Genomic DNA, 56,001 nt, shown 5'->3' on the forward strand with positions numbered 1-56,001 from the left:
GGGGTGGGGTTTGGTTAGCTGGCTTCGACGATCATGGCGGCGCCCACCGTGCGGTTGGTGGTCTCGTCGATGATGACGAAGCCCCCGGTGGTGCGGTTACGCCGGTATTCGTCGGCCAGCAGCGGCACCGTCGTCCGCAGCCGCACCCGGCCGATCTCGTTGAGCCGCAGCTCGTCGGCCGACTCGTCACGGTGCAGCGAGTTGATGTCCAACCGGTAGTGCAGCCCGCGCACGATGGCCCGCGCCGACCGGGTGGTGTGCTTGATCGCGTACCGGGCGCCGACCCGCAGCGGTGCCGTCTCGTCCATCCAGCAGACCATCGCCTCGATGTCCTGGGCCACCGCTGGCGCGTTGTTCGGGCGGCAGATCAGGTCACCCCGCGAGATGTCGATCTCGTCGGCCAGTCGTACCGTCACCGACATCGGCGGGAAGGCCTCCGCGACCGGCCCGTCGGCGGTCTCCACCGCGGCGATCCGGCTGGTGAAGCCGGACGGCAGCACCATCACCTCGTCACCCGGCTTGAGCACGCCGGAGGCGACCTGACCGGCGTAACCGCGGTAGTCGGTGACAGTTGTCGACTGCGGGCGGATCACGTATTGCACGGGGAACCGGACGTCGACCAGGTTGCGGTCGCTCGCGATGTGCACCCGCTCCAGGTGGTGCAGCAGCGACGGGCCTTCGTACCAGGGCATGTTCTCCGAGCGGGCGACGATGTTGTCGCCGCGCAACGCGGAGATCGGCACCACTGTCAGGTCCGGCGCGTCGAGCTTCGCGGCGAACGCGGTGAACTCGTCGGCGATCCGCTCGTAGACCTCCTGCGACCAGTCCACCAGGTCCATCTTGTTGACACAGAGGACCAGGTGCGGCACCCGCAAGAGCGAGCACAGGAACGCGTGCCGGCGGGACTGCTCGACCAGGCCCTTGCGCGCGTCCACCAGGATCAACGCCAGGTCGGCGGTGGACGCCCCGGTGACCATGTTGCGGGTGTACTGGATGTGCCCCGGGGTGTCGGCGATGATGAACTTGCGGCGCGGGGTGGCGAAGTACCGGTATGCCACGTCGATCGTGATGCCCTGCTCCCGCTCGGCGCGCAGACCGTCGGTGAGCAGGGCCAGGTTGGTGTATTCGTCGCCACGGGCCGCGCTGACCGCCTCGACCGCCGCCAACTGGTCGGTGAAGAGCGACTTGGTGTCGTAGAGGAGCCGGCCGATCAGGGTCGACTTCCCGTCGTCCACGCTGCCGGCGGTGGCGAACCGCAGCAGGTCCATGGCCCGGGCCTCCGGCCCGGCCCCGGTAACAGCACGGGCCTCAGCATTCGCGGACGCCACGATCTCGGTGCTCATCAGAAGTAGCCCTCCCGCTTGCGGTCCTCCATGGCGGCCTCGCTGACCCGGTCGTCACCACGGGTCGCGCCGCGCTCGGTGATCCGGGTGGCCGCCACCTCCTCGATGACCTTCTCCACGGTGTCCGCGTCGGATCGGACCGCGGCGGTGCAGGAGGCGTCGCCCACGGTGCGATAGCGCACCTGCGCCTTGAACCGCTCCTCGCCCGCCCGGGGCCGGAAGAACTCGTTGACCGCGTAGAACATGCCGTCCCGCTCGATCACCTCACGCTCGTGCGCGTAGTAGATCGAGGGCAGTGGGATGCGTTCCCGGGCGATGTAGTGCCAGACGTCCAGCTCGGTCCAGTTGGACAGCGGGAAGATCCGGATCGACTCGCCGGGGTGGTGGCGGCCGTTGTACAGCGACCACAACTCCGGTCGCTGGTTCTTCGGGTCCCACTGGCCGAACTCGTCGCGGAAGCTGAAGACCCGCTCCTTCGCCCGGGCCTTCTCCTCGTCGCGGCGGGCGCCACCGAACAGGGCGTCGAAGCGGTGCTTCTCCACCGCGTCGAGCAGCACCGGTGTCTGGATCCGGTTGCGCATGCCGTCGCCGGACTCGCGGACCATGCCGCTCGCCAGGGCCTCCGGCACGCTCGCAATTACGAGCTGCAACCCCAGCTCGGCGACCCGCTGGTCGCGGTATTCGAGGACCTCGGGGAAGTTGTGCCCGGTGTCGACGTGCATGACGGGGAAGGGGATGTTGGCCGGGGCGAACGCCTTCTGCGCCAAGCGCAGCATGACGATCGAGTCCTTGCCGCCGGAGAAGAGCAGCACCGGGCGTTCCATCTCGGCCACGACCTCGCGCATCACGAAGATGCTCTCCGCCTCCAGGGCGTCCAGGTGGGAGACCCGGTACGCCGCGGGGGTGGTCATGACGCCGGCTCGATTCGCTCGCTCATCCGATTTCCAGACCTTTCCGGTCGGGCATGTCAAGAAAGTGCGCTCAGGCTACCCGGAATGTCTCTGCAGCGCTGCAAGCAACCGGGCGGCGAGATCCTTGCGGCAGACCAGGAGGTCCGGCAGGCGCGGATCCGCCTCGTTGTATCTCAGCGCAGATCCGTCGATCCGGGAAGCGTGCAGTCCGGTGGCCGTCGCCACAGCCACCGGGGCAGCCGAGTCCCACTCGTACTGCCCACCGGCGTGGATGTACGCGTCCACCTCGCCGGTGACGACGGCGGCGATCTTCGCTCCGGCCGAACCCATCGGCACCAGGTGCGCTCCGACGTCCTCGGCCAGGTCGGTGAGGAAGACCGGCGGCCGGCTCCGGCTCGCCGCGAGCCGGATCTTCCGCTCGCCGGCCGTCGCCGCCTCCACCGTCATCGGCGGGTACGCCGGCGGGTAGTCAGTGCCCAGCACCCGGTGCTGCGCCGGCAGCCCCACGGCACCGGCGACCAGCCCGTGCGGGCTCGGCGCGCGACGCGCCCAGAGCGCCACGTGCACCGCCCAGTCCGAGCGGCCCTCCTCGGAGAACTCCCGGGTGCCGTCCAACGGGTCGATGATCCACACCCGGTCCGCGGTCAACCGCGACACCGCTCCGGTGTTCACCTCCGCCGCCCAGGCCAACCGCGAGCCCTCGTCCTCCTCGGAGAGCACCGCGTCACCCGGCCGCCACTTCGCCAGCTCCGTGCGGATCAGGTCGTGCGACACCTTGTCTCCGGCCGACTTCAGCGCGCCGGCGTCGGCGAAACCCATCTCCGTCCGCAGGTCGAGCAATGCCTGCCCGGCCCGGGACGCCAACCATCGGGCGAACGCGCCATCGATCATCGGAGGACTCGTCATCTGTCCGCTCCCGTCGCCTCGCCGCGACCCGTGCCCGCACGGACCGATTCGCCGCGACCCGCGTCGCCGGTCGCGGCACGCCGAAAGGCGCAGACTACCGGCCCGCCGTTTCCGATCCGGTACACCCCGCCCGGCCAGAGACTGGCGGGAAGTCTCTAACTGCCGTGGTAGAGGTTCTGCGTCGGCTCCACGCCCTTGACGATCACCGACTCCACCACATCGGCGGCCCGGTCCACCAGGAAATCCACTTCCTTGCGCTCGGCCGCGCCAAAATCCGACAGTACGTAATCCGCCGGATCCTGCCGCCCCGGCGGTCGACCGACACCGAACCGCACCCGGACGTAGTCCTTCGTGCCCAACGACTTCGACATCGAACGCAGGCCGTTGTGCCCGCCCTCACCGCCGCCGAACTTGATCCGCACCTGACCGAACTCGATGTCCAGCTCGTCGTGCACCGCGATCACCTGCGTCGTCGGCACCTTGTAGAACTGGGCCAGAGCCGCCACCGGCCCACCCGACAGGTTCATGTACGTCAGTGGCTTGACCAGCACCAGCTTCGGTCCACCGAACCCCAGCCGCGCCTCGGCCACCTCGGCCACCGCCCGCTTGTGCCGCCCGAACCGCGCGCCGACCCGCCCGGCCAGCAGGTCAGCCACCATGAACCCGACGTTGTGCCGGTTCCCGGCGTACTCCCGACCGGGGTTGCCCAGGCCGACCACCAACCACGGCCACGCCTCGTCCGTCACGACCCTGTCCCTCCCGACGTCCATCCCACCGACTCCCGATACGCCGACAGGCGCCCCCGAACATCCGGGGACGCCTGTCGCACAGTACGAACCGATCAGGCCTCGGTGCGCGCCTCGGTGGTCTCGGAGCCCTCGGCAGCGGTGTCCGCGCCCTCGGAGCCCTCGGTGGTCTCGCCGACCTCGGCCTCGGCCTCGTCGGTGGCAACCTCGACCTCGGGCAGCGTCGCCTCGAGCTGCTCGGCGGTGGGGGCGGCGGTGATCGACGCGACGGTCAGGTCCGAGTCGACGGCCAGCTCGACGCCGGTCGGCAGCTTGACGTCACCAGCGGTCACCAGGGTGCCCGCCTCCAGGCCGTCGATCGACGCCTCGAGGTGATCCGGAACCTTGGTGGCGTCGGCGGTCACCGAGAGGGTGTCGTGGTCGTGCACGATCAGGGTGTCCCGTGCGGCCTCGCCGGTCAGCTGGACCGGAACGTCGACGGTGACCTGCTCGCCCCGGCGAACCAGGATCAGGTCGACGTGCTCGAAGGTGTCGCGGATCGGGTCCCGCTGGATCGCCTTCGGCAGCGCGAGCACCTGGGTGCCGTCGGTGATGTCGATCGCGAAGAGCTGGTTGGCACCGCCCTTGCGGATCGCGGCGGCGAACTCCCGGGACGGCAGCGCGATGTGCTTGGGCTTCTCGCCGTGGCCGTACAGCACGGCGGGCACCTTGCCGGCCCGGCGGGTACGGCGGGCACCACCCTTGCCGAACTCGGTGCGGGGCTCGGCGCTGATCTTTACCTCGGACACGGGGAAACTCCTGATGCTTTTCGCTGCGGCGGCTTGTCGTCTTGCGGTGCTGGGGCGAGGGGCTCGCTGGGGCTCATGCGTCATGAACGACTGCCCGGAGCACCGCGTCGATGACGGTGCCTCCGTGCGGCGCTTTTCAGCGGCCCGCCGGGCACCCTCGCCGTGGCAACCGCACCAGTCTACCCGAGCTGTTTCCAGGGTTTCCGGCAGTCCCCGTTCACGGCTCCAGACCGGCGCGCCGGTGGTGCTCCCACCAGCGCGCCGGCCCCGTTTCCACCAGTTTGACAGCCCCGCCCCCACCGGCGCGGCGAGTGGCGGAAACGGGGCTCACCGACGCGCGATGCTCAGCTCAGGCCGCCGAAGAGGGTCGTCACCGAGCCGTCGTCGAAGACCTCCCGGATCGCCCGCGCCAGCAGGGGCGCGATCGACAGCACGGTCAGCTTGTCCAACTGCTTCTCCGGCGGAAGCGGCAGGGTGTTGGTCACCACGATCTCGCTGATCGAGCTGTTCTTCAGCCGCTCCGTGGCCGGGTCGGACAGCAGCGCGTGGGTGGACGCGACCACGATCTCCGCTGCCCCCGACTCCTTCAGGATGTCGGCGGCCTTGGCGATCGTGCCACCGGTGTCGATCATATCGTCGACGATGAGGCAGACCCGGCCCTCGACCTCGCCGACCACCCGGTTCGCAACGACCTGGTTCGGCTTCATCGGGTCACGGGTCTTGTGGATGAACGCCAGCGGGCAGCCGCCCAACCGGTCGGTCCAGCGCTCGGCCACCCGCACCCGGCCCGAGTCCGGGGCCACCACGGTCATCGGCCGGCCGGCGTACTTGTGCTCCACGTACTCGGCCAGGATGTCCATGGCGAAGAGGTGGTCCACCGGGCCGTCGAAGAAGCCCTGGATCTGCGCGGTGTGCAGGTCGACGGTGAGGATGCGGTTCGCGCCCGCGGTCTTCAGCAGGTCCGCCACCAGCCGGGCCGAGATCGGCTCCCGACCCCGGTGCTTCTTGTCCTGCCGCGCGTACGGGTAGAACGGCAGCACCACGGTGATCCGCTTGGCCGACCCCCGCTTCAGCGCGTCCACCATGATCAGGGTTTCCATGACCCAGGTGTTCACCCCGTGCGTGACGGACTGCACCACGAAGGCGTCCGAACCACGCACCGAGTCCTTGAACCGTACGAAGATCTCGCCGTTGGCGAACTCGTACGCGTCGGCCGGGGTCGGCGCGACGCCGAGCACCTCGCCGATCTCCTTGGCCAACTCCGGAAAGCCACGTCCGGAAAAGAGCATCAGGCTTTTGCGGTTTTCGGCGACGATGCTGCCCATGGGCCCGTCTGCTCCCGTTTTGTCGGCGGTACCCGACCCGGTGGTGGTGGGTCGGGGACTATTCGGTTGCAGTATCTCCCGTGCCGGATGCGCCGCCCACCGTCTCGGTCACCCCGTGGATTGCCTCACTGTCGCTTGCGGTGCCGGGTGTCACGACGCACCCTTCGCGTCGCCGTTCGGCTGCGCGCCCTTCGCGTCCTGGGCCCGCTGCGCCGCCTCGGCCGCAGCCGTGCCGGCGCGACGCTTCACGACCCAGCCCTCGATGTTGCGCTGCCGTGCGCGCGCCACACCCATCGCGCCCGCCGGGACGTCGTCGACGATCACCGAGCCGGCGGCGGTGTACGCCCCGTCACCCACCTCGACCGGCGCCACGAACATGTTGTCCGCACCGGTGCGCGCGTGGCTGCCGATCACGGTCCGGTACTTGTTGACGCCGTCGTAGTTCACGAAGACCGACGCGGCGCCGATGTTGGTCTGCTCGCCGATCGTCGCGTCGCCCACGTAGGTCAGGTGCGGCACCTTCGAGCCGGCGCCGATCTGCGAGTTCTTCACCTCGACGAACGTGCCGACCTTCGCCTTCTCGGCCAGCCGGGCCGCCGGCCGCAGGTACGCGTACGGCCCGACGCTCGCGCCCGCGCCGATCTCGGCGCCGACGGCGTGGCTGCGGACCACCGACGCGTCGGGGCCCACGATCGTGTCGACCAGCGTGACGTCCGGCCCGATCAATGCGCCCTCGCCGACCACGGTGCCGCCGCGCAGTTGGGTGTTCTGGTCGACCACCGCGTCGCGGTCCAGAGCCACCGTCACGTCGATCCAGGTGGTCGCGGGGTCGAGCAGACTCACCCCGGTACGCATCCACGCCTCGTTGACCCGGTCGCGCAGCAGCCGGCGCAGCGTCGCCAGCTCCACCCGGTCGTTGCAGCCCAACGTCTCGACGTGGTCGTCGGCCATGTGCACCGCGACCGGCTCACCGACCGAGCGGAGCAGGCCAAAGACGTCGGTCAGGTATTCCTCGCCCTGGTCGTTGTCGGTGGAGAGTTTGCTCAGCGCCTCGCGCAGCCGTACCGCGTCGAACGCGTAGATCCCGGCGTTGATCTCCCGGATCGCACGCTGCGTCGCGTCGGCGTCGCGCTCCTCGACGATCTGCTCCAGGCGGCCGTCGGCGTCCCGGACGATCCGACCGAGCCCGGTCGGGTCGGGCACCTCGGCGGCCAGCACTGTGGCTGCCGCGGCGGCCTGCTCGTGCGCGGTCACCAGCGCGCCCACCGTTTCGGGTCGCAGCAGCGGCACGTCCCCGTTGATCACCACGACGGTGCCGGCGCCGTCCGGGACGGCGTCCAGGGCGATCCGCACGGCGTGCCCGGTGCCGAGTTGCTCGGCCTGGAGCACCGGCGTGGCGTCCGGGGCGACCTCGCCCAGGTGGGCCCGGACCTGGTCGGCGCCGTGCCCCACCACGACGACGGTGCGGTCTGCGGCCAGCGGCGCGGCGGCGCTCAGCACGTGACCGAGCAGCGTCCGACCGAGCAGCGGGTGCAGCACCTTGGGCAGTGTCGACTTCATCCGCTTGCCCTCACCGGCGGCGAGAACGACGACGGTACGAAGGTGGGGCTGGGGCACGACGTGGCTCCCGTCGGGACGGCGGACACTCTCGCGGTCATGCTAACCGCGAGGCCCGGCCTGTCTTCCTCTTACCCCCACCGGCCCTTGAACAGGACGTAGATGGGCAGCTCGGCCGCCAGGGTTCGAACCTGAAATACGGGTACCAAAGACCCGGGTGTTGCCAATTACACCACGGCCGATCAGCGACGCGAGCACGTCGCATCAGGGGGATGAACATCCCGCCGCTACACCTTAGCGTCCCTGCCGTCGGACGCCATCGCTCATCCCGCCGCAGAGCGGGAGCGACGCGGGAGCGCGGGGCGAGAGCCTGCGACGCGGGCCCGCTGATCGACCCGGTTCCCAGGATGTCGGGGATTCGCGGGTGCCGGGACAGCGCACGTCGAGTCGCGTCAGTGGACGACGCCGCCCCCACTTGCACCGACGGCACCTGACCTGCGGCTTTCGACGGTCACGTGAGGAGCTTTCGAACTTCCTCGTGCGATCTACGGTGCCGTAAGTTACGGTGACGTAGGCGTAGCTTCGTGATCGTAACCATCCCCCTGCGAGGTCCCATGTCCACTGCTCTGCTCGATCCCAACACCGCCGGACCCGGCCCCAAACCACTCACCGACGGCAGCCAGTCCACCGGCATCCTGGCCGCCCTCTGGGCTTTCGTGGTGATCCCCTTCGTCGCCCTGCTGGTCGCCGTGCCGGTGGCCTGGGGCGGCTGGCTGGGCTGGACCGACGTGGTCATCGGCCTGGTCTGGTATGTCGTCTCCGGGCTCGGCATCACCGTCGGCTTCCACCGCTACTTCACCCACGGCTCGTTCAAGGCCAAGCGGTGGCTGCGGGTGTCGCTGGCGGTCGCCGGTTCCCTGGCGGTGCAGGGCGAGATCATCCAGTGGGTCGCCGACCACCGCCGACACCACGCGTTCTCCGACATGGAGGGCGACCCGCACTCGCCGTGGCGCTTCGGCACCAGCTTCTGGGCGTTGACCCGAGGCCTGTTCCACGCACACGTGGGCTGGTTGTTCCGCCGGGAGCTGTCCAACCGTGCACGCTTCGCTCCGGACCTCATCGCCGACCGCGACATCAGCCGGGTCGACAAGCTCTTCCCTGCGCTGGTGGCCGTCTCGCTGCTCGGCCCCGCGCTGATCGGCGGCCTGGTGACCTGGTCGTGGCAGGGCGCGCTGACCGCGTTCTTCTGGGCCGGGCTGGTCCGGATCGGTCTGCTGCACCACGTCACGTGGGCGATCAACTCGGTCTGCCACGTCTACGGCGAGCGGCCGTTCGCGATGCGCCAGGGCGACCGCGCATCCAACTTCTGGCCGCTGGCGATCCTGTCGTTCGGCGAGAGCTGGCACAACCTGCACCACGCCGACCCGACCAGCGCCCGGCACGGTGTCCTGCGGGGCCAGGTGGACATCTCCGCCCGGGTGATCTGGCTGTTCGAGAAGGTCGGCGCCGCGACGCAGGTGCGCTGGCCAAAGCCGGAGCGCCTCGCCGCGAAGCTGGTGAAGCCGGTCGCACCCCACTAAAACCGGGCGGTGCTCCGACATGCCGCCTGGCAGGATGGCCGGGTGACCGAGCCACGCGGGGGGACCGGACGGCTCGGCAGACGGGGAGCCGGGCCCGATCCGGGTACGGTCGGACGGCGCGGCAGGGCGGTCGCACCGCCCGACAGTGAGGCGACGACGTGAACGGGCACAGCGGAGGCACCATTCCACGGCAGGGCGTCACCGAGCGCCAGCGAGGCGGCGACATGCCCGAGGTCAGTGACGGCGATGCTGCCGGTGCCGGCGGCCGACGGGTGACGCCGCCGGCCCCGGCCGCGGCACCCAAGGCCAAACCCGCCTCCCGGGTCCGCATGTCGGCGGCCCAGCGGCGGGAGCAGTTGATCGCGACCGGCCGGCAGCTCTTCGCCGAGCGCGGGTTCGACGCCACCTCGATCGAGGAGGTGGCGGCCCGCGCCAAGGTCTCCAAGCCGGTCGTGTACGAGCACTTCGGCGGCAAGGAAGGCCTGTACGCGGTGGTGGTGGACCGCGAGGTCCGCGCCCTCCTGGACCGGATCACCACGGCGTTGACCGCCGGGCACCCCCGAGAGCTCCTGGAGCAGGCGGCGTTGGCCCTGCTGGGCTACATCGAGGAGGACGCCAGCGGCTTCCGGGTGCTGGTCCGCGAGTCGCCGCTGATGGCCGGCACTGCCAACTTCAGCAGCGTGATGAACGACGTGGCCCACCAGGTCGAGCACATCCTGGGCGCCGAGTTCAAGAGCCGGGGGTACGACCCGAAGCTCGCCGAGCTGTACTCGCAGGCGCTGGTCGGCATGGTGGCACTGACCGGGCGCTGGTGGCTGGAGGTCCGCAAGCCGCGTAAGGAGACGGTGGCGGCGCACCTGGTCAACCTGGCCTGGAACGGGTTGTCGCACCTGGAGGCGAAGCCGACGCTGATCACCAGCCGGCGCCCCTCAGCCCGATGAACGGCCGGCGCCGCTGAGCCCGATGAACGGCCGGCGCCGCTGAGCCCGATCAGCGGCGGTGCGCGTCGGCCACCGGGTGTTTGCGGCGCTCCAGCTCCGCCTCCGCGTGCTCCGGTGGGCCGATCTTGTCGTACAGGCCGGTGCCGAGCAGGATCAGGCCGAACAGCATCGACACCACCACTGTCGACATCGAGAAGTTGAGGAAGTTCGCCTCGGTCTGGAGCACGGACATCATCAGGATGCTGGTCACCAGGAACACGACACCGGCGATGAGGTTCATGTAGTGGCCGAGGTTGCTGCGCCGCGACGCCCCGATGATCAGAACGACACCGAAGATCACCGAGGCGAGCGAGAAGGCCAGGTTGGTCCGGAGTCCGAGGGCCCAGGTGCTGGTCCGGGCGAAGAGCGGGTCACCGATCGTCTCCGCGACGCCCCAGACGCCGAAGACCAGGATGTAGACGCCGATCAGACCGGACAGGACCCGGTAGAGCGGCCGTGCCGGATGGTTCACCGGAAAGTGCGGCATGCTCCTGACCCCGTCCACCCGAGTTAGACCGTTTCAGGAGGATTGTCACCCAAGGCAGAGGTGACTGTCCGAAGAACCACAAAGCCGGAAAGGGTCCGCCAAAGGCTGGACCAGGTCAGGTTTTCGCCGGAGCCCGAGCTGCGCAGGGATCAAGCCTGACCGCCCGGAGCAGCTCGGGCTCCGGCGAAAACCACCACCGCAACCAACCAAACAGCTCAGAGAACGAGACGAGCCTTCTGGAACGCCTCCGCCTCATCCTCGGACCCGACCTTGCCGTACATGCCGACCATCAGCAGCACGAGGGACGCCGCCAGCACCACGACCACGGTGGTGATGCTGAAGTTGAAGATGTTGGCGTCGGTCCGGATGAACGCGAGGCCGGCCAGGCCGATCACCATCAGGGCGTACGCCAGCCACTGGTTGATCGCCACGTCGATGTTGCGGCCGAGGGCCGTGCCGACCAGCACGATGATCCCGAGCAGCACGCTGAGCAGCGAGAAGCCGAGGTTGGTGCCCTGACCGAGGACCCGGGTGTCGTCCTGGGCGAGGATCTCGTCGCCCATGCTCGCGATGATGCCGAGCACACCGAAGACCACCAGGTACAGACCGGTCAGCCCGCCGATCGCCCGGTAGATCGGCCGCGCGGGGTGGTTGACGGGGGTGTGTGCCATGTCTGTGTCTCCAACGCCGTGGGGTAGGTGTCACCGACGATTGTCTCGCATGTGGCGGTGTGACGCCGCACACGGTCCTCGCCCGGCGTGCCCGGCCCGGTCAGCTCTCCGGCAGGTCCTCGGCGAGGGTCATCCAGCTCTCCTCGATCCGCTCCCGCTCGGCGCGCAGATCCTTGAGCTGTGTGTCCAACTCGGCCACCCGGGCATAGTCGGTGGCGTCCGCCGCGAGCTGACCGAGCAGCGTCGTCTCGCGCTGGTCGAGCTTGCCGAGCTGCCGTTCCAGCCGGCTCAGCTCCTTGCGGGCCTGGCGGACCTCGGCAGCGGACATGCCACCCGCGCTCGGGCCGGTGGGCGCGGCGGTCGTGTTCACGCCGATCCGGGGGGCGGAGCCGGCCCGCTCGGCCGTCCGGGCAAGGTACTCGTCCACCCCGCCCGGCAGGTGCACCAGGCGACCGTCGCCGAACATCCCGTACGCCGTGTCGGTGACCCGCTCGATCAGGTAGCGGTCGTGGCTCGCCACGATGATCGTGCCGGGCCACGAGTCGAGCAGGTCCTCCAGCGAGGCGAGGGTGTCGGTGTCGAGGTCGTTGGTGGGCTCGTCGAAGAGCAGCACGTTGGGCTCGCCGGCGAGCAGCCGCAGCATCTGCAACCGGCGGCGTTCCCCACCGGAGAGGTCACTGACCGGAGTCCAGAGTCGGCGGTCGTCGAAGCCGAACACCTCGGCGAGCTGTGCGGCGGAGACCTCCCGGTCACCGAGCTGGACCCGGCGGGCGACCTCCTCGACGGCTTCCAGCACCCGCAGGTGCCCGGGCAGCTCGGTGAGCTCCTGGGAGAGGAACGCGGGCCGCACGGTGGAGCCGGTCCCGAGGCGGCCACCGTCGGGACGGGTGATGCCGGCGAGCATCCGCAACAGGGTGGTCTTGCCGGCGCCGTTGGCACCGAGGATGGCGATCCGGTCACCGGGGCCGACCAGCCAGGTGACGTCGCGCAGGATCTCCTTGGGGCCGGCGTGCAGCTCGACGTTCTCCAGGTCGTACACCTGCTTGCCGAGCCGTGAGGTGGCCATGCGCTGCAGGGACATGGTGTCCCGCGCCGGCGGCACGTCGGCGATCAACGCGTTCGCGGCGTCGATGCGGAACTGGGGCTTGGACGTCCGGGCCGGCGGGCCGCGGCGCAGCCAGGCGATCTCCTTGCGGAGCAGGTTCTGCCGGCGGGCCTCGGTGGCGGCGGCGACGCGCTCGCGCTCGGCGCGGGCGAGGGTCCAGGCGGCGAATCCACCCTCGTAGGCGCGAACGGTCTGGTCGGCGACCTCCCAGGTGGTGGTGCAGACCGCGTCCAGGAACCACCGGTCGTGGGTGACCACCACCAGGGCGCCCTTGCGGCCGACCAGGTGCCGGGCCAGCCAGTCGACACCGCCGACGTCGAGGTGGTTGGTGGGCTCGTCGAGGATCAGCAGGTCGGAGTCGCGGACGAGCAGCGCGGCGAGCGCCACCCGGCGGCGTTCGCCACCGGACATCGGGCCGACCGGCTGGTCGAGGCCGAGGTGCGGCATGCCGAGGCCGTCGAGGATGCCGCGGACGCCGGCGTCGCCGGCCCACTCGTGCTCGGCACCCATGCCCTCGTTGAGCCAGGCGGTGCCGAGCACGACGTCCCGGACGGTGGCGTCGGGGGCGAGCGTGAGCTGCTGCGGCAGCCAGAGCGCGCGCAGGTCGCGGCGGTGGGTCACCCGGCCGTCGTCGGGGTCCTCCTGCTTGGTGAGCAGCCGCAGCAGGGTGGACTTGCCGGCGCCGTTGAGGCCGACCACGCCGATCCGGTCGGCGTCGTCCAGACCGAGCGAGACGTCCGTGAGCAGCCGCCCGGCGGCGCCGTACCCCTTGGACACCCGGTCCAGATTGACGATGTTCGCCACGTTCCACCCTTCATGATCAAGGCGTCCCGGTGCCGGCGGGCACCTGGACGCCTCCCTCAAGGGTACGCGGACGCCCCGGACACCCGCGCCGCGCGCCCGCAGGCCGGGTGGGACGACCCGTCAGCCGACGCGGGCGCCGACGACCGGGCCGTGCGCGACCCGCGCCTCCCGGCACACACCAGCGGCGTTCAGCTCGGCGGCGACCCGCTCCGCGTCGGCCGCGTCGGCGGTGAGGAACACACAGGTCGGGCCGGAGCCGGAGACGATCCCGGTGAGCGCGCCGGCCGCCTCGCCGGCCTTGAGGGTGTCGACCAGCGCCGGGCGCATGGCCAGCGCGGCGTCCTGAAGATCGTTGCCGAGCGTCCGGGCGAGCACCCGGGGGTCGCGCTGACGCAGCGCGCCCAGCAACGCGTCGGTGGAGCCCAGTGGGGTGCCGGCGGCGCCGGAGTCGCGCAGCCGGTCCAACTCGCGGTACGCGGCCGGAGTGGAGAGGCCCCCGTCGGCGATCGCCACCACCCAGTGCCAGGAGGTCGGGCGGGCCAGCACGGGGCTGATCGCCTCGCCCCGGCCGGTGCCCAGCGCGGTGCCACCGTAGATCAGGAACGGCACGTCGGAGCCGAGGTCGGCGGCGATCCCGGCCAGCTCGTCGCGGGACAGCCCGGTGCCCCAGAGCGCGTCGCAGGCCACCAGAGCGGCGGCAGCGTCGGCGCTGCCGCCGGCCAGCCCACCGGCGAGCGGAATCTGCTTGCGCAGGTGCAGCCGGGCGTGTGGCAGCACGCCCGCGTACCCGGCGAGGGCGTGCGCCGCCCGAATCACCAGGTTGGTGTCGTCCAGGGCCAGCTCGCCTGTGCCCTCACCCTCCATGGTCAGGGCGAGGGTGTCACCCCGACGGGCCGTCAGCTCGTCGTAGATCGAGATGGCGTGGTAGATCGTGTTCAGCTCGTGGTAGCCGTCGCGGCGCAACGGGCCCACCCCGAGGTGCAGATTGACCTTCGCGGGCACCCGGACCTTCACCGGCCCGACGGACCCGCGTCGCTCGTCCTCGCCGTCCGGTCGCCAGGCCTCGGTCACGGGGTGAGGTCCCGTACGCGCAGGCGGATGTCGAAGGGGTTGGCCACAATCTGCTCCTCGGCGTCCTCGGCGGGCACGGGCGTCAGCCTACTTCGCGGCCGGCGTACCGACCGGAGCCGACGCGGCGATGGCAGCGAACTGCTCGACGGTCAGTGACTCCCCCCGGGCGCCGGGGTCGACGCCGGCCGCGGTGAGCGCGGCGGCGGCCCGGTCCGCGCTACCGGCCCAACCGGCGAGCGCGGCGCGCAGCGTCTTGCGCCGCTGCGCGAACGCCGCGTCGACCACGGCGAAGACCCGTTCCCGGGGTACGTCGGTTCGGGGCGGTTCGTGGCAGGTGAAGGCGACCAGACCGGAGTCGACGTTGGGCACCGGCCAGAACACGTTCGGAGGCACCTTGCCGGCGCCCCGGGCGTGGGCGTACCAGGCGAGCTTGACCGACGGAATGCCGTACACCTTGGAGCCGGGACCGGCGACCAGCCGGTCGGCGACCTCCTTCTGCACCATGACCAGGCCGTGCCGCAGGGTGGGCAGCACGGCGAGCAGGTGCAGCACCACGGGCACTGCCACGTTGTAGGGCAGGTTCGCGACCAGCGCGGTCGGCGGTGGATCGGCCAGCTCGGCGGCGTGGATGCGCAGGGCGTCCGCGCGGTGCACGGTGAGCCGGTCGGCGTCCGCCCCGGCGTGCCGCGCGGCGGTCTCCGGCAGCGCCCCGGCGAGCACCGGGTCGATCTCCACGGCGTGCACGTGCCCGGCGACCGGCAGCAGCCCCAGGGTCAGCGAGCCGAGGCCGGGGCCTACCTCCAGGGCCACGTCGTCGGGGGTCAGCCCGGCGGCGGTGACGATCCGGCGCACGGTGTTCGGGTCGTGCACGAAGTTCTGGCCCAGCTTCTTGGTGGGCGCGACGCCCAGCCGGGCGGCGAGTTCCCGGATCTCCGCCGGGCCGAGGAGACCGGTCATGCCTGGCAGCGTAGCGGCGACGTCGGGGCCGACCGCCGGCCCGGGCTCACCACGGCCCGAAGGCACGGTCGCCGGTGGCGGAGATGGCCGCGCACAGCTCGTCCAGGTCACTGCCGGTGGTCGCGGCGAGCGCGCGGACGGTCAGCGGGATCAGGTACGAGGCGTTCGGCCGGCCGCGGTGCGGCGTTGGGGTGAGGTACGGGGCGTCGGTCTCCACCAGGATCTGGTCGACCGGGGTGAGTGCTGCGGCTTCGCGCAGCGCGGTGGCGCTGCCGAAGGTCACGGTGCCGGCGAAGCTGAGCAGGTAGCCCCGGCGGACGCACTCGCGGGCGAAGTCGGCGTCACCGGAGAAGCAGTGCAGCACCACCCGGTCGGGAGCGCCCTCGTCGTCGAGGATCCGCAGCACGTCCGCGTGCGCGTCCCGGTCGTGGATGACCAGCGCCTTGCCGTACCGCTTGGCGATGGCGATGTGCGCCCGGAAGCTGTGCTCCTGCGCGGCACGCCCGTCGTCGCCGGTCCGGAAGAAGTCCATCCCGGTCTCACCGATCCCCCGGACCCGGTCGCGGGCGGCCAGTGACTCGATCTGCCGCAGCGCCTCGTCGAGGTCGGTGAGGCGGGGTGCCTCGTTGGGGTGCAGCGCGACGGTGGCCAGCACCGCGGGGTACCGGTCGGCGGCGTCCGCGCCCCACCGTGAGGAGGCGACGTCCACGCCCACCTGGACCAGCCGGTCCACGCCGACCTTGGTGGCCAGCGCGATCGCCGTGCCCACCGGGTCGTCGGATGGCCCGCCGCCGGGCACGCCGGCCTCGCTGACGGTGATGTCCAGGTGGGTGTGGCTGTCCAGCACCGGCCGGGGCAGCGGCTCGGGGGCGGGCGGAAACTCTCCGGCCCGCCGGGCGGCACGCTCTCGGCGGGATTCAGTGGGCTCGCTCATCAGCGACAGCATCACACACCGGGCCTGGCCATCTGCCCGCCACCCGACGTTCACCTCGACTACGCCGCGCGACTCTACCGTCGCCCGGTGAGCGAGCGCAGCGAGCGAACCATGAGGCACAGCAGCGAGGCGTCTCACGCCGCTGCCGAGCGCAGCGAGGCGGCGACGTGAGCGAGCGCAGCGAGCGAACCCTGAGGGACAGCAGCGAGGCCGTGGCGTGAGCGTCACACCTCACGCGAGCGGCGCGGCCGGCGAACGTACCGGGCTGCGCGTGGCGTTCGGCGGCGGCGTGTACCCGGCCGAGGAGATCGCCCGGGGCGCCGCGTACGAGCTGTTCAGCGCCGAGGAGGTGGCCGGCTTCGAGCGGGCGCCCCGACCGGGCAGCGCCCTGCCGTGGCGTCGGTTCGTGCACGTCACCGAGGCGAGCGCGGTGCACGGGGCGACCGAGCCGGCCGAGGAGCCGGAGACGCCGCTGATGATGCCGGCGCACCGGGAACGCGGCTGGACGCACGTACACCAGCTCAGCCAGCAGCCGTCCGCGGCGGGCGACCCCGTCCTGACCGCGGTGCGTGCCTCGGCGGTGGTGCGGAGGGGCACCCGGATGGTGAAGGTGCTCTCCGCCCGGCAGCTCGCCGGATACGTGCGGGGCTGGCTGCCGCACGGCTTCTGCTACCGCGAGCACGACGTGGCGCACCTGCGTACGCCGACGGCGACCACGGTGCTGCGCACCGACGGTGACGTCGGGCGGGAAGGATCGGACGTCGCGTACGCGCTGCGTTGGCGGGCCGCGGACCCGGGCGACTACGACGTGCCGGTGGGCGAGACGCACCGCGGTCTGACCGCGCTGGCTGCCCGGGACCGGCTGGGCCCACCGGTGCTGGGCACCGGCTTCGTGCCGAGCAACGGTCAGCTCATCCCCGAGTTCATCACCCGGGACTTCGCCGACCTGCCGATGCCGGCGAACGCCACCCTGCTCGCCTACCCCGCCGAGGGGGTGGAGGTCGTGCTCTACACGTACCAGGCGGAGCAGCGCGGTTGGCTGCGGATGGTGGGTCCGCAGTGGCGGCACCTGCTCGCCGCGGTGCCGGGCCTCTCCCCCGACCAGGAGTACGTGCCGACCGGCGACGCGCTGCGCTCCACCCAGTTGGTGGGCCTCTACGGCGACACCGAGTACGAGGCGGTGGCCGACCTGCCCGGCGGGTTCCGGGTGTTGGCGATGACCCGGGCGGCCCGCTACCCGGTGGACGCGGTGGCCCGACGGCTCCGGTTCGCCCAGTGGCGGGGCGTGCCGTGTCTGGTGCTGCGCGAGGAGGCCGGCTGGCTGCGGCTGCGGCTGCGCTTCCCGGACCCGGACACCGTGGTCGCCACCGGCGCGCAGTGTCACGACCGCGGCATCTACGAGACCTGGGCACCGGGCGCCGAGGTGAGCGACGACCAGGTGATGGACACCCGGTACGTGATGTGACGTCCCCCGGCGGCCGGATGCCCTGCCGCCGGGGGCGTCGTGCGTTCAGTCGGCCAGTCGGGCCAGCTCCTCGTCGACGATCGACGGGTCGAGCTTGCGGAACACCGGCTTCGGCGCCGCCAGCGGCCGGCCCGCCTCGATCGACACCGACTCCCAGCGCGCGCCGACCGTGTAGTCCCCGGTGAGCACCGGGTACGACGGCCCGCCGTCCAGGTCGTCGACCTGCTCGATGACGGGCATCGGGGCGTGCACACCGGTGCCGCCGAGCAGCTCGTGCACCTGCTGAGCCGAGTGCGGCAGGAACGGGGTGAGCAGCGTGTTCGCGTCGCTGATCACCTGGAGGGCGACGTGCAGGATGGTGCCCATCCGGGGCTTGTCCGCCTCGCCCTTGAGCTTCCACGGGGCCTGCTCGGAGAGGTATCTGTTGGCCTCGGCGACCACCCTCATGGCCTCACCGATGGCCTGCTTCTGCCGGTGCCGGCCGATCAGGTCGCCCACTGTGGCGAAGCCGGCCCGAGAGGTCGCGAGCAGCGCCTCGTCGGCCTCGGTGAGCCCGGCCGGGTCGACCGGCGGGATCTCGCCGAAGTTCTTCGCCGCCATCGAGACGCACCGGTTGACCAGGTTGCCCCAGCCGGCGACCAGCTCGTCGTTGTTGCGGCGCAGGAACTCGGCCCAGGTGAAGTCGGTGTCGTTGCTCTCCGGGCCGGCGGCGGCGATGAAGTATCGCAGCGCGTCGGCGTCGTAGCGCTCCAGGAAGTCACGAACGTAGATGACCACCTTGCGCGACGAGGAGAACTTGCGCCCCTCCATGGTCAGGTATTCGCTCGACACCACCTCGGTGGGCAGGTTGAGCCGACCCAGCTCGCCCGGCGCACCGTCGCGGGAGCCCTCGCCGGAGTATCCGGAGAGCAGCGCCGGCCAGATGACCGAGTGGAAGACGATGTTGTCCTTGCCCATGAAGTAGTAGGACTGGGAGTCCTTACCGGCACCGTCGGCGGACCAGTACTGCCGCCACGCCTCCGGGTCGCCGGAGCGGCGGGCCCACTCGATCGAGGCGGACAGGTAGCCGATCACCGCGTCGAACCAGACGTAGATCCGCTTGTCCGGCCGGTCCCGCCAGCCGTCCAGCGGGATCGGAACGCCCCACTCCAGGTCACGGGTGATCGCCCGGGGCTGGAGGTCGTCGAGCAGGTTGCGGGAGAACCGCAGCACGTTGGGCCGCCACCCCTCCCGGGTGTCCAGCCACTGCCGCAGCACCTCGGCCAGCGCGGGCAGGTCCAGGAAGAAGTGTTCGGTCTCGACGAACTTCGGGGTCTCCCCGTTGATCCGTGACTTCGGGTCGATCAGGTCGATCGGGTCGAGCTGGTTGCCGCAGTTGTCGCACTGGTCGCCCCGGGCGCTGTCGTACCCGCAGATCGGGCAGGTGCCCTCGATGTAACGGTCGGGCAGGGTGCGGCCGGTGGACGGGGAGATCGCGCCCATGGTGGTCTTCGGCACGATGTAGCCGTTGCGGTACATCCCCTCGAACAACTCCTGCACCACCGCGTAGTGGTTGCGGGTGGTGGTGCGGGTGAACAGGTCGTAGGAGAGACCCAGGCCGTGCAGGTCCTCGACGATCACCCTGTTGTACCGGTCGGCCAGCTCGCGCGGGGTCACCCCGTCGGCGTCGGCCTGCACCTGGATCGGGGTGCCGTGCTCGTCGGTGCCGGAGACCATGAGCACGTCGTGGCCGGCCATCCGCATGTACCGGGCGAAGACGTCGGAGGGAACGCCGAAACCGGAGACGTGGCCGATGTGGCGGGGGCCGTTGGCGTACGGCCAGGCCACTGCCGCGAGAACGTGACTCATGAGCAGCAAGCCTAGTGACCCGCCAGGGGCGACCGCGAACCAATGGGGGGTGCCGGGCCGGCGGACCGGCCGGACCACCTCCACCATTGGTCCGATTTGTCGCCGACACGCGGTCGAGCTGCCCGTTCCGCCTCCCGGACCGGTGTGCAATGAACGTCGTGACTGGCAGACGAGCGGCACGGGACCACGAGGACCCTCGCACCGGCCCGACGGTCGGCGACGACCCTGGCCCCGACCCCGCCTCGACTCGGAGTGCCGGGGTAGCACCCCAGCCCCGGTTGGTGCCCGGAGCCGACGCGGGTTCCGCGTCGCGCCCCAGTCCCAGCCCGCGACCGAGCCCCGCCCCGCGGCCCGGGGCCGACCGGCCCGAGGAGCAGCAGGCCAGGCCGTCGGGGCAGGCGGTCACATCGGGGCGGGAGGAGGCTGCGGAGCGCACCGCCACCCCGGCCCGGCCCACGCCGGGCGCGCCGGTACCCACGCCGGCCCGGCCGACCCCGGCGGCACCCGCACCGAGCCCGGCCCGACCCGGCTCACCAGGCCCCCCGGTCGGCTCGGCACCCGCCGCCACGGAGGCCGTCGAGATGGAACCCACCACCGGCGCGCCGGTGGACGCGGTGCCGCGTCGAGTGCCCGTCCGCCAGCAGAGCCGCCTGCAACGGGAGGGCCGGTCCGACGGTGACACGCCGGACGACGTCGCTGCCTTCTGGGCACCGATCGAGGAGGTGCACTGGGACGGCACCCCGGTGCGGGAGGACCCGGCGCCGTCGGGGGACCGCGGCTTCCGCCCGGTGGGCCGCCGGGCACCCAGCCGTACGGCCCCACCGCCCGATCCGCTGCCCGGGCTGGCCGCGCTGGTGACGCTGAGCCTGGTGGCGGCCTTCTTCGCCTGGGTCAGCGCCGGCCCGTTCTGGCTCGCCGTCGGGCACGCACGGGTGGGCACCGTGGTGCTCGACGGCTGCACCGGTGACGGGCTCACCCAACGGTGTCGGGGGACGTTCACGGCCGACGACGGGCGGTTCATCGCGCACGGCGTACGGGTCAGCGGCGTACCCGCCGGGGAGAACGCGAGCGGTACACCGGTGCCGGCACGGATGACGGGCCCGGACGCCGGCACCGCGTACGCGGACACCGGCGGGGGCCGGCACCTGCTCTGGCTGCCCGGTCTGCTGGTGGTGCTGGCCTGCACGGCCGGCATCGTCCGGTGGACCGGGTCGGCGCGGCTGCCCGGCCGTCGGCACCGCCGCTGGGCCGTGACGGCGGCCGTCGCCGGCCCCGTGCTGATCACCGTCGGCTTCCTGGCCTTCGCCTGGTGAGCGCGTCGCCCGGTGAACCCCGGCACGGCCGGGCGCCCGGGTCAGCTGTGCACGATGGTGTAGACGTCGCGCCGGCGCAGCGCGTACTCGGTGGCGACGTCGGTGATGGCGTCCCGGCGGGACCGGCCGGCGGCCTCCCGCTCGGCGACGGCCGCGCGCAGGGTGTCGTCGTCGGGGCGTTCCGGGGCGATCACCGGCGCACCGGCCACCACCAGAGTGATCTCGCCGCGCGGGTCTCCCTCGGCGGCCCACCGGGCCAGCTCGCCGAGGGGACGGCGGAGCACCTCCTCGTAGGTCTTGGTGAGCTCCCGGCAGAGTGCGGCTGGCCGGTCCGCGCCGAACGTGTCGGCAAGGTCGGTGAGAGCCGCACCGATCCGGTGCGGGGCCTCGAAGAAGACCAGCGTGCGTTCCTCGGCGGCGAGCGCGCGCAGGCGGGTTCGCCGGGCGCCGGGGGTGCGGGGCAGGAAGCCCTCGAAGCAGAACCGGTCACAGGGCAACCCGGAGACCGCCAGCGCGGTGGTGACCGCGCTGGGCCCGGGGGCGACGGTGACCGGCGCCCCGACGTCCAGTGCGGCCCGGACCAGCCGGTAGCCGGGGTCGGAGACGCTCGGCATCCCCCCGTCGGTGACCAGTGCCACCACGTACCCGCTCAGGATGACCTCGACCAGCTCGGGGGTGCGCCGCTCTTCGTTGCCCTCGAAGTAGGAGACGATCCGGCCGCCGACCGTGATGTCGAGGTCGCGGGCCAGCCGCGTCAGCCGGCGAGTGTCCTCGGCCGCGACCACGTCGGCGGTGCTCAGCACCTCCCGGAGCCGGGCCGAGGCGTCGGCGGGGTTGCCGAGCGGGGCACCGAGCAGGATCAGGCGCCCAGCTTCGGACTTTTCACCCACGAATTCGTCTCCTTCATCGACAGCGAATACCGGTATCAGGGACGACGGGCGCCACAGGACACCTTGGCAGCCTACGATCGCCGGGTGACGAGTGCGTCGACAGCGCAGAGCCCGAGCGCCGAGCCTGCCAAGATGGTCGAGGTGACGGGCGAGCCCAGCCCCAACCAGGAGCCGGCGGCACCGAGTGCCGGTGGCGGTGGCGTGTCCGCCGCGCTCCGGCGAAGGTTCGCCACCGTCGACAGCCAGGTGGACCGGTTCTCCTGGCTGGCCACGGCGGTGGTGGTGGCCATCGCGGCGATCCTGCGTTTCGTCGGGCTGTCCAGCATCAAGACCAAGATCTTCGACGAGACCTACTACGCCAAGGACGGCTACGGGCTGATCTCCCGCGGCGTCGAGTGGAACTACAAGGACAACGTCCCGTCGTACGTCGTGCACCCGCCGCTGGGCAAGTGGCTCATCGGCCTCGGCGAGTGGGCCTTCGGCTACCAGGACGCGGATTCGAAGGTCTCCGTACCCGGGCACCTGATGACCACCACGCCGGAGTTCGGCTGGCGGTTCTCGGCGGCCGTGATCGGCACCCTGTCGGTGTTGCTGCTGGTCCGCATCGGTCGGCGGATGTTCCGCTCGACGGTGCTCGGCTGCGCGGCCGGCCTGCTGCTCGCCCTGGACGGTTTCCACCTGGTGCTGTCCCGCACTGCGCTGCTCGACATCTTCCTGCTCTTCTTCGTGTTGGCCGCGTTCGGCGCGTTGGTGCTCGATCGGGACGCCCGCCGCAGGCGCTGGGCGCGGGCCCTGGACGACGGGCTCGACCCGAGCCAACCGGGCCGTGCCGGCCGGCCGCCGACCGGTTGGCGCACCTGGCCGTGGTGGCGGCTGGCAGCCGGGGTGTTGATCGGCTGCGCCTGCGCGGTCAAGTGGAGCGCTCTGTACTTCGTACCGGTCTTCGCGCTGCTGGTGATCCTCTGGGAGGTCGGCGGCCGCCGCTCGGCGGGGGTCCGCCGGCCCTGGCGGGACACAGTGCTCGACGAGCTGCCCTGGTTGGTCCTCGCCGGTGTGCTCATGCTGGCCACCTATGTCGCCACCTGGTCGGGCTGGCTGCTCACCGACGACGGCTACTACCGGCTCGCGTCGGCCTACCCGAGCGCCCCGCTCAGCGACCGCCCGGTGATCGGGCCGCTGATCAACCTCTTCGAATACCACCGGGCGGCGTACGGCTTCCACGCCCAGCTCGACGACGCGCACAAATACCAGTCGTGGCCGTGGCAGTGGCTGCTGCTCGGCCGGCCGGTGGCGTTCCACTGGTCCGGTGACGGCGCCTGCGGCGCACCGACCTGCGCCTCCGAGATCCTGCTGCTCGGCACCCCACTGCTCTGGTGGTCGTTCCTGCCCGCCCTGGCGGCGCTGGCCTGGCTGGGTCTGGCCCGCCGCGACTGGCGGGCCGGCGCGATCCTGCTGACCGTGGCGGCCGGGCTGCTGCCCTGGTTCTGGTTCGCCCTCGACGGCCGCACGATGTTCTCGTTCTACGCCGCGCCGGCGCTGCCGTTCCTGGTGCTTGCCGTGGTGTACGTGCTCGGCGCGCTGATCGCGCCCGCCGGGGGTGACGTGGGTGAGGTGGCGCCGCTGGTGCCCGGCGACCCGAGCTACGAACGTCGACTGGTGGGCAGCATCGCGGCCGGGGCGTATGTGCTGCTGGTGGGGCTCTGCTTCGCGTACTTCTATCCGATCTTCGTCGGCAAGGTGATTCCGTACTCGGACTGGCTGTCCCGGATGTGGCTCGACGGTCGGTGGATATAAGCACCGACAGGCGACGCGCCGCACAGCGCGACGAAGAAGGGCCCGCACGCCGAAGCGTGCGGGCCCTTCTGTGACCCTGCGGGCACTGCGACCGTGCGGGCACTGTGACCGTGCGGGGCCTTTCGACAAAGACGCGCGCCCCGATCGCCTGCCACGGGGGAAGCGGGCGATTGGGGCGCGCATGAAGAGCTTAACCACCGCGCACCACCGGCACAACGGGTCAACTTGGGTCAGATTTCCGACGGATGGTGGCCGGGCCGACTCGTACCCGCCTGCAGTTGACCGAGGGTGACCTGGCGTGGACCCAGAGCGCGGAAAAGCAAGGTCGGAGGTGGTCATCGACCTGGCCGGAGGCACCGGGGTCCGATCCACGCCCACCCAGACGATCATCCAAAGTGGATCTCACTACACTGCGGGCCGTGATCAACTTCAGACGATCGACGGCGGTCCTTCTCGGGCTGCTGGCGACCACCGCACTGGCCGGGCCCGCCCCGGCGCAGGCCGACGACGAGCCGGTGCCCGAGCCGCCCCGGGTCGAGCTGGTGCTCGACGTCAGTGGCTCGATGCGCGCCGCCGACATCGACGGGCGCAGCCGGATCTCCGTTGCCCAGCAGGCCTTCAACGAGGTCGTCGACGCGCTGCCGGCGGAGACCCAGCTCGGCATCCGGGTGCTCGGCGCGACCTACCGCGGCAAGGACAAGAAGGTCGGCTGCCAGGACACTCAGCAGATCGTGCCGGTCGGCCCGGTGGACCGGTCCGCGGCCAAAGCTGCCGTGGCGACGCTGCGGCCGACCGGGTTCACACCGGTCGGCCTCGCACTGCGCTCCGCCGCGGAGGACCTGGGCCGAGGGGCCACCACCCGACGGATCGTGCTGATCACCGACGGCGAGGACACCTGCTCCCCGCCGGACCCGTGCGAGGTGGCCCGGGAGCTGGCCGCCCAGGGCACCAGCCTGGTCGTCGACACCCTCGGTCTGGCCCCCGACGAGAAGGTCCGAAAGCAGCTGCTCTGCATCGCCAGCGCGACCGGCGGCACCTACACCGCCGCACAGAGCGCCGAGGAGCTGACCGGACGGATCAAACAGCTCGTCGAGCGGGCCGGCGACACGAACACCCCCGCCCCGACGGTGGTCGGCGGCACGAACGTCTGCGACTCGGCGCCGCTGCTCGCCCCCGGCGTCTACGCCGACCGGGAGGCCTTCTCCGAGCACCGCTACTACCGGGTGCCGGTACGCCCCGGGCAGGAGCTGCGCGCGTCGGTGAGCATGGCGCTGGACCGAGGAGTGAACCGGGACTACGGGGTCCTGCTAAGGGCCACCGCAGCGGACGGCCGGGAACTGGTTCGCGGCGCTGACGCCGGCAGCGGGCGGGCCGATGTGCTCTCCGCCGGGCTGCGCTGGTCGGCCAGCGCCGACGACGAGGATGCCGCGAAGGCCGAGGAGAGTTCCGCGCCGGTCGTCGAACCCACCACCGTCTGCCTGGTGGTGAGCAACTCGTTCGCCCCGCGCCCCGGCACTGCGGCCACCCCGGGCATGCCTGTGGAGTTGACCATCGACGTGGTCGCCGCCGCACCGGCACCGGACGGCCCGGACCTCGGTCGAGGCTGGGTGCTGCTCGCCCTGCTCACCGTCGCCGGGCTGCTCACCGGCCTGATCGCCGGGCTGCTCACGCGCTGGTGGGTCGCCACCTGGAGGGAGAACTGATGCGTACCGCCCTGTTCCGATCGCTGGCGGCGCTGCTCGCCGCCGGCGGGGCCGCGCTGCTCCCCGCCTCGGCCGTCGCCGCCCCGAGCCCCTCCCCGGGCGCCACGCCGGTGAATCGGGCCGGCACGTCGTTCCTCAGCGCCACCCCGATCGCCGCGGGGCAACCGGTACGGGTGGACGCGTCGATCGGCGACCACCTCTACTGGGCGTTCCCGGCGAAAGCCGGCCAGGTGCACGAGATCACCGCCACCGTCACCTTCCCGAAGGGGCGCAGCGGCGCCTCCACCTGGACGGTCGACGTGTTCGACGGGCTGCGCCGGCGGCAGGCGTGCACGGCCGGGGCACAGACCCCGACCGTGGACGCCAAGGCGTCGAGCGTGGCGCTGGGCTGCACGTTGCGCGAGGTACGACCGTGGGCGGAGCCCTGGTCGGCCGATCCACTGCCCGGCACGTACGTCATCAGGCTCTCCGTGATCGATCTGCCCGAGCCGGATCTGGGCGCACCGATCGACGTGGACCTGCTGGTCGGCACGGTCGCCGACCGGGGCGCCTCGGCCGACGACGGTGAGTTGGCAGCGCCGCTGGTGCCGAACACCAAGGCGGGCACGGTGCTCAACGCCGTACCCGTGGCGGACCCGGAAGCTGGCGACGACGGTGACTCGCTGGCGGACTGGTTGCCGAATCTCGGCTCGCGGTGGGTCTGGACCGCCATCGGCGGCGTGCTCGCCGCGGTGGCCGGCGTCGTCGGCTTCGCGGTGACCAGGCGGCCCCGGCGTCGCTGAACCGCCCCGCTGGTGGCCCTGCCCGAAGGTGGGGCCACCAGCGGCTCAACCCCGGCGGGAGCCGCGTGGCAACCAGCCGATGAACCGACTCTGGAGCGACATCACCGGCGCGGCGCGCAGATCCTCCGTGGCGGCGGCGAGACAGGAACCCAGATAGACGCTGAGCATCGCGCGGTCACTCCCGTACTCCGCCAGCAGCCGACTGCGCTTCGTCGCGCACGGCCACTCGTCGCCGCAGGAGCCGCAGCTCCAGCAGGGGGTCTTCGGGGCATGATCGTCCACCCGCACCCCCGACCGTTCCGCACCATCGGTCATCGCACGTCCTTCCAGATGTCCACGGGACTGGTGGCTGCCCTGCCCGACCAGTTCTTGATGGTGGTCCCCCCGGAGCCATCAGGGAGGGCGCGCTGCACGTCCCTCCGGTGTTACATCTTTGCGGTACCTTCTCCCGTCGTGGGAGTCGGAAATCTGACGGTTGACAGGAGCCGCTGCTCCCACCGACCAGTAGGCTGCCGCGATGCGTGACCTGCTGCCGTCGACAGTCGCCGTGGCCGTGGCCGGGCCGGACGACTGGGTCGGCGAACTGCTCCCCGCCGAGCAGGCGTGCCTCAGCGAGCGGGCCGTGCAGACCCGTCGGCGGGACTTCGCCGCTGGGAGGGCCTGCGCCCGTCGGGCCATGACCGGTCTCGGCCTGCCACCGACCGCCGTGCCGGCCGCCCCCGACCGCGCGCCCGTCTGGCCGGCCGGGGTGGTCGGCACCATCACCCACACCACCGGCTACTGCGCCGCCGCGGCGGCGCTCACCACCGATGTCCGATCCGTCGGAATGGACGCCGAGCAGCACCACGAGGTCGATCCGGGAGTACGCAGAATGGTGCTGCTGCCCGAGGAGGAGGCCCTCTGCGCACGGCTGCCCGGCGACATCTCCTGGCCGGTCGTCCTGTTCAGCGCCAAGGAGACCGTCTACAAGGTGTGGTACCCGGTGGTCGGGACGTGGCTCGGCTTCCGTGATGCCCAGCTCGACGTCGACCCGGACGCCGGCACGTTCACGGCCCGCATCGCACCGGCCCGGGTGGACGCTGCGGCGGTCGAGGCTCCGCCGAAAACCATCGTCGGCCGGTTCGTGGTCGCCGGCGGGCTGGTCCGCACCGCCGCAGTGCTCCCACTGGGCTGATTCCCGGACACCGTCCAGGCTGACCGGATAGAAGCGAGGGTCGCCGCCGACGGTGGGACGGAATCCGGCGCGGCGACCGGGCGATCGGCCACGCACGGTAGCGTCGGCGGGTTCCCGAACCGCACGTACCGAGGCGTCAAGGAGTACGGTGACCCACCCCCAGCCCCCCGCCGGGCCGCAGGACCCCCAGCACCCGAACCCGGAGCCACCGACGCAGCCGTCCCCCGCGACACAGCCGCAGTCCACTGTCGAGTCGACGGGTTCGCAGACACCACTGCCGCCCAGCCCGTGGTCCGCGGCGGGGAGCGCGTCGCAGCCGCCGTTCTCGGGCACCGCGTACCCGACGGCCGGCGGTGGGTACGTCGGCGCTGGCGGAGGTCACCCGGCAATCGGCGGGCCGGGTCATCCACTCCTCGCACCACCGGCGGCGCCGACGCAGGGCTCCAAGAGGACAGTCGTGGCCGTCGCCATCACCGCGGCCGTCCTCACCCTCCTCAGCTGCGCCGGCGCCATCGTGGCGGTCGTCATCGGCGCCAACCGGGCCGCGGACAAGGTGACCGAGGCACGCCCCACCCCCGCGGTGACCCGGGGCACCGCGCAGCCGTCGGCCAAAGCCCCCTCGTCGACGGCCAGCGGCGACACTCGCAACATGGCACCCGGAGACACCCTGGTCATCGATGGTGACGGCGGCACCATCGAGATCACCGTGACGAAGTTCAGCACCGCCACCAAGCCGTGCGCTCCCTACGGCCTCAAGCCCGACGAGGGCATGTACGTGATCGCCGACGTGACACTGACCGTCACCAAGGGCACCGCTTCGGCGAACCCGCTCTTCTTCGAGTGGGTGGCCGCCGACGGCACCGAGGCCAACGCGATCGCCGGGGCCTTCTCCGGATGCGGCAAACCGATGCCCCCCGCCGACGATCTGACCGCCGGCACCAGGCGCACCGGCAGCGTGGTGTTCGACGTACCCGACACGTCGGGGGTGCTGGAGTACCAGCACAGGTTCGAGACCGCCGGCTCCTGGAAGCCGTGACGCGCTGACACGACGTGAGGCCGGCCCCTACGGGCCGGCCTCACGCTGTCGCGAGTCGGTGGGTCAGCAGCCGGTCCAGCGCGCCGGCCCGGCGCTACCGACGATGGTCCCGTTGTCCGTGATCCCACTCGGCTGGGCGTCGACCGGGGCGTCGAGCACCTCGACCGTGCCCGGACGGGCAGCCGGCCAGCGCAACCCGACATACTCCCCGTCGACGATGTCCGAGCCGTAGCCGACGATGTCACCGGCATCGTTGATGGCGGAGACGACGATGCCGGTGGACGGCAGCACCGGCAACTGCTCGAGCTTGCCGTCGCGGTAGATCCACGGCTGGCCGATGCCGGTGCCCGGCGCCGAACCGTTGCCGATCACGACGCCGCCGGCGTTGATGTCGACCGGCTCAGCCATGGCCGGCACCTCGACTTCGGTGACCCGCTGCCCGTCCCAGAACAGCAGCAGGTACTGGTTGTCGATCTCGGCACGCCGAAGGGCGGTGCCCGCGACGTAGCCCGAGCGCGTCCGGACGGTGACTGACACCGGTTGCACAGCTGAATGGGCTTCACGGTTGGGCACTGTCGCCGAAGCGACAAAGTGGAGCTGCCGGACCTGTCGCCGGCGTCGTCAGTAGGCGTAGCGAGCGAGAAGGTACACGCGGAGCTGCCTGCCGTCGCGCACCACCACCACGTCTCCGGTCACGACGTCCCCCTCGCGTCGGTAGACCTGGTAAGACGGCGCGTCGAAGCGCCACCCGATCGTGCCCGGAATGGCCGCGGCGGGAAGCGGGAAACCGGGATCGGTCGGTGCCATCGTCGATGGCTCTGCCGGTACGGCGGCCCAGCCGTCAAGGATCCGGTCCAGGCATCCCTGGGACGTGGTGAAGTGCAGGTACAGCTGGCCCATCGGTCCGGTCATGTCCTCGGCGTTGCTGTACCGGAGGCCGTCCACGTCACACGGCAGGCTGACCTCGTAGTGCGGCAGTATGTCGTCCTCGAAGTCGCCCCGGGTCACACCGAACAGCCCGTCCGGGTGCCGATAGGGCCTCGGACCCCAGAAGTGCGCGGGCGGGTAGAGCGCCACCGCCAATCCGGCGATCACCAGCAGGATCGTGCCCCAACGCCAGAGCCGCGTCCTGGTTCTCCGAACCGTCGAAGCCATCTCGGGCTGCTCGGCCTCGGTCGTGGGGGTGGTCAGGCGAACCTCTCGGCGAGGAACGAACAGCACCTCCCGTACGACCGGCCGGAACAGCGTCGCGGTATCGGCGATGAACCGGAGCCGGCCGACACCGAGCAGACGCAGCGCGGCGCCGTGCCCGTAAGCGACCACGACGACGGCGCCGAGCAGCAACGCCCACCACCCTGCGGCCAACGCCGCCCGTACCGGTCGGCTGCGCCCGTCCCATGCCTCGCGTAACCGCTCGGTGTGGAACGGCACGTGCCTCTGCTCGTCGGTCAGGATGCGGGCGCCCACGTCCGTGAGCAGCGGATCGGCCGTACCGTCACGAACGGATCGGTAGTAGCGCAACGCGACCACCTCGGCGACCATCAGCGTCATCAGTTCCAGCCGCAACCCCAGGGCGCGCCGAATCGCCACGAAGACCCGGTCGGTCCAGTGGCCGTCAATGACATCCCCGCCCGTGCTGAGCAGCAGTTGCTTGAGGAGACGGGCGTGGTTCTGCTCCTCGGCGACGAACAGTCGCACCGCCGCCAGGTAGCTCGGATCACCAGCACTGGCGCTCTTCCGGATAAGGTTCGCGCCGTCGCCGTCCTCACCGGCCTGGAATCTCTGCAGGCTGCGAATGAGTGCTCGCGACAGTGGACTCCCCTCGTCCCACGGTGGATCCGGCTCCTCTCGGCGACGCTCGGCGTTCTCGGTGAACTCGCGTACCCAGGTCTCGAATCCCATGTCGTTTCCCCCGTTCTTCCACAATCGTGGAGCTACCGCCCCCACGCCTCGGCGTCGGTGACGACCGGCCGGCCGGCGCGTACGGATTCTTCGATGGCGAGGCTGATCAGGTGGTCCTGGCAGGCTTCGGCGAGGGGATACGGGGCCGGGCCCTCCTCCCGCGCCCACGCACCGGTGCGGGCCACGATGTCGGCCACCGCGATGTCGTCGTCGGACATCCCACTGCCGACGAACGGGTTGCGATAGACCACGTCGCCGTCGAAGCTGATGTGCTTCAGGTCGAGCCCTTCGAGGTTGAGGTCGAGACCGGTCTGGCGTCGGCTCAGCGACGACTCCACCGGCGTGGTGGGGTCGACCAGGCGGACGACCCGGTCATCCACCAGCTCACCGCGCGTACCCCGCACCACCAACCGGCGGGTCCGCAGCGGGTTCCACCACTGGTTGTCGGTGAAGTCGTACAAACCCATCCGCCCGCCGAAGTCGATTGTCGCGAGAGTCGTGGAGAGCTGCTGCGGGGTGTCGTCACCGCTCCAGCCAGCCGGCGACAGCGGGTTGGCCAGCGGCGCGACGAAGGCGCGCGCGCTGACCTCGGCGCTCTCGTGACCAACCCCGAGCAGGCCACGGATCAGCGACACCGCGTGGTACAGGTGGGTGGAGGAGATCTGCACCGACGTCGGCTCGCCGAGCACCCCGGCACGGACCACCGCCAGGCGGGCCGCGTGTCCCGGCATCAGCAGGTACTGCTCGGCGACCTGCACCAGACCGCTGCCGCCGACGTCCGCCCACAGTGAGCGCAGCCCGGGCAGGTCGGGGGCGGGCGGCGTCTCGGCGAGCACCGGCACGCCGGCCGCGACCAACTCGCGGGTCACGTCGGGAGTCACCGGCCAGGGCACCGACACGATGACGAAGTCCGGTCGCTCGTGGGCCAGCAGGTCGGCCGCCGTGCGGAAGGTCGGCACGCCCCACTCGGCCGCCACCTCGGCACCACGCGATTCGGTACGCGTCACCACCCCGGTAACCCGCATCCGCTCGGGCAGCAGTCGAGCCAGTCGCAGGAAGAACTCACCCCGCCAGCCACTGCCGACGATGCCGAACCGGGTCTGGGCCACCGAAGTCATCTGGGCTCCTCACGTAGAGGTCCGGATGCTAACCGTTCCGGGGCCACCTTCTTCGCTACGGTTGTGCTGATGACCATCGACCCGTTGCGCGCCGCACCCGTGCTGGTGCCCGATGCGGGACCGCCCCTGGATTACTACCTCGTCCTACCTCGACCCGACGGCCGCGTACCGATGGCCACTGTGGAGGGCATCCTCGTCGAGGAGTTCACCCGCCACCACGACTTCAGCACGACGGGGCTGGACAGCGCAGGCTGGACGCCGGAGGTCGGCTGGTGGAGCTCCGCCGCGCTGTGCCGCGCCATGCGCACCGACCCCGAGCTGCTGTCGCGGGTGGTCCCCGCCTCCCGCTGGGAGGCCGAGGAGGCCTACCGCTCGCTCGGTGGTGGGCGACTGCCGGACGAGTCGCTGCTCCGTACGCACTTTCTCGACCATCACCCGATCGCCAGCGCTCCACCGCTGCGGCTCGGCCCCGCACACCCGCCGGCCGGCTTCCACGAGCGGCGGGTGTACCGCGTCCTCTTCGCCAAGGATCTCCACGCCGAGCAGCTGAGGAGCCTGCGGACAGCCTGGCGGACACCGGCGGGCGGCACGAGCGCGTCCGCCGCGAGCGGTCGTCTCGACACGGGTGCGGACCAGATCACCTGGGAACTGCGGCGGGCCGGCCATCACCTCGCCTGGTGTCTCGACGTGACCGTCCTGCTGACCACCGATGCGGCCGAGGCTGTGGGCGTGACTCTGAGCGACCTGACCAACGTCCTACGACAGCACGGCTTGATACCCGTGACGACCGAACGCTTCTCCTAGCGTGGGCCACCGACCACCGGACTGCCCGACAAGACTGGAGGCTCGGATGTCAGTCGATCTTGAGGCAACACTGGCCAGACCCATCTCGCTCGCCGAGATGGTGACCGCCGCGCAGGCCACCCTGGCCGAGCTGCTCGGCCTGGACACGACGCCTGAGCTGAGCGTGTTCACCGACCGACGTTACGAGCAGGGACGCCGCGTCGCTTCCGGCCGCCGCCTCGACGAGGCCGAACTGCGGTCGACCACCATCGGCGACCCGTTGGAACGCGAGCCCAACGGAATGCCGGCCTCGATCCACCTTGAGATCGGTGTCTCGGGCTTCGCGGACGGTGCCTGGCTCCTGGTCATCGACCACGAGACCGAGACCGGCGGTGTCCCGGAGGCCGTCTTCAGCCCCTACCGCACGTGTGTGAGTGTCGTGGTAGCGCTGGCCATGGCACTTGCCGTCGCCGACCTCACCGGCGGCGAGTTCACCGACGACCAGATCCAGCTGCTGCGGCCAGGCCACACCCACCCGCGCCATATCGTCACGGCGACTCGACTACCACGGGAGTCGGGGGACTTTGCCCAGAGGTGCGAGCGCTACCTTCGCCAGTTCGCGCATCTCGGCGGGTGGCCGCGCGATGTGTCAATGGAGCGCAGGGCCTGATACCGGTGACGACGCCCAGGACGGCCGCCACCGGGACCATCCAGGCCGCCACGAGCAACAGCTTCCGCAGGTCACCGAGCCGACAGTAGGGGTGGCCGACCACCTGCCGATCCGAGGGGACCCGGGAGCAGCGGATGCTCACGTACGATCCGTTTCCGCGTGTTCCGGCAGGGGGGACGGAAGCTGTGCAGACCGACGAACGGCCCGCCAAGAGCAATGGCAGCGAGGATCACGTCGGCCGTCACCGGAGGGTCGTTGGCACGGCGGTGGGCGTCACCGTCGCCCTCGCGCTCGTTGGCGGCATCCTCCTCAGCCGCCGCGTGCCCGACCAGGCCACGACCCAATCCCCGGCCGCGAACACGGCGCCGGCCGCAGCGCCGCCAGTGACGTCGGCCATCGGCTGGAATGCGGCGCTGGTCGCCCGCAACGACACCACCATCACCGTGTACGCCAGCCTCGCCGACATGCGCTGCAAGGATGTCGTGCAACCACAGGCCACGGTCACCGAGCAGACGGACACCCAGGTCGTCGTCGCGGTCAACGGTCGCATCATCGACGCCAACGACTGCTCGACCAGCGGCATCCGGATGCCCCTCGTCGTGTCGCTTCAGAAGCCCCTCGGCGATCGGGTCCTCCGCGACGCCGCCAGTGCTCTGCCACCACCGACCTTCTCCGAACGCGAGCTGCCGGACCTGGCCTCCGACAAAAGGTGGAGTCCACATTCGAGTCACTGCGATGAGGGCTTGTGTCAGGGCTACAACGGCCCGAACGGCTCGACGCTGTTCACGGGTGCGGGCCGCACGGTCGGAGGGGAATCATCGGCAGCCGTCGGCACCGTCTCCATCGGCTCACGCGAGGGCACCATCACCGGCAGGCCGGAACTCTCCTGGCAGGTGCGGTGGGAGGTCGGGGACGTGACCTACTCGCTGAGGCTGACGCCCACCGAGGGCGGGACTTTCAGCCTGAAGGAGTTCCGGGCAGAACTCGCCAGGCTGAGGTGGACCTGACCTGGCGAGCTGGATGGCCCCGACCCGCCGACCGTTGCCACACAAGATCGGAAAAGGCCGTCTCCGATTAGCGGAAACGGCCTTTGACCTGGTTGACCAACTTCCCTGGACAGCACACCTAGGCGGTGAACCACCCCGCGGCCGGGACACGGCGGTAATCCGGCCGGCTCGCCCACACCTGGCTCCACGCCCGCTCCTGCGTCGAGTCGAGAGGTCCGTGCCGGGCGGCGTCAGCGTGTTCGCGCAGCAAACGGTGCAGCCCTGACGCCGCCTCGACGTCCCCTGCGCTGATCTCGTGCAGGCCCTCACGGTCCGCGACAGGGGCGCGCATCGCGGCATGAGGGCGCCTGCGTGGCATGATCACGTCATCGGCTAAGTCCGTGCGGCAGACCGCTGAAAAATTCGCTCGAAATCCGCCGTTATGGGCTTCCTGATGAAGCGGAGCGGTCGGTGACCACCACCGCCAACCGGTCGAAATGGGGTTCACAGGGGAGGCACTGATGACGGAGTGGCCGGATCCGACGGTGTATCTGCCGTACATCGTGGAGATCGAGCAGGAAGATGGCGAGGTTCGGTCGTACCCGGCCCATTTCGTGACGATGACACCGGACTTCGTCTTCGTCCGTGATCCGGCTGGCGGGTCGGCGAGTCTTCCGACGCGCTCGGTGCGTTCGATCAGGGTCGCGGTGCAGGATCTGCCGGCAGACCATGACTCGTTGCGGGCCGAATATCCCAACGCCTATCAGCCCTGGCACCCGTTGGACGAATTGAGCCTCGAAGACATGCACAAGTCGAGGGGGACGTTCGCGTACGCGCAGCTGCGCCGCCGCCCTCCGGCGCATCTCGTCATCAAGGCGCGCGAGCGGGGCTACGACCCCACCGCCATGCTGAACGCCATCGAGAACGAGTCAGAACCCGAGCCGCACTCGTTGGAGGCGCTATATGCGAGGCGCTCCGCTGGGAACGACTACCTCGTCATCGTCAAGCCGGGAACCGATCCCTATCAAATACTCAGTCGGCACCAGCTTTCGCCCAACAACTTGTACCGCATCGGCGCCTCTTGGGGATTCGGCGCCAGGCTGACCGGCCTGCAGTTGGAACAGTCGCCGAGGGCCGGGGTTCCGGCACTTTCCGAAGACTCCGACATCGATCGCGTCGAGCCCGACCCCGAACGGCTTGCACCGCATTTCCGTGCTCCTCAGGAACGACGCGTCGATGGTGAGTACATAGTCCTCGTTCGTTGCAGCGGTGATCCGCTCACCGTCGCCGCGCGAGCCGGGGTCTCCCCGAGCAGAGTGTTCGACTTCATCAACAGCTTCTCCGCTGACATGACTGACGCTCAGGTTCGAACTCTGCGCCGGGACCCCGACGTGGTGGAGATCGAGGACAATGCGACTGTCGAACTGGACGACTGATCGTGCGGCTGGGCTGATGTCTGACTCCGCCACGATGATGGGCGGAGTGCGCTTGCAGCCGACGATGCGCTGTTCTCGGCATGTGAGTGCGCCTAGGCGCTCAGTGTCACCCTCGCGGCGGACCTGGCGCGACGCGGCCGGTTGGCCCGATGAGGGCACCTTCCACTCTCTGCGGCACTACTTCGCCACCCGCCTGATCACCTCGGGTGCCGATCCCACCGACGTGCAGAACGCGCTGCGGCACTCCAGCCTGCGGATCACGCTGGAAACCTACGTCCACTGGTGGCCGAAGAAGGACCCCCGCCGCAACATCATCAGCGGGGCTCTGCGCGACGCGAGCGCCAAACGAAAACGAGGCCCGAAGGCCTCGAATTCTCGCTGATTTGTGCCGGATCTGTGCCCGCCGATCTTGGTCGGCGGGTTTCCCCAGGTAGTACGTCGTGCTGGTGGAGCTGAGGGGATTTGAACCCCTGACCCCCTCGATGCGAACGAGGTGCGCTACCAGTCTGCGCCACAGCCCCCCACCGGCGAGCCGGCTTCGGTCCCACCCGGCTTACACCGGGCGGGCCGGCAGCAAGGCTAACAGGTCGTCGGTCCTCACCGCGAATCCGCCCCCGGCGCGGCGCTCCGACCCTCCGGCTTGATCCACTCGCCTTCCCGAAAATCGGGGCATCCGGGACGCCACGACACCCCGACTTCCAGAAACCCGAGTCGATCAAGCCGGGAGCACGACCGAACCAGGCCGAGTCGGGCCAGGCCACGCCAGGCCACGCCAGGCCACGCCAGGCCACGCCAGGCCACGCCAGGCCGCGCCCGACCACGCCAGGCCACGCCCGACGAGGCCAGGCCACGCGCGGCCAGACCACGCCCGGCCGTCGCCGGATCAGGCGCCGCGGCCGGCCTCGTAGGGGCGTCCGCGTAGGCCGCCCGAGCGCCGGTACGAGACCGACCCGCCGTTGACTGCCGCCGGCAGGTCTCCCGGGCGGTCCAGGCCCATCGCGGCTCGGCGTACCCCCTCGCGTTGGGCGGCCAGGCGGCGTTGCGCCTCCCGGCGGGCCGCTGCCCGGCGGGCCTGTTCCCGGCGCACCTCGGCCTGCCGGGCGGCCAACCAGGCCGCCTCGCGGGCCCGGGCGCGGCGGCGACGACGCCCAGCGAGGGCCTGACCGCGCAGGTGGACGACGTACGTGGCCAGGAGCAGGAAGGTGACCGAGAAGCCGATCCAGAAGCCGGGGCTGACGAACAGCACGCCGACCAGCTCGACGACGTTGAGGAGCAGCAGCGCGGCGAGCACCCGCCTGCGCCGGTACACGGCGGGGGTGTGCTGTCGGCGCGGCGGCGGGCGGCGGCGGGACCGCTTGGGTGCGGGTGGCACGGCGCGCAGCCGACCGGAGCGGCGGGCGGCCGGGGGCGCGGAGACCGGCGCACCCAACACCCCCGTAGTCGCGTTCTCACTGAGGGTGACGACCAGCGAGCGCGGTGGGTGGACGGGTTGCCGTCCGGGCACAGTGCGGCGCCGTCGGCGGCGCTGGAGCACCCGCGCCGTCGACTGCGCCCGCTCCGCCACCAGCCGCTCGGTGGCGTCGTACCGGCGGACCAGCGCCGGGGCCAGGGCGAGCAGGCCGGCGGCGGCGAGGACGGCGAGGAGCACCGAGGTCGGCACCCTCACCCCTCCCGTCACCGAATTCGTCGCAACCGCCACCGAACCGCAGGATCTTCCACCGATCGCGCCTTGGTGCGTGGATCGTCCGGCCGGGGAGCGCTTGCCGCAGCTTGCAGTTACTTGAGGTTACGGCGCGCCGACCGGGATGCCACCGCGCCGCGCCGATCCCGCCCGTGGGACGACTCAGCGGGCGTCGGCGCGTACCCGGTGCCAGCGGGCCAACAGGCCGCCCTCGGCGGCGATCTCCTCGCTCGTCATCGCGTATCCGATGTGGTCACGCCAAGCGCCGTCGATGTGCATGTAGCGCACGTGGTACGACTCCTCGCGGAAGCCCAGTTTCTCCACCACCCGCCGGGACGGCCGGTTCTCCGGACGGATGTTGACCTCCACCCGGTGCAGACCGCCCGGGCCGAACGCGTGGTCCACGGCGAGCGCGAGCGCCGTCGGGATCACACCTCGGCCGGCGACCCGGGCGTCCACCCAGTAACCGACGTAGCCGGAGCAGAGCGCCCGCCGCACGATGCTGCCGACGTTGATGTGCCCGACCAGCCGGTCCCGGTCGGCCTCGCGCAGACAGACCGCGAACGGCATTCCCTCACCCTCACGGGCGGAACGACGCTGGTCACGGTGCACCCAGCGGAACGCGGCCGGCGAGTTGAGGTCGTCCCAGGCGCCGGGCAGCGATGATTCCCAGGGTGCCAACCAGGCCCGGTTGGCCCGCCGTATCTCCGACCATGCCGCCGCGTCGGAGCGCCGGTAGGGCCGAAGCAACACCGGGCCGTCCGCCAACTCCACCGGCCAGCCCGGTGCCCGCGGGGGTCCGAAGAGACTCACCCGCACAGTCTCCCGCGCGGGACCGTGTCGCGCGCAAGTGGACCCACCGCGTGGACCCGATGACCGCGCGGCGCCCGAGTGGCCAGCCGGCGGATCGACCGGGTCACCGTCACCGGCGGCGGTCCAACAGCAGGACGTCCACCGTGGAACCGGCGGCGGCCGTGGTGACCCGCTCGCCGAGCACCAGCAGGCCATTCGCCTCGGCCAGCCCGGAGAGCGTGAACGGCCCACCGCTGAGAGGCTGGACCGTGTATCCACCGCCGCGTCGCTCGGCGACGTGCGCCGGCCGGAACTCGCGCAGCCCCGTCGGCGACGACACAGTCTCCAGCAGGTGCGCCCGCACGCTGGGTCGGAACACCGGCTCGGCGCCGGCGAGCAGTTGGATGGCGGGGCGGGCCAGCACCTCGAAACCGATCAGCGCGGCGCCCGGGTCGCCGGGCAGGCAGACCACCGGCACCTCCTCGGCGCCGACGGTGCCGAACCCGAGCGCGGTGCCGGGATAGAGCGCCACGTCGGTGAACGTGACCGGCCCGGCCCGGCCGCCCTCGCGGCGGGACAGGATCCGGCGCACCATGTCTCCGGGGCCGGTGCCGGTGCCCCCGGTGGTGATGATCAGGTCGGCGCGCAGGGTCTGGTCCTCCAGCAGCCCGCGCAGCCCCTCCGGGTCGTCGTCGCAGATCCCCACCCGGTACGCCAGTGCGCCCACCTCGGCCGCGGCGGCGGTCAACGCGTGCGAGTTCGCGTCCACCACCTGCCCGGGCTGACTGCCCCGACCCACGTCTACCAGTTCGTCGCCGGTGGCCACGATGACCACCCGTGGGCTGGGCCGGACCACCACGTGCCCGATGCCGGTGGCGGCGAAGACAGCGACCAGGGCCGGCGAGACGTACGTGCCGGCGCGGGCGAGCAGAGTGCCGACGGGTAGTTCCTCACCAGCTCGGCGTACCCCGTACCCCCGTTTGGGGGTGCGGAAGATCTCCACAGCGGCCATGCCCTGGTCGGTCCACTCCACCGGAACCACCACGTCCGCAGCGACCGGCAGCGGCGCTCCGGCGGCCACCGAGAAGCACGAACCCGGGGTGAGCCGGACCGGCCGCCAGCTCGCGGCACCCAGATCGCCCACCACGTTGAGCCGGATGGTCCGGCCGCCGGGCGTGCCGGAGGGGGCCGGGACGTAGCTCGGGCCCCGACCCCCTCCGGAAATGTCCTCCCAGCGGGCCGCGTAGCCGTCCACGGCAGCCTGATCGAAGGCCGGGAAGGCGTGCGGCGCGACGACGTCCTCGGCGAGGACGTTGCCGTGCGCCTGGGTGAGTTCGAGGTCGAGTGGCGGCAGCGCGCGTAACCTGCGCAGCACGCTGCCCAGGTAGTCGGCGAGCGGCGTCAACTCGTTCGCGGCCGCCTCGGCGTCGGCCGTCGCGGTCATGTACCAGATCCGCCCGCCGCGTCGGCCTTGACGAAGTCGGCCAGCCACGAGCGGAACTCGCTGCCCAGGTCCTCGCGCTCGGCGGCGATCTGCACCACCGTCTGCAGGTAGCCCAGCGGCATGCCGGTGTCGTAGCGCGTGCCCCGGTAGACGATCGCGTGCACCGGGGTGCCCTCGGTGCGCAGCAACTCCATCGCGTCGGTCAGCTGGATCTCGCCGCCGCTGCCCGGCTTGGTCCGCCGGATCGCGTCGAAGATCTTGCCCGGCAACACGTAGCGGCCGAGCACCGCGAGGTTGCTGGGCGCGTCCTCCGGCTGCGGCTTCTCCACCATCCCGGTCACCTTGACGACCTCACCGATGTCGGTCAGCTCCGACTCGGCGGGTTCGACGGAGGCGATGCCGTACCGCTTGGTCTCGGCCGGGTCGACCTCGAAGAAGGCGAGCACCACACCGCCCGTGCGGGCCTGAAGCTCCAGCATCGCCGGCAGCAGCGGCTCCGACGGCTTGACGAACTCGTCGCCGAGCAGCACCGCGAAGGGCTGGTCGCCGACGTGCGACTCGGCGTACCCGACGGCGTGGCCGAGCCCGAGCTGCTCGGGCTGCCGGACGGTGTAGATCTCGGCCAGCTCACTGGGGCGACGCACCGCGGCCAGCCGCTCGGTGTCACCCTTCTCCTCCAGCCTGGTCTCCAGGTCTGGGCGACGGTCGAAGTGGTCCACCATCGACGTCTTACCCCGACCGGTGATCAGCAACACGTCACCGATGCCGGCCTGGGTGGCCTCCTCGACGATGTACTGCAGAACCGGCCGATCCACCACCGGCAGCAGCTCCTTGGGCACCGCCTTGGTGGCTGGCAGGAACCGGGTGGCCAGTCCGGCGGCCGGGATGACGGCCTTGACCGCCAGGGGACGGCCAGTTGCGGCGACCGTCGATGAGGGGTTCGCTGAGTGCTCCGACATGCCGCGAGACTATCGGCCACGGCTCTGTCGCGGCGGGTGTGGCCCAGAAGACGCGCCGCCACCCGGCCCCGGTCGGGCGGCGTCCGGGCCGGCCCGCGCCCCGCCGGTCGCGCTGTCCGGGCCATCACCGGCCGGTTCCGGCCGCGCGTGCGCCGCAGATGATTCCGGTACGCCCACAGCCGGCTCCGACCGGGCGGGCCCGCCCGGCTCCCGGATGACCTGTGCGGGTTGACCGGCGCGCGGCAGCCCGTCGGGTGGACTGACCGCGCAGGCGAGCACCGGTATCTCCCGCGTCGGCACGTCCGGGCGCACCTCGGCGACCCGGTACGTGTCGCGGCCGGCCGCCTTGGCCGCGTAGAGCGCGTCGTCGGCGGCCTCCAGCACCTCCCGCCCGGTGCTGCCGTTGTCCGGGTAGACGGCGATGCCCACCGACACGGTCACCAGGACCGGCCCGGCGTACGCCTCGACGGCGATCGGCGTCTCGCGAACCGCCGCGCCGAGTCGCTCGGCCACGATCGCCGCGCCCCGCGCGTCGGTCTCCGGCAGCAGCAGCACAAACTCCTCACCGCCCTGCCGGAAGGCCAGGTCGACCTCGCGGATCTCGCCGCGCACCCGCCGGGCGAACTCGGCCAGCACGGTGTCCCCCGCAGCGTGCCCGTACGTGTCGTTGACGTCCTTGAAGCGGTCGAGGTCCATCGCGAGGATGCTGAGCATCCGCCCGAACCGGCTGGCCCGTTCCACCTCCCGCCGGATCGACTCGCGCAGGTAGCGGTAGTTCCACAGCCCGGTGAGCGGGTCGGTGAGCGAGAGCCGCTGCGCCTCCTCGTGCACCCGCACGTTGTCCACCGCCACGGCCGCGTGACCGGCGAAGGTGCGCAGGGTGACCAGGTCGTCGTCGTCGAACTCGTCGGCGCCCAGCCGGTCGTACAGGGCCAGCACGCCGAGTGCCGCCGCCGCGCCGGCCTCGTCGCCGGACCCGCCGAGGGTGGCTGCGGCGCCTCCACCCGGGGCCGCGAACGGCACCGCGACGTACGTGCGGCAGCGCGGCTCACCCGACGGAACCTCGGTCGGCTCCATCCTGCCCCGCTGTGGTTCCCCGGTGGCGGCGACCGCGCCGACCACACCGACCCCCACCGGCACCCGAAGCGTCGACGACCCGTCCGTGTCGCCCTCCGGCCACCGCCCGTCCAGCCCTTCGGTGCACTGTGCGACAAGAACCCCGCCCGCCTCCACCAGCAGCACCGCGCCGGCGCGCGCCCCGGTCGCGCCGATGGCGCTGTGCAGGATCACCCGCAGGATGCGTTGCAGGTCGTGCGTGCTGGCCAGGGTGTCGCCCAGCACGGCGAGGTGCCCGCGGAGCTGGTCGCGGTTGCTGGTCAACGCCGCGACGTAGGAGCCGGTCTCCCGGGTCATCCGGTTGAACGCGGCGGCCAGTCGACCCAGCTCGTCGCGGCTGCGGACCGGCACGCGGGCGGTCAGGTCACCCTGGGCCACCCGGTCCACCGCACCGGCCAGCTCCACCAGCGGCCGGGTGGTCACCCGGGCCAGCCGCCAGGCGGTCAGCACGGCGAGCAGCCCGGCCAGCACGACCACCCCCACCAGCGTGGCGTGCAGCCCCGGCGGCCGTTCACTGGGCACGGAGAGCACCAGTGGCAGCGGCTGCGCGTCGGACGGCCCGATCCTCCGCACGTACCGGCCCTCGGTGGTTTCGGTGACCCGCTCGCCCTCGACGGTGCTGGCGGCGGCCAGCACCGCGTCGCGTACCTCCCGGGACTCTGTGGTGTGGGTGACCCGCGCGGCGCTCGCTCCGCTGTCGAGCAGGGTGACCGCCACCCCGGTCACCGCCGCCAGCCGGGCCACGAAGGCCGGGTCGACCAGTTGCGCGGCGGTCACAGTGCCCCGCAGCGTGCCGGCGCGGTCGCGCAGGTCGACGTGGGCGGCCAGCGCCCGGACGGGGCTGGCCGAACCGGTGGTCGCGCCGGAGCAGTCCCGCCACGGGGTCGGCGGCGCGTCCGGCGAGACGTAGCTGACCTCGCCGGTCAGGTCGGTGATCAGCACCGCGGCGGCCAGACCTCGACCGACCAGTTGGGCGGCGCCGACGGCCGGCTCGGCGGTGAGCGCCACCGCGTCGGCGGTGGCCCGCAGCTGCTGGCAGAGGGCGTCGACCGAGGTACGCACTGTGGACGCCGCCACCGCCAGGCGCTCGGTGGAGCGGCTGCGGTCGACGGCCGCGAGCGTGGAGGCGACGAACAGCGCGCCGAGCAGGACCGGCCCGAGCACCACCACGAGGAAGGCTGCTGTCAACCGCCCGCGTAGCGTCACTCGGTCCCCCCGGAAGTTCCGCCTCCGTTGCTTGCGATGCTGACACAGTGCAACCGTGGGAGAGGCGTTGCGTCAGGAGTGTTGCGTGCCGGAATTTTCTTATGAAGCGGAAGTGACCCGTACCGCGAAGCGGGAAGCCCGCGCCGACCTGCTCGCCCGCCGCCGCTCGCTGCCCGGCCCCGCCCGGGCCGCCGCCGCCGGGCGCGTGCAGGCCGAGCTGGTCGCCCTGGTACGCAGACTGCGCCCGCGCACGATGACGGCGTACGTGCCGGTCGGCTCCGAACCGGGCGGCACAGACCTGCCGGACGCACTGCGGGCGGCGTTGCCCACCGACGCCCAACTCCTGCTGCCCGTGCTCCTCGACGACCTCGATCTGGACTGGGCGGCATATACCGGACCCGAGGACCTGGTCGCCGCCGGTCGGGGTATGCGGGAGCCGACCGGCGCCCGCCTCGGGGTGACCGCCGTGGCGGACGCGGAGCTGGTGGTCGTACCGGCTCTCGCCGTCGACCACCACGGCCGGCGACTCGGACGCGGCGGCGGCTCGTACGACCGCGCGCTCGCCCGGGTGCCCGAGTCGACGCTGACCTTGGTGCCTCTGCACGACGGGGAACTGGTCGAGGCGCTGCCGGCCGAGGCACACGACCGGCTTGTCCGCGCGGTCGTCACACCCGCCGACGGAGTGCGTACGCTTGACGGCGGCCCGGGTGCGGCGCATGGTGTCGCGCCCCACACGTCCGCTGGACGAACCCGGGCCGGATGACGCACCATTGGCACTCGAATACGTCGAGTGCCAACTGGCTGAGCCCAGATCCGGAGGAGAACGTGCCCACGTACCAGTACGCCTGCACCACGTGCGGTGAGCAGCTCGAGGCGGTGCAGTCCTTCTCTGACGAGCCGCTGACCGAGTGCCCGGCGTGTCAGGGGCGGCTGCGCAAGGTCTTCAACTCGGTCGGCATCGTCTTCAAGGGCTCGGGCTTCTACCGCACCGACTCGCGGGCGTCCGGCTCCGAGACGACGGCCGGCGGCACGGCCACCAAGCCCGGCAAGTCCGAGTCGTCCTCCGGCGAGGGCTCGGGGTCGTCCGGTTCCTCCTCGTCGGGGTCGTCTTCCGGTTCGGGGTCGTCCTCGGGTTCCGGGTCGTCTTCGGGTTCGGGTTCGTCGTCCGGTGGGTCCTCTGGTGGGTCCTCTGGCGGCTCGTCGTCGGGTGGGTCGAGCGGCGGCAAGTCCCCGGCGGCCAGCTCCGCGTCCTGACCCCGTCGGCCTGAGTCCGGCGGCTTGACCCGTCGGCCTGAGCCGGCGGCCTGAGCCGGCGGCCTGAGCCGGCGGCCTGAGCCGGCGGCCTGAGCCGGCGGCCTGACCCGTGATCCACTCGGGTTTCCGGAAACCGGCCTGTCCCGGCTGCCCTGACACCCCGACTTCCTTGAAGTCGAGTCGATCAAGGCCGCTGCCATAGCAAATCGGGCCGGCCGGTGGGCGTTGTCCACAGGCCGGCCGGTTATCCACAGCGCCGGCTGAGGGCCGACCAACTGCGGTTGGAACGGCCTAACCTGCCGCCGAGGGTGTCGCTGCGACGTCCTCGGACGGGAGGCGGCAGCAACGATGGGCGATCCAGATTCCGCGCGGGCATTGCGTCCGCTGCGCCGGCTCACCCTGCCCGGCGGGCGCACCCTGCTCCGGGCCGGTCTGGTCGCCGTACTGCTCGGCCTGGCCGCTGCCATTCTGCACACCCCGACCAGTTGCCCGCCGACGGCCGAGCCATCCCGTGCGCCGACGGGGGCCGACGGCACGGCCGGGCGGTCCGACGAGGGCGGGCCGACCGACCCCGGTGGGGCAGGGTCCAGCGGCGACAGCGACACGGCCGGGCAACCGCCAACCGGAGCAGCCGCCGGAGACAGCTCGACCACCGGAAGCGGCACCGCCGGAGACGGCAGCACTGGCCGGGACGGCACGACCACCGGGAGCGGGAGGACCAGCCCGCTGCCGCTGCCCAGTGGCGCTGTCGGGGTGCCGGTCCGGTTGGCCGAGCCGGCCGCGCTGGCGGTGGCCCGCCCGGGGACCCGGGTCGACCTGCTCGCCGCGACACCGGATGGGGCGGGCACCGAGGCGACGTTGCTCGCGCCCGCGGTGCTGGTGCTTGACGTGCTGGGCGCCGACCCGACCGACGGGTCCTCGGCGCTTTACCTGGCGCTACGCCCCGACCAGGCGAAACGCGCCGTCGGGCTCCCCGAGGGCACTCGATTCGCCATCGTCGTACGCGGTTGAGCGCTCACCGCGCCAGCGGGGTCACTCCCAGTGCGGAGGGCGTTCGGCGAGCAGCCAGTCGTCGTTGCCACCCGACCGCTCGCCCCAGCCACGGTCGGTGTCATCGGAGGTCTGCTCGGGCAGCACCACGAAGTCTTCGCTCAGGTCGACGGTGCGGTCGTCGTCGTCGCGTACGCCCTGCTTGCCGGGGTCCTCGGTGCTCACGAGCGGCAAGACTAGCGCAACCCGGTGCCTCCCCCACGTCGTTGACCCTCTGCTCCTGGGCACTGTCGCCGACGGTGGCACGCCGGTGAGAAACGACCCGCCCGCTCCCCACGTTGGTAGCGTCGGACGGCGTGACGACCCCCAGCGGTGGCAGCACCCCGGACGACTACTGGCGACGGCCCGGCACCGGTGCCGACGCGGTGCCGAACCATCCCCCCGCCACACCGCCGAGCGGCCCCACCAACCCACCGCAGAGCGGCCCCACCGGCCCACCCCCGAGCGTGCCCACCGGCCCACCCCAGAGCGGGTACGCCGGGCCGCCGCCGAGCGTGCCGCCGCCGAGTGGTTGGCGTCCACCCGTACACCTTCAGCCGGCACCGCCGCGGCGGCTGCCACCGCAGGACATGGCCGACCTGGACGCGGCCGAGCAGCGCTCGCAGCGGATCACCTACGGGTTCGGCGCGGCGGCCGCTGTGGTGCTGGTGGTCCTGTTCTGCCTGCTCTGCTCGCGGGTCATCTTCTAGAGCGGCGGGCAGAGCAGGTCAGAGAGTGGTGCCCCAGACGGCCTCGGCGCCGCTGTGCCCGGTCAGGTAGACGTAGACCAGGGCGGCGATGGACAGCGCCACGACCGCCACCGCCAGCACCGGGGTGACCACCGCCGGCAGCTGCGGCACCCGGGGGTGCCCGCTGGTGACGACCAGCAGCAGGATGGCCCCGATTCCCAGCGGCACGACGATGCGGAACAGGATGTCGCCGTAGCGGGAGTGCTCGAAGATCTGATCGAGGATCTGCCCCTGGAAACCCCGGGCGACCAGCGCGTCGGTGAACACCTCTCCCGACTTGACGGCCACGAAGGCGGTCACCGGTGCGACCACGGCAAGGAGACCCAGGGCCCAGTCCAGGCGGTGCCGCCACCGTGGCAGACCGACGTACGCGATGGCCAGCACCGCCAGCAGCGGCACGAACACGACGACCGCGTGGACCACCAGGACGTGTGCCGGTAGACCCAGGATCTCCTCGAACATCAAATCCTCCAGGTGGATCACGGTCAGGGGTTGGTCAGCGTACGGTCCGCCGATCGTCCCGAGGCTCTCGACCGGAGACACGTGCGACGCGACCATCGGGTTCACCATCCCGGGTCGTGAGCACGATCTTGCCGCGCTGTGTCGGTGGCCACCCGGGCCCGGCGACGGTTGTCGATGCTGGTCGCGCGTGCTGTCATTGGCCAATGTCCGGTGCCGAGGAGCTGCTGCGATCGAAGGGCCTGCGTGTCACGCGGCCACGCCTCGCGGTGCTCGACGTGCTCGACGGTGGCGGTCACCTGGAGGTCGACGAGATCACCCGGCGGGTCCGTGAACGCCTCGACTCGGTGTCCACCCAGGCGGTCTACGACGTGCTGGGTGCCCTGTCCCGGGCCGGGTTGTCCCGCCGGATCGAGCCGGCCGGCAGTCCCGCGCGTTACGAGGCGCGCGTCGGCGACAACCACCACCACGTGGTCTGCCGGGGCTGCGGCGAGATCGCCGACATCGACTGCGCGGTGGGCAGCGCGCCGTGTCTGGAGCCGAGCGTGTCGCACGGGTTCGAGGTGGACGAGGCGGAGGTGACCTTCTGGGGTCTCTGCCCGGGCTGCCGGGCTCGTCGCTCCGCCGACGTCCGACCCGCCGACGTCCGACCCGCCGACGTCCGACCCGCCGGCGTCTGACCCGCCGGCACCGACGGGACGTGCCCGACGAGGTCGGGGTGACCGTGGCACTCTTGGACGGTGGACTCCGATGACCTCGGCCTCTTCGGTCCGGGTTCGGTCACGTGGAAGGTGCACGAGGAGCCGATCCTGATCGTCGCGGGCCTGCGCTCGCTCTACCTCCAGGCGTTGCATCCCCGGGCGATGGCCGGGGTGGCGCAGAACAGCAACTACCGCGCCGACGCCTGGGGCCGCCTGGCCCGCACCGCCACCTACGTCGAGACCACCGTCTACGGGACCACCGCCGAGGCGGAGACGGCCGGGGCCCGGCTGCGCCGGCTGCACGACCGGCTGCGGGCCACCGATCCGCTCACCGGCGAGGAGTTCCGGATCGACGAGCCGGACCTGCTGCGCTGGGTGCACGTCACCGAGGTCGAGTCGTTCCTCAGCACGGCCCGGCGGGCCGGGCTGCCGCTCACCGACGAGGAGGTGGACGGCTATTACACCGAGCAGCGCCGGTCCGCCGCTCTGGTCGGCTTGGACCCGGCCACCGTCCCGGGCACTGCGGCCGAGGTCGCGGAGTACTACCGCGCCGTACGGCCGGAGCTGCGGATGACCCGGGAGGCCGCCGAGACGGCGATCTTCCTGACCGCCCCGCCGTTTCCGTGGAAGCTCAGCCTGCCGGCCCGGTTGGGGCTCAACCTCGGCCCGCCGCGGTGGGCGTACCTGGGCATCGCCGGCACCGCGTTCGGACTGCTGCCGGGGTGGGCTCGTCGGATGTACGGCGGGCTGGGCCTGCCCACCACCGCCCTGTCGGCGGACCTGTCCGTGCGCGCCCTGCGGCTCGCGTTCGCTGCCGTGCCCCGTCGCTATCTGGAGGGGCCGTTGATTCTGGCCGCCAAGGAGCGGGCCGCGCGTCACGCTGCCACCACGTTGGCCGGCTGACCCGGCGTCCGCCGCCGGGATTCAGCTGTCGGTGTGCCGGTCCACGGCCGCCCATGGTTCCTTGCCGGGCACCTGCGCGCCGGTCGGGCAGTGCCGCCGGAAGTCACACCAGCCGCAGCGCGGGCCGGGTGCCACCGGGAACGCCTCGTCCGCGTCGGCGCCGTCCGCGACCGCCCGTTCGGCGGTCATGATGTCGCGGGCCGTCTCCTCCGCGCGGGTCAACTGCCGGGCCAGCGACTCGACGGTGTGGTCGTGGCCGGCGACCGTGCCGGTCGGCAGGTGGTGCAGCTCCACCCGACGGCACGGCCGCCGGAACACCCGCTCGGCCGCGTACGCGTAGAGCGCCAACGCCTGCGAACCGCGCGCGTCGTCGGTGTCCAGCCCGCTGCGACCGGTCTTGTAGTCGACGATGACCAGCTCCGGCCCCTCTGGCCCGGGCCGGGAGTCGATCCGGTCGGCGCGACCGTTGAACGCCAGCACGGCGGTCTTGACCGCCACCACCCGCTCCACGCCGAGCGGGTCGGAGTCGGCCTCCAGCGTCTCGACGTACGCCTCCAACCAGCCCAACGCCCGCCGGTAGGCGGCCCGCTCCTGCTCGTCGTCGCGGTAGCCCTCGCGGACCCAGGTGCCCTTGAGCAGGGTGGCCAACGCCTCGGGGCGACGCCGGTCGGCGGGCAACGCATACCAGTTCTTCAGGGCGGTGTGCACGCTGGCGCCGAGCGAGTTGTGCGCCCACGGCGCGCCCTTGGGTGGCGTCGGCCGGTCGACGTAGGAGTAGCGGTAGCGGCGTGGGCAGTCCGCGAAAGCGCCGAGTTTGCTCGGTGTGCAGACGAACAGGCGCTCCGGCATGCCCTCGAAGCCGAGCTGCTCGGCACCGCCGGCGCGTTGTTGGGGAGCCCGGCCACCGGCCGCCGGCCGTCCCGCTGAGGAGGATCGTCGCACGCCTGCGATCCTGCCACCCACCCCCGACACCGCTGGTGTGCCGGTCAGGTCATGTTGACGTACTGCGTGACGAAGGCGAACACCGCGTCGGCGATGAGCTGCACGGCGATCGCGGCCAGCAGCAGACCGGCGATCCTGGTCAGCACCTCGATCCCGCCGGGACGCAGGATCTTCACGATGCCGCCGGAGAAGCGGAGGACGATCCAGACCGCGAGCATCACGGCGAGGATCGCCACGGCGATCGCGGTGAAGTCGGCCAACCCGTCGGCCTGCTGGACGAAGAGCATGGTGGCCACGATGGCGCCGGGGCCGGCCAGCAGCGGGGTGCCCAGCGGCACCAGGGCGATGTTGGAGGTGGCTTCCGAGCTCGGGCCGTCGGTCTTGCCGGTCAGCAACTCCAGGGCGACGAGTACGAGCAGCAGCCCACCGGCCGCCTGCAACGCCGGCAGGTCCACGTGCAGGTAGTCCAGCAGGGTCTGCCCCGCCACCGCGAAGACCACGATCACGCCCAACGCCAGCGTGACGGCCTGCCAGGCCGCCCGGTTACGGTCGCGGGCGGGCAGCGGGCCGGTCAACGCCAGGAAAATCGGCATCATGCCCGGCGGGTCGGTGATCACCAGCAGGGTCACGAAAACCTCGCCAAACAGCTTCAGATCCACGTGATCAACCTAGCCGCGCCGAGATACCCCAAAATGGGGATCAGCCGGAAGCGACCTCGGTCACGCCTTCGGCGACGATCCGCTCGTACGCCTCGACGCTGGTGCTGAACTCGCCGAGCTGGACGGTCTTGTGCGTGCCGTGGAAATCCGAGGAGCCTGTGACGAAGAGGCCCAGGTCGGCGGCGAGCGCCCGCACGTGCGCACGCTCGGCCGGGCTGTGGTCCTCGTGGTCGGCCTCGAGCCCGGCCAACCCGGCGGCGGCCAGCTCGGCGATCAACTCGTCGGGCACCACCCGGCCGCGTCGGGTGGCCCGGGGATGGGCGAAGACCGGCACACCGCCGGCCGAGCGCACCAGCCGGATCGCCCGGAACACGTCGATGTCGTCCTTGGGCAACCGGTACCGCTCGCCCAGCCAGTCCGGGCCGAACGCCTCCCGGGTGCTGCCGACCAGGCCGACCCGGATCAGTGCCTGGGCGATGTGCGGCCGGCCCACCGTGCCGCCGCCCGCTCCGGCCAGGATGTCCGGCCAGCTCACGTCGATGCCGTCGGCGCGCAACAGCGCGACGATCCGTTCTCCGCGATCTTCCCGGGCGGCCCGCACCCGGGCCAGCTCGGCGACCAGTTTCGGGTGGTCCGGGTCGAACAGGTACGCCAGCAGGTGCAGCGGCACCGCCGGCTCGGTGCCGGACCAGCGGCAGGACAACTCCGCCCCCCGGACCAGGCGTAGTCCCGGCGGCAGCGCGCCGACGGCCGGCACCCAGCCGGCGGTGGTGTCGTGGTCGGTGATCGCCAGCACGTCCAGCCCGGCCTGGGCGGCCGCGCGGACCAACTCCGCCGGGGTCAGCGTGCCGTCGCTGGCCGTCGAGTGGGTGTGCAGGTCGATCCGCGGGGCGGCGCCGGTACGCGAGGTCACCGCACGACGCTACCCAGGGATAGCCGAGCCCGCCTCGCGAAGGTCATCCCGACGGCGTCAGAAGCTGCTCACCAGGACCGGCCGCTCCCCGGCGGGCAGGCCGGGCACCGGCTCGGGGTTGGCGGACTCTCCTGCCCGTACCCGGGCGGGGTCGACCCGGACCAGTGCACCGGCCTCGTCGAGGTAGGAGGCGTGGGAGTCGTTGTTCCAGACGATCGTGCCGGTCATCGGCGGTCCGGCCGGAACGGCGGTCGTGACCGGCCCGAGTTGCCGCAGGTCGACCAGGAGGGCACGGTCGGCCTTGCCCACCCGTCCGTTCACCAGCAGCCACCGTCCGTCGGCGGAGACTCCGCCGACGCCGTCCTCGCTGAGGTCCGGCCCGCAGCCGGAGTCCACCGGGGTCAGGTGACGCGTCGGGTCGAGCACGGCCAGGCAGGTCCCGCCCGGGTCGGTTGCGGCGATCTGGCCGACCAGCCGCCCGTCGGGCAGCGCGCCGTAGACGTGGAGGGTCTGTCGGTCGACGGTCGCGGGCAGCGGCCCGGCGCCGGGCCGCCAGAGGGTGTGGCCGGCGCTGGCGGGGTCGAGTCGGACCAGCACGTTGTCACCGACGAACCGGACGGGCTGGGCGTCCGCGGGCGCGGGCGTGCGTACCGCGCCGATGAGCTGGGTGCCCACCACCCCCGCCACCAGCAGGTCGCTGCCGTCACGCCAGGCGACCTGGCGGCTGTCCGGTGCCAGGACGATGGGGCCTGCCCCGGCCAGCAGGACCTGCACCAGGCCGTCGTTCTGCACCACCCAGAGGGATCGGCCGGCGGTGCTCGCCGTGCCGACCACCAACCAACCGGTACCGCCGGGCAGGAGCTGGGCGTGTTCGGCCGGCCCGACGTCGGGTAGCACCAGCCGCTTCCCATCGGCGCTGACCAGCGTCTCGCTCACCAGCAGGGACGCGGACGTTCCCGGCGAGGGGCCGGGGCCCGGGGCGCTGACCGTCGGGATCGGCCGGCTGGACGGGTCCGGATCACCGATCACCACGATGGGCGCGCCGTCCCGCCTGGTCTCGGCACCGAGCTGGGCCATCCCGGCGCTCAGCAGCACGGTGACGGCCGCCGCGAGGGCGAGGCCTGTTGCGGTACGCCGGCGACGGATCCGGTTCGCGCGGCGGATCGCCTGACCCGCCGGGTCGGCTGCGAGGGGGCGGGCAAGGGCGACCTGGTGCGAGAGGGTCTCCCGCACCGCACCTTCCAACTCGTCAGGCCGCACCTGGTTAGAACGCCGCGGGCCGTCCGTCAGGTTGTCGGACCGGCCCGGGAATCCGCTCACTGCTGCTCCCCGGAGCCCGTGCCGACGGGCACGGCCGCCGGGGCGGTGGGCAGCACGACCGGCGGGCCGATCGGACGCGGAGCGACCGGTCGGGGCGCGGCAGGGCGGGGAACGGCTCGGCCTTCCGCCTGCCGGGGTCGGCGCGTCGCGGCGGCACCGGTGGTCGGGTGCTGCCCGGCCGGGACGCCACGTCGGGGGGCGCCGGCAGCGGCCGGACGACCGTCGGCAGCCGGTGATGCTTGCCGGCCGGCGATGCCGGCAGCGGCGGCGAGCTCCGCTGCGTCGGCTCCCAACCGTCGGCGCAGCGTGGCCAGGGCTCGCGACGCCTGGCTCTTCACCGTGCCCGGTGAGATGTCCAGCATCGCGGCGGTCTGCGCCTCCGACATGTCCTCGTAGTAGCGCAGCACCAGCACCGCCCGCTGCCGGTTGGGCAACTCCCTGAGGTGCCGCCACAGCAGGTCACGGTCGAGCTGCTGCTCGATCTCGTCGACACCGGCGCGTTCGGGCAGCACCTCGGTCGGGCGTTCGCCGTGCCAGCGGCGCCGCCACCAGCTCGTCGACGTGTTGACCATCACACGGCGGGCGTACGGCTCGACCGCCTCGATCCCACCGAGCCGCTTCCACGCGAGGTAGGTCTTGGTCAGTGCCGTCTGGAGCAGGTCCTCGGCAGTGGCCCAGTCTCCGGTGAGCAGATAAGCGGTGCGTAGGAGCGCGGCGGAGCGGGCCGCGACGAACTCGCGGAACTGCTCCTCCAACGAGTCCTTGCTCGCCACCGCCCACCTCCACACCCCAGTCGTCCTGGCAGAGTGCCACGTCAGAGGCGTTCCGGTCCATGACGAAAGGTGCGCACTTACTCCGATGTTCGGTCGAAAACCTTCACGCCCCGTCGTCGGCCTTGGCCTCGTCGGCTTCCTTGCCGAGCCGCGCCTCGACTGCCTGCGGCTCGTACATCTCCTCGACGACGCGCAGGTAGAGCTCGTTCGGGTTGGGCAGGTTCTTGATCTCGCGGAGCGCCTGCTCCTGGCCGGCGGACTCCAGCACGAAGGTGCCGTAGTTGAGCGCTCGGCCGGTGGGGGTCTGCTCGTACTTCATGTCGGTGACCCGGACCAGCGGCATCATGGCCACCTTGCGGGTGACGATGCCGTTGACCACCATGACCCGCTTGTTGGTCAGGATGAAACGGTCATACCACCAGTCGGCGACCTTCCACGCCACCCAGCCCATCACCGCGAACCAGAGCAGCACGGCGATGGTGGTCAGCGCACCGACGTCCTGCCCGGCGAGGAAGCCGGAGAGGTAGCCGAGCACGAAGGTCGCCGCGACGCCGATCAGCAGCGGGTTGGTGAGGTGGATCCAGTGCCGCTTCCACTCACCCCGGTAGCGCTCGGTGGGGAAGAGGTAGCGGGCAACCAGCGAACTGGGCTCGTCTTCCAGTGGCAGCACCCGCCGGGGAGTCGAACCGGTCGCGTCGGCGCGCAACCCGGCCAGCTCGTCCTCGGAGATCTGCGGCGGCTGGTAGCTCGCCTCCGGATCACGGATCCACCCTCGACCGGAGCGGCCCTGGCCGGCATAGCCGGGCCCGTCGCCATAGCCGACGTCGTCCGAAAGGGACGGACCGTCGGACAGGCCGGGACCGGCCCCGTATCCCGGGCCGTCATCGGGCCCGATCCTCGGGATCGGCTCGGTGTCACGCTCGCGGCGTTCCCGGTCGGGGTCGTCCGGGTCGAAGGGTGGACCGGAGGGGCTGCCCATCGGCTGCTAGGCGACGAGACTGGTGAAGAAGTCGCCGAACCCTTGGGCGATGTCCATGACGCCGCCGCCGAGTGACTTGAACACATCCGCCGCAGAGTTTGGCCGGTAGGCGACGAAGAAGATCAAGAATGCGATTCCGGCCCAGGTGAGGACCTTCTTGACCATGGCGGGCCATCCTCTCGCGCGGCGCCGGGTCCCATTACCGCAGCGGCACCCAGAGTATCAGTGTGGCGTCGTACAGTGAATATCTGCGTCCGTTCTCCGTCAAACCGGGAGACTTGTCAGGCTCTCCCAGGTAAGTGCGGGGACGGTGCGCCATACACGAGCTCGGGGGGAGTCCACTCGGTCAGGTCGTGTAGGACGACGTCTTCCGCGAGCAGGTGACCCGCACTCGCCGGCCAGGCTATCGCATGGAGCCACATTCCCCGAGCTTCGCCGGCGTACGCGCTTCGATCCGTTGGAGAATTCACCAACCACAGTGGAGTCGGATGCCCGGCGACCCTGATCCTGGCCTGCCCAACGTGGTCGGGGTGACCCGGCCCCGGGTCGGTCAACGCGTCCACCAGTTCCGGTCCCGGGTCCGGCCCGGCCAGTCCGGCGAGTCGTGTGCCCAGGCCGACACCCGGCTCCTCGGCCACGAAGACCAGGTCGGCCGGACCACCGCCGAGGGGCGCCGGGCCCGCGCAGGCGACCGCCGTCGCCCGCACCCCCGTCCGGTCGTCCCCGGCGTACGCCACCCCGGTGAGGGTCCAGCCGGGCGGCAGCGGCCACGGGCACCACAGCGGCGTTCCCGGCGGAGCCGCGGTCGCGGTGATCCGTTCCACCACGCTCGCCACGATCTCCGCTCCGATGTGCTCGGGCACGTGCAGGGGCGGCACCGGGCCGCAGCGCAGACACCTCGAGTCGGTGTGCATCAGATCCGGCGCCCTTACCGGGCCCCCGCATCTCGGACAACTCACCGCGACACTCACATCCCCACCGTTCTCCGGTACCGCCGGCTCGTCAAGCGGGAACGTCCGATTCGGCACCCGGGCGCGGGTCAGTCCGGCGGCGGGCCGGCGTGGGCACGAATCCAGGCGTGCATCGCGATACCGCTGGCTACGCCCGCGTTGATCGACCTGGTCGAGCCGTACTGGGCGATGGAGTAGAGCTGGTCGCACGCGGCGCGGGCCGGCGCGGAGAGCCCCGGGCCCTCCTGGCCGAACAGCAGCACGCAGTCCCGGGGCAGGGTGCCGGTCTCCAACGGGCGCGAGCCCGGCAGGTTGTCGATGCCGAACACCGGCAGCCGGCGCTCGCCCGCCCAGGCCACGAACTCCTCGATCGTCTCGTGATGGCGCACGTGCTGGTAGCGATCGGTCACCATCGCGCCGCGCCGGTTCCACCGTCGCCGTCCGACGATGTGCACCTCGGCGGCGTTGAACGCGTTGGCGTTGCGGACCACCGTGCCGATGTTGAAGTCGTGCTGCCAGTTCTCGATCGCGACGTGGAAGCCGTGCCGGTGCCCGTCCAGGTCGGCGACGATCGCCTCGTGGCGCCAGTAGCGGTAGCGGTCGACGACGTTGCGCCGGTCCCCCTCCGCCAGCAACTGCGGGTCGTAACGGGGGTCGTCCGGTGGGGTTCCCGGCCAGGGGCCCACACCCACCTCAAGCTGGTCGTCAGTCACGGTCATCAGAGGGTACGGACCACGTCTGCGCTCGGCGCGACGACCTGCCGGTCAGCCCAGTCCGAGCGCGGCGCCGAGCCGGTCCAGGAAGCGCCGGTCCGCCGGGCTGATCGGGTGCTCCGCCCGGCGTTCGCCGGGGCTGGGCACCGCGCCGCAGACGCGGGCCGCGACCGACTGCACCCACTGGCGGTACGCGGCCGAGTCGGCGGGGTCGGCGCGCCGCCCCAGCACCCGGCTCGCCGCCCGGCAGGCCGCGAGCAGGTCCACCAGATCGGTGAGCCGCTCGACGGGCTGCGGGGCGCCGTCGTGACGGGCGTAGATCGCGGCGACCACCGCGCGGACCAGATCGCTGTCGGAGGCCCGGCCCGCGGCAACGGCATCCAGGCCGGCCAGTCCCGCCAGGACACCGCGTTCCGTGCGGCCCGGCCCCGGGGCCACCGCGGCCACGAGAACCCGGCCGGGCAGACCGGTGAGCAGGTCCCACTCGGCGGCGGAATAGACAGCTGTGGTCAAGGGTGCGGCTCGGCGGCCGGCAGAGGGCGGCTCTCCGGCGACGGAGTGGCTCATCGAAACCTCCATCGCCAGCATATGCCCCGTAATGGGAACAGGGCCCCTTCCCCGGCAGAACCCGCTGTGGGGGAAGGAGCCCGGAGGCTGGCTGCGACCGACTCGCGGCGACGCTCAGCGAGGCTCGGGGAAGCTGGGCCGCTCCGGATCCACTCCCTCGGGCACGGCGCTGGCCGCGTACTCCCGTTTGGGGACCATGACCTTGCGCCGGAAGACGCAGACCATCGTGCCGTCCTGGTTGTAGCCGCGGGTCTCCACCGACACCACGCCGCGGTCGGGCTTGGAACCCGACTCACGCTTGTCCAGCACCGTCGTGTCGCCGTAGATCGTGTCGCCGTGGAAGGTCGGCGCGACGTGCCGCAGCGACTCGACCTCCAGGTTGGCGATCGCCTTCCCGCTGACGTCGGGCACCGACATGCCGAGCAGCAGGGAGTAGATGTAGTTGCCGACCACCACGTTGCGCTTGAACTGGCTGGCCGTCTCGGCGTAGTGCGCGTCCATGTGCAGCGGATGGTGGTTCATGGTGAGCAGGCAGAAGAGGTGATCGTCGTACTCGGTGACGGTCTTGCCCGGCCAGTGCCGGTAGACCGCGCCGACCTCGAACTCCTCGTAGTAGCGGCCGAACTGCATGCTGGTCCCCTTCGACGGGTGGCGATGGAGTTCGGCACAGCATGCCTTACCGAAGGTTAAGGCGACCGGCGGGGCGCGACGTCGGCGGAAAAGTCACACCGGTCACTCAAAACGGGGGGAGACGCAATGAGCGGCGGGGCCCTCCCCGGCACCCGCCGCCCACGCTCTGATGCCGAGAAGTGTGCCCTACGACAGCG

General features: G+C 71.7%; 57 protein-coding genes, 2 tRNA genes and 1 pseudogene. 20 read left to right on the plus strand and 40 right to left on the minus strand.

Features of this window, described 5'->3' with window-relative positions:
* Positions 1-14: 14 nt before the first annotated feature.
* The 8 genes and pseudogenes from KBX34_RS17095 to KBX34_RS17130 form a co-directional block, all read right to left on the minus strand.
* Entirely contained in the window at positions 15-1,343 is a 1,329-nt protein-coding gene (locus KBX34_RS17095) for a sulfate adenylyltransferase subunit 1 (protein WP_374223692.1), read from the minus strand.
* A complete protein-coding gene (gene cysD, locus KBX34_RS17100) occupies positions 1,343-2,254 on the minus strand; it encodes a sulfate adenylyltransferase subunit CysD (RefSeq protein WP_088951429.1) in 912 nt (303 codons plus the stop codon). The genes KBX34_RS17095 and cysD overlap by 1 nt, the downstream gene beginning before the upstream one ends.
* A gap of 75 nt (positions 2,255-2,329) precedes the next feature.
* Positions 2,330-3,160: an inositol monophosphatase family protein gene (locus tag KBX34_RS17105; protein WP_210795008.1), complete on the minus strand. Its 831-nt coding sequence runs from the start codon at positions 3,158-3,160 to the stop codon at positions 2,330-2,332.
* A gap of 155 nt (positions 3,161-3,315) precedes the next feature.
* On the minus strand, positions 3,316-3,906 hold the full coding sequence (gene pth / locus KBX34_RS17110; protein ID WP_088951427.1) for an aminoacyl-tRNA hydrolase: 591 nt from the start codon (positions 3,904-3,906) through the stop codon (positions 3,316-3,318).
* A gap of 95 nt (positions 3,907-4,001) precedes the next feature.
* On the minus strand, positions 4,002-4,694 hold the full coding sequence (locus tag KBX34_RS17115) for a 50S ribosomal protein L25/general stress protein Ctc (protein ID WP_088951426.1): 693 nt from the start codon (positions 4,692-4,694) through the stop codon (positions 4,002-4,004).
* A gap of 344 nt (positions 4,695-5,038) precedes the next feature.
* Positions 5,039-6,019: a ribose-phosphate diphosphokinase gene (locus KBX34_RS17120; RefSeq protein WP_030329105.1), complete on the minus strand. Its 981-nt coding sequence runs from the start codon at positions 6,017-6,019 to the stop codon at positions 5,039-5,041.
* Between the two features lie 58 nt (positions 6,020-6,077).
* Positions 6,078-7,579 (minus strand): annotated as a pseudogene (glmU, locus tag KBX34_RS17125) (bifunctional UDP-N-acetylglucosamine diphosphorylase/glucosamine-1-phosphate N-acetyltransferase GlmU).
* Positions 7,580-7,746: 167 nt separating this feature from the next.
* Positions 7,747-7,818, minus strand: a tRNA-Gln gene (locus tag KBX34_RS17130).
* 372 nt (positions 7,819-8,190) lie between these two features.
* Between KBX34_RS17130 and KBX34_RS17135 the strand changes: the two genes are divergently transcribed.
* Positions 8,191-9,156, plus strand: a complete 966-nt coding sequence (locus KBX34_RS17135) for an acyl-CoA desaturase (RefSeq protein WP_141907837.1) — start codon at positions 8,191-8,193, stop codon at positions 9,154-9,156.
* A 224-nt stretch (positions 9,157-9,380) separates the two neighbouring features.
* Positions 9,381-10,097: a TetR/AcrR family transcriptional regulator gene (locus KBX34_RS17140; RefSeq protein ID WP_099856998.1), complete on the plus strand. Its 717-nt coding sequence runs from the start codon at positions 9,381-9,383 to the stop codon at positions 10,095-10,097.
* A gap of 49 nt (positions 10,098-10,146) precedes the next feature.
* Here KBX34_RS17140 and KBX34_RS17145 read toward each other — a convergent pair whose 3' ends face one another.
* From KBX34_RS17145 to KBX34_RS17170, 6 genes are all read right to left on the minus strand, one after another.
* Positions 10,147-10,623: a DUF4383 domain-containing protein gene (locus KBX34_RS17145; protein WP_088951423.1), complete on the minus strand. Its 477-nt coding sequence runs from the start codon at positions 10,621-10,623 to the stop codon at positions 10,147-10,149.
* A 215-nt stretch (positions 10,624-10,838) separates the two neighbouring features.
* A complete protein-coding gene (locus KBX34_RS17150) occupies positions 10,839-11,294 on the minus strand; it encodes a DUF4383 domain-containing protein (protein WP_088951422.1) in 456 nt (151 codons plus the stop codon).
* A gap of 100 nt (positions 11,295-11,394) precedes the next feature.
* Positions 11,395-13,203 carry an ABC-F family ATP-binding cassette domain-containing protein gene (locus KBX34_RS17155; protein WP_210925794.1) on the minus strand — a complete coding sequence of 603 codons (1,809 nt, stop codon included), beginning with the start codon at positions 13,201-13,203 and terminating at the stop codon, positions 11,395-11,397.
* Between the two features lie 120 nt (positions 13,204-13,323).
* On the minus strand, positions 13,324-14,274 hold the full coding sequence (locus KBX34_RS17160; protein ID WP_210925796.1) for a 4-(cytidine 5'-diphospho)-2-C-methyl-D-erythritol kinase: 951 nt from the start codon (positions 14,272-14,274) through the stop codon (positions 13,324-13,326).
* 87 nt (positions 14,275-14,361) lie between these two features.
* Positions 14,362-15,231 carry a 16S rRNA (adenine(1518)-N(6)/adenine(1519)-N(6))-dimethyltransferase RsmA gene (rsmA, locus tag KBX34_RS17165; protein ID WP_099850378.1) on the minus strand — a complete coding sequence of 290 codons (870 nt, stop codon included), beginning with the start codon at positions 15,229-15,231 and terminating at the stop codon, positions 14,362-14,364.
* 46 nt (positions 15,232-15,277) lie between these two features.
* Positions 15,278-16,177: a TatD family hydrolase gene (locus tag KBX34_RS17170; RefSeq protein WP_088951418.1), complete on the minus strand. Its 900-nt coding sequence runs from the start codon at positions 16,175-16,177 to the stop codon at positions 15,278-15,280.
* Between the two features lie 205 nt (positions 16,178-16,382).
* On the opposite strand from KBX34_RS17170, the gene KBX34_RS17175 reads away from it, so the two are divergent.
* A complete protein-coding gene (locus KBX34_RS17175) occupies positions 16,383-17,630 on the plus strand; it encodes a hypothetical protein (protein WP_210925799.1) in 1,248 nt (415 codons plus the stop codon).
* A 45-nt stretch (positions 17,631-17,675) separates the two neighbouring features.
* Here the strand turns inward: KBX34_RS17175 and metG are convergent, their stop codons facing one another.
* Complete coding sequence (metG, locus tag KBX34_RS17180; RefSeq protein ID WP_099856996.1) at positions 17,676-19,478, minus strand: methionine--tRNA ligase; 1,803 nt, start codon at positions 19,476-19,478, stop codon at positions 17,676-17,678.
* Between the two features lie 581 nt (positions 19,479-20,059).
* Between metG and KBX34_RS17185 the strand changes: the two genes are divergently transcribed.
* Positions 20,060-20,791: a hypothetical protein gene (locus KBX34_RS17185; RefSeq protein WP_210925801.1), complete on the plus strand. Its 732-nt coding sequence runs from the start codon at positions 20,060-20,062 to the stop codon at positions 20,789-20,791.
* A gap of 41 nt (positions 20,792-20,832) precedes the next feature.
* On the opposite strand, the gene rsmI is transcribed toward KBX34_RS17185, so the two are convergent.
* On the minus strand, positions 20,833-21,681 hold the full coding sequence (rsmI, locus tag KBX34_RS17190) for a 16S rRNA (cytidine(1402)-2'-O)-methyltransferase (RefSeq protein WP_088951415.1): 849 nt from the start codon (positions 21,679-21,681) through the stop codon (positions 20,833-20,835).
* 132 nt (positions 21,682-21,813) lie between these two features.
* Here rsmI and KBX34_RS17195 point away from each other — a divergent pair, with 132 nt between their 5' ends.
* The 3 genes from KBX34_RS17195 (at position 21,814) to KBX34_RS17205 (ending at position 25,960) form a co-directional block, all read left to right on the plus strand.
* Complete coding sequence (locus tag KBX34_RS17195; RefSeq protein ID WP_247668341.1) at positions 21,814-23,475, plus strand: dolichyl-phosphate-mannose--protein mannosyltransferase; 1,662 nt, start codon at positions 21,814-21,816, stop codon at positions 23,473-23,475.
* A gap of 419 nt (positions 23,476-23,894) precedes the next feature.
* The gene (locus KBX34_RS17200) at positions 23,895-25,178 is read left to right on the plus strand and encodes a VWA domain-containing protein (RefSeq protein WP_210925803.1); all 1,284 of its coding nucleotides are present in this window, start codon (positions 23,895-23,897) and stop codon (positions 25,176-25,178) included.
* Entirely contained in the window at positions 25,178-25,960 is a 783-nt protein-coding gene (locus KBX34_RS17205) for a peptidase (RefSeq protein ID WP_210795029.1), read from the plus strand. Before KBX34_RS17200 ends, KBX34_RS17205 begins: the two co-directional genes overlap by 1 nt.
* Positions 25,961-26,005: 45 nt before the next feature.
* Here KBX34_RS17205 and KBX34_RS17210 read toward each other — a convergent pair whose 3' ends face one another.
* On the minus strand, positions 26,006-26,275 hold the full coding sequence (locus tag KBX34_RS17210; protein WP_088951411.1) for a hypothetical protein: 270 nt from the start codon (positions 26,273-26,275) through the stop codon (positions 26,006-26,008).
* 202 nt (positions 26,276-26,477) lie between these two features.
* Between KBX34_RS17210 and KBX34_RS17215 the strand changes: the two genes are divergently transcribed.
* Together KBX34_RS17215 and KBX34_RS17220 are read left to right on the plus strand one after the other, a co-directional pair.
* Complete coding sequence (locus KBX34_RS17215) at positions 26,478-27,134, plus strand: 4'-phosphopantetheinyl transferase (RefSeq protein WP_210925805.1); 657 nt, start codon at positions 26,478-26,480, stop codon at positions 27,132-27,134.
* A gap of 148 nt (positions 27,135-27,282) precedes the next feature.
* The gene (locus tag KBX34_RS17220) at positions 27,283-28,170 is read left to right on the plus strand and encodes a DUF4352 domain-containing protein (protein ID WP_210925807.1); all 888 of its coding nucleotides are present in this window, start codon (positions 27,283-27,285) and stop codon (positions 28,168-28,170) included.
* A 63-nt stretch (positions 28,171-28,233) separates the two neighbouring features.
* On the opposite strand, the gene KBX34_RS17225 is transcribed toward KBX34_RS17220, so the two are convergent.
* From KBX34_RS17225 to KBX34_RS17235, 3 genes are all read right to left on the minus strand, one after another.
* A complete protein-coding gene (locus tag KBX34_RS17225) occupies positions 28,234-28,707 on the minus strand; it encodes a hypothetical protein (protein ID WP_210925809.1) in 474 nt (157 codons plus the stop codon).
* A gap of 84 nt (positions 28,708-28,791) precedes the next feature.
* Complete coding sequence (locus KBX34_RS17230; RefSeq protein ID WP_210925811.1) at positions 28,792-30,072, minus strand: ferritin-like domain-containing protein; 1,281 nt, start codon at positions 30,070-30,072, stop codon at positions 28,792-28,794.
* Between the two features lie 32 nt (positions 30,073-30,104).
* Positions 30,105-31,190 carry a Gfo/Idh/MocA family protein gene (locus tag KBX34_RS17235; protein WP_210925813.1) on the minus strand — a complete coding sequence of 362 codons (1,086 nt, stop codon included), beginning with the start codon at positions 31,188-31,190 and terminating at the stop codon, positions 30,105-30,107.
* Between the two features lie 69 nt (positions 31,191-31,259).
* On the opposite strand from KBX34_RS17235, the gene KBX34_RS17240 reads away from it, so the two are divergent.
* The 3 genes from KBX34_RS17240 to KBX34_RS17250 all read left to right on the plus strand — a co-directional run bounded on the left by KBX34_RS17240 (position 31,260) and on the right by KBX34_RS17250 (position 33,650).
* On the plus strand, positions 31,260-31,994 hold the full coding sequence (locus KBX34_RS17240) for a hypothetical protein (RefSeq protein WP_210925815.1): 735 nt from the start codon (positions 31,260-31,262) through the stop codon (positions 31,992-31,994).
* Between the two features lie 46 nt (positions 31,995-32,040).
* Positions 32,041-32,643, plus strand: a complete 603-nt coding sequence (locus KBX34_RS17245) for a hypothetical protein (protein ID WP_210925817.1) — start codon at positions 32,041-32,043, stop codon at positions 32,641-32,643.
* A 134-nt stretch (positions 32,644-32,777) separates the two neighbouring features.
* Positions 32,778-33,650 (plus strand): hypothetical protein, encoded by an 873-nt coding sequence (locus tag KBX34_RS17250; RefSeq protein ID WP_210925819.1) that lies wholly within the window; start codon positions 32,778-32,780, stop codon positions 33,648-33,650.
* 118 nt (positions 33,651-33,768) lie between these two features.
* Here the strand turns inward: KBX34_RS17250 and KBX34_RS17255 are convergent, their stop codons facing one another.
* Positions 33,769-33,981 carry a hypothetical protein gene (locus KBX34_RS17255; RefSeq protein ID WP_210925821.1) on the minus strand — a complete coding sequence of 71 codons (213 nt, stop codon included), beginning with the start codon at positions 33,979-33,981 and terminating at the stop codon, positions 33,769-33,771.
* Positions 33,982-34,150: 169 nt separating this feature from the next.
* Here KBX34_RS17255 and KBX34_RS17260 point away from each other — a divergent pair, with 169 nt between their 5' ends.
* Together KBX34_RS17260 and KBX34_RS17265 are read left to right on the plus strand one after the other, a co-directional pair.
* The gene (locus KBX34_RS17260; protein WP_210925823.1) at positions 34,151-35,065 is read left to right on the plus strand and encodes a protease inhibitor I9 family protein; all 915 of its coding nucleotides are present in this window, start codon (positions 34,151-34,153) and stop codon (positions 35,063-35,065) included.
* A gap of 103 nt (positions 35,066-35,168) precedes the next feature.
* Positions 35,169-35,447 (plus strand): tyrosine-type recombinase/integrase, encoded by a 279-nt coding sequence (locus tag KBX34_RS17265; RefSeq protein ID WP_307871419.1) that lies wholly within the window; start codon positions 35,169-35,171, stop codon positions 35,445-35,447.
* Between the two features lie 62 nt (positions 35,448-35,509).
* Here the strand turns inward: KBX34_RS17265 and KBX34_RS17270 are convergent.
* The 6 genes from KBX34_RS17270 to KBX34_RS17295 form a co-directional block, all read right to left on the minus strand.
* Positions 35,510-35,586 (minus strand) — tRNA-Ala (locus tag KBX34_RS17270).
* Positions 35,587-35,948: 362 nt separating this feature from the next.
* Positions 35,949-36,731 carry a hypothetical protein gene (locus tag KBX34_RS17275; RefSeq protein WP_185755188.1) on the minus strand — a complete coding sequence of 261 codons (783 nt, stop codon included), beginning with the start codon at positions 36,729-36,731 and terminating at the stop codon, positions 35,949-35,951.
* A 177-nt stretch (positions 36,732-36,908) separates the two neighbouring features.
* Complete coding sequence (locus KBX34_RS17280; protein ID WP_099850333.1) at positions 36,909-37,559, minus strand: GNAT family N-acetyltransferase; 651 nt, start codon at positions 37,557-37,559, stop codon at positions 36,909-36,911.
* A 109-nt stretch (positions 37,560-37,668) separates the two neighbouring features.
* Positions 37,669-38,982, minus strand: a complete 1,314-nt coding sequence (gene glp / locus KBX34_RS17285; protein ID WP_210795046.1) for a gephyrin-like molybdotransferase Glp — start codon at positions 38,980-38,982, stop codon at positions 37,669-37,671.
* On the minus strand, positions 38,979-39,941 hold the full coding sequence (locus KBX34_RS17290; protein ID WP_088951398.1) for a UTP--glucose-1-phosphate uridylyltransferase: 963 nt from the start codon (positions 39,939-39,941) through the stop codon (positions 38,979-38,981). The genes glp and KBX34_RS17290 overlap by 4 nt, the downstream gene beginning before the upstream one ends.
* A gap of 9 nt (positions 39,942-39,950) precedes the next feature.
* Complete coding sequence (locus KBX34_RS17295; RefSeq protein WP_210925825.1) at positions 39,951-42,263, minus strand: diguanylate cyclase; 2,313 nt, start codon at positions 42,261-42,263, stop codon at positions 39,951-39,953.
* 112 nt (positions 42,264-42,375) lie between these two features.
* Between KBX34_RS17295 and KBX34_RS17300 the strand changes: the two genes are divergently transcribed.
* The 3 genes from KBX34_RS17300 to KBX34_RS33645 all read left to right on the plus strand — a co-directional run bounded on the left by KBX34_RS17300 (position 42,376) and on the right by KBX34_RS33645 (position 44,528).
* Positions 42,376-43,026: a 5-formyltetrahydrofolate cyclo-ligase gene (locus tag KBX34_RS17300; RefSeq protein ID WP_374223693.1), complete on the plus strand. Its 651-nt coding sequence runs from the start codon at positions 42,376-42,378 to the stop codon at positions 43,024-43,026.
* A 62-nt stretch (positions 43,027-43,088) separates the two neighbouring features.
* Positions 43,089-43,517 (plus strand): FmdB family zinc ribbon protein, encoded by a 429-nt coding sequence (locus tag KBX34_RS17305; protein WP_210795051.1) that lies wholly within the window; start codon positions 43,089-43,091, stop codon positions 43,515-43,517.
* A 348-nt stretch (positions 43,518-43,865) separates the two neighbouring features.
* Positions 43,866-44,528 carry a flagellar biosynthesis protein FlgA gene (locus tag KBX34_RS33645; RefSeq protein ID WP_247671919.1) on the plus strand — a complete coding sequence of 221 codons (663 nt, stop codon included), beginning with the start codon at positions 43,866-43,868 and terminating at the stop codon, positions 44,526-44,528.
* Between the two features lie 21 nt (positions 44,529-44,549).
* Here the strand turns inward: KBX34_RS33645 and KBX34_RS17320 are convergent, their stop codons facing one another.
* Entirely contained in the window at positions 44,550-44,732 is a 183-nt protein-coding gene (locus tag KBX34_RS17320; protein WP_088952184.1) for a hypothetical protein, read from the minus strand.
* 131 nt (positions 44,733-44,863) lie between these two features.
* Between KBX34_RS17320 and KBX34_RS17325 the strand changes: the two genes are divergently transcribed.
* Positions 44,864-45,256 carry a hypothetical protein gene (locus tag KBX34_RS17325; protein WP_210925829.1) on the plus strand — a complete coding sequence of 131 codons (393 nt, stop codon included), beginning with the start codon at positions 44,864-44,866 and terminating at the stop codon, positions 45,254-45,256.
* 18 nt (positions 45,257-45,274) lie between these two features.
* Here the strand turns inward: KBX34_RS17325 and KBX34_RS17330 are convergent, their stop codons facing one another.
* Positions 45,275-45,757, minus strand: coding sequence for a DUF2231 domain-containing protein (locus KBX34_RS17330; RefSeq protein ID WP_210925831.1), 483 nt, complete (start codon positions 45,755-45,757; stop codon positions 45,275-45,277).
* 203 nt (positions 45,758-45,960) lie between these two features.
* Between KBX34_RS17330 and KBX34_RS17335 the strand changes: the two genes are divergently transcribed.
* Together KBX34_RS17335 and KBX34_RS17340 are read left to right on the plus strand one after the other, a co-directional pair.
* Positions 45,961-46,434: a Fur family transcriptional regulator gene (locus tag KBX34_RS17335; RefSeq protein WP_210925833.1), complete on the plus strand. Its 474-nt coding sequence runs from the start codon at positions 45,961-45,963 to the stop codon at positions 46,432-46,434.
* A 60-nt stretch (positions 46,435-46,494) separates the two neighbouring features.
* On the plus strand, positions 46,495-47,358 hold the full coding sequence (locus KBX34_RS17340; RefSeq protein WP_210925835.1) for an oxygenase MpaB family protein: 864 nt from the start codon (positions 46,495-46,497) through the stop codon (positions 47,356-47,358).
* Between the two features lie 21 nt (positions 47,359-47,379).
* Here KBX34_RS17340 and KBX34_RS17345 read toward each other — a convergent pair whose 3' ends face one another.
* From KBX34_RS17345 to KBX34_RS17390, 11 genes are all read right to left on the minus strand, one after another.
* The gene (locus KBX34_RS17345) at positions 47,380-48,300 is read right to left on the minus strand and encodes a PD-(D/E)XK nuclease family protein (protein WP_210925837.1); all 921 of its coding nucleotides are present in this window, start codon (positions 48,298-48,300) and stop codon (positions 47,380-47,382) included.
* 44 nt (positions 48,301-48,344) lie between these two features.
* Entirely contained in the window at positions 48,345-48,959 is a 615-nt protein-coding gene (locus tag KBX34_RS17350) for a MarC family protein (protein ID WP_088951390.1), read from the minus strand.
* 40 nt (positions 48,960-48,999) lie between these two features.
* Complete coding sequence (locus tag KBX34_RS17355) at positions 49,000-49,872, minus strand: PHP domain-containing protein (protein WP_210925838.1); 873 nt, start codon at positions 49,870-49,872, stop codon at positions 49,000-49,002.
* A gap of 57 nt (positions 49,873-49,929) precedes the next feature.
* Positions 49,930-51,105: a hypothetical protein gene (locus KBX34_RS17360; RefSeq protein WP_210795065.1), complete on the minus strand. Its 1,176-nt coding sequence runs from the start codon at positions 51,103-51,105 to the stop codon at positions 49,930-49,932.
* A gap of 83 nt (positions 51,106-51,188) precedes the next feature.
* Entirely contained in the window at positions 51,189-51,965 is a 777-nt protein-coding gene (locus KBX34_RS17365; protein WP_210795067.1) for a SigE family RNA polymerase sigma factor, read from the minus strand.
* A 103-nt stretch (positions 51,966-52,068) separates the two neighbouring features.
* Positions 52,069-52,944 carry a PH domain-containing protein gene (locus KBX34_RS17370; protein WP_088951386.1) on the minus strand — a complete coding sequence of 292 codons (876 nt, stop codon included), beginning with the start codon at positions 52,942-52,944 and terminating at the stop codon, positions 52,069-52,071.
* Positions 52,945-52,950: 6 nt separating this feature from the next.
* Positions 52,951-53,109: a hypothetical protein gene (locus tag KBX34_RS17375; RefSeq protein WP_172862153.1), complete on the minus strand. Its 159-nt coding sequence runs from the start codon at positions 53,107-53,109 to the stop codon at positions 52,951-52,953.
* Positions 53,110-53,225: 116 nt separating this feature from the next.
* Complete coding sequence (locus KBX34_RS33650) at positions 53,226-53,972, minus strand: DUF6758 family protein (protein WP_330464265.1); 747 nt, start codon at positions 53,970-53,972, stop codon at positions 53,226-53,228.
* A gap of 11 nt (positions 53,973-53,983) precedes the next feature.
* Complete coding sequence (locus KBX34_RS17380; RefSeq protein ID WP_141912352.1) at positions 53,984-54,607, minus strand: RNA methyltransferase; 624 nt, start codon at positions 54,605-54,607, stop codon at positions 53,984-53,986.
* A 51-nt stretch (positions 54,608-54,658) separates the two neighbouring features.
* Positions 54,659-55,195, minus strand: a complete 537-nt coding sequence (locus tag KBX34_RS17385; RefSeq protein WP_172862152.1) for a hypothetical protein — start codon at positions 55,193-55,195, stop codon at positions 54,659-54,661.
* A gap of 93 nt (positions 55,196-55,288) precedes the next feature.
* On the minus strand, positions 55,289-55,804 hold the full coding sequence (locus KBX34_RS17390; RefSeq protein WP_210925841.1) for a MaoC family dehydratase: 516 nt from the start codon (positions 55,802-55,804) through the stop codon (positions 55,289-55,291).
* Between the last annotated feature and the right edge of the window lie 197 nt (positions 55,805-56,001).

Source organism: Micromonospora sp. M61 (genome assembly GCF_018070245.1).
GTDB lineage: Bacteria > Actinomycetota > Actinomycetes > Mycobacteriales > Micromonosporaceae > Micromonospora > Micromonospora zamorensis.

Coding starts and splice junctions, on each gene's coding strand:
- KBX34_RS17210 (WP_088951411.1), bottom strand. CDS start 26,275: ATGACCGATGGTGCGGAACGGTCGGGGGTGCGGGTGGACGATCATGCC.
- KBX34_RS17385 (WP_172862152.1), bottom strand. CDS start 55,195: ATGCTGGCGATGGAGGTTTCGATGAGCCACTCCGTCGCCGGAGAGCCG.
- KBX34_RS17390 (WP_210925841.1), bottom strand. CDS start 55,804: ATGCAGTTCGGCCGCTACTACGAGGAGTTCGAGGTCGGCGCGGTCTAC.
- KBX34_RS33645 (WP_247671919.1), top strand. CDS start 43,866: ATGGGCGATCCAGATTCCGCGCGGGCATTGCGTCCGCTGCGCCGGCTC.
- KBX34_RS17145 (WP_088951423.1), bottom strand. CDS start 10,623: ATGCCGCACTTTCCGGTGAACCATCCGGCACGGCCGCTCTACCGGGTC.
- KBX34_RS17245 (WP_210925817.1), top strand. CDS start 32,041: ATGTCAGTCGATCTTGAGGCAACACTGGCCAGACCCATCTCGCTCGCC.
- cysD (WP_088951429.1), bottom strand. CDS start 2,254: ATGACCACCCCCGCGGCGTACCGGGTCTCCCACCTGGACGCCCTGGAG.
- KBX34_RS17330 (WP_210925831.1), bottom strand. CDS start 45,757: ATGTTCGAGGAGATCCTGGGTCTACCGGCACACGTCCTGGTGGTCCAC.
- metG (WP_099856996.1), bottom strand. CDS start 19,478: ATGAGTCACGTTCTCGCGGCAGTGGCCTGGCCGTACGCCAACGGCCCC.
- KBX34_RS17095 (WP_374223692.1), bottom strand. CDS start 1,343: ATGAGCACCGAGATCGTGGCGTCCGCGAATGCTGAGGCCCGTGCTGTT.
- KBX34_RS17235 (WP_210925813.1), bottom strand. CDS start 31,190: ATGACTTCGGTGGCCCAGACCCGGTTCGGCATCGTCGGCAGTGGCTGG.
- KBX34_RS17205 (WP_210795029.1), top strand. CDS start 25,178: ATGCGTACCGCCCTGTTCCGATCGCTGGCGGCGCTGCTCGCCGCCGGC.
- KBX34_RS17185 (WP_210925801.1), top strand. CDS start 20,060: ATGGAACCCACCACCGGCGCGCCGGTGGACGCGGTGCCGCGTCGAGTG.
- KBX34_RS17195 (WP_247668341.1), top strand. CDS start 21,814: ATGGTCGAGGTGACGGGCGAGCCCAGCCCCAACCAGGAGCCGGCGGCA.
- KBX34_RS17375 (WP_172862153.1), bottom strand. CDS start 53,109: ATGGTCAAGAAGGTCCTCACCTGGGCCGGAATCGCATTCTTGATCTTC.
- KBX34_RS17255 (WP_210925821.1), bottom strand. CDS start 33,981: ATGCGCGCCCCTGTCGCGGACCGTGAGGGCCTGCACGAGATCAGCGCA.
- KBX34_RS17370 (WP_088951386.1), bottom strand. CDS start 52,944: ATGGGCAGCCCCTCCGGTCCACCCTTCGACCCGGACGACCCCGACCGG.
- rsmA (WP_099850378.1), bottom strand. CDS start 15,231: ATGACCGGTCTCCTCGGCCCGGCGGAGATCCGGGAACTCGCCGCCCGG.
- KBX34_RS17120 (WP_030329105.1), bottom strand. CDS start 6,019: ATGGGCAGCATCGTCGCCGAAAACCGCAAAAGCCTGATGCTCTTTTCC.
- KBX34_RS17335 (WP_210925833.1), top strand. CDS start 45,961: ATGTCCGGTGCCGAGGAGCTGCTGCGATCGAAGGGCCTGCGTGTCACG.
- KBX34_RS17140 (WP_099856998.1), top strand. CDS start 9,381: ATGCCCGAGGTCAGTGACGGCGATGCTGCCGGTGCCGGCGGCCGACGG.
- glp (WP_210795046.1), bottom strand. CDS start 38,982: ATGACCGCGACGGCCGACGCCGAGGCGGCCGCGAACGAGTTGACGCCG.
- KBX34_RS17240 (WP_210925815.1), top strand. CDS start 31,260: ATGACCATCGACCCGTTGCGCGCCGCACCCGTGCTGGTGCCCGATGCG.
- KBX34_RS17105 (WP_210795008.1), bottom strand. CDS start 3,160: ATGACGAGTCCTCCGATGATCGATGGCGCGTTCGCCCGATGGTTGGCG.
- KBX34_RS17230 (WP_210925811.1), bottom strand. CDS start 30,072: ATGGGATTCGAGACCTGGGTACGCGAGTTCACCGAGAACGCCGAGCGT.
- KBX34_RS17150 (WP_088951422.1), bottom strand. CDS start 11,294: ATGGCACACACCCCCGTCAACCACCCCGCGCGGCCGATCTACCGGGCG.
- KBX34_RS17215 (WP_210925805.1), top strand. CDS start 26,478: ATGCGTGACCTGCTGCCGTCGACAGTCGCCGTGGCCGTGGCCGGGCCG.
- KBX34_RS17260 (WP_210925823.1), top strand. CDS start 34,151: ATGACGGAGTGGCCGGATCCGACGGTGTATCTGCCGTACATCGTGGAG.
- KBX34_RS17290 (WP_088951398.1), bottom strand. CDS start 39,941: ATGTCGGAGCACTCAGCGAACCCCTCATCGACGGTCGCCGCAACTGGC.
- KBX34_RS17170 (WP_088951418.1), bottom strand. CDS start 16,177: ATGCTGTCGCTGATGAGCGAGCCCACTGAATCCCGCCGAGAGCGTGCC.
- KBX34_RS17135 (WP_141907837.1), top strand. CDS start 8,191: ATGTCCACTGCTCTGCTCGATCCCAACACCGCCGGACCCGGCCCCAAA.
- KBX34_RS17250 (WP_210925819.1), top strand. CDS start 32,778: ATGCTCACGTACGATCCGTTTCCGCGTGTTCCGGCAGGGGGGACGGAA.